This window comes from Kineococcus auxinigenes, from assembly GCF_050871525.1.
GTDB lineage: Bacteria > Actinomycetota > Actinomycetes > Actinomycetales > Kineococcaceae > Kineococcus.
Genome location: NZ_JBKBCT010000005.1, coordinates 1 through 56,898, shown reverse-complemented (window position 1 = coordinate 56,898; position 56,898 = coordinate 1). Strand labels below are relative to the sequence as shown.

Below are 56,898 nucleotides of genomic sequence, written 5' to 3'. Positions count from 1 at the left end.
GTGCTCAGCCCAGCGCGGCGATCGCGGAGGTGGCGGTGTACCGCAGCACCCGCTCGGCGCGCTCGTCGATGCGGCCGCTGCCCCGGGGCTGCTCGAGCCGGTCGAGGAAGCGCTGCAGCTCGCGCCCGGCCTGCTGCGCGCGACCGCGTTCGAGGTGGCGCTGCGCGTTGCGCGCGTGCGCGCGCAGGGTCTTCGCCGCCGACCCGGTGACCTCACCGGCGGCGGACAGCTGCGCCACGCGCTCGCCGAGCACCGCGGGGCTCGGGGCGAGCACGTCCGGTGCGGGCACCTTCGTGAAGTCGGTGTCGGAGGCGAGGTGGAAGCCGGGGTGGGAGGGCTGGTTGTAGCCGGTCTGCTGCCGGGCGACTTCGTCGCGGTACTGCGCGTCGTGCAGCAGGGTGCGCACCGCACGGTCGGTCACCTCGGTGCTGAGGAAGATGCGCAGCGCCGTGCTGTCGGTGGTGCGCAGCACCAGTTCCTCGCGCCAGTCGCCGAGGACGTCGGCGACCAGGGACGGGTTGCCCTTGGTGCCGTTGTTCGTGCGGGTGCCGGTGGCGGTGAGCAGGACGCCGCGGTTCCAGTCCCGCACGACAGGGGTGGCGTCGCCGGAGCCCTCGACGATCTGGGTGGTGCCGTCGGCGGCCCAGCGGATGGACTGGTTGGTCCCGGGCGTGGTGGGGGCCAGTTGCTCCCCTCGGGCGCTGAGCAGGCCGGAGCCGTCCGTGCCGTTCGGCATGGAGGCCCACACCTCGATGCCGCGGGTGGCGGGGTCGACGTCGCCGATCATGCCGCGGCCGGTGTCGCGGCCGGAGTAGGTGCCGAAGATCGTCTCGCCGGTGGCGGCGTCGCGCAGCGCGTTGCCGTACGGGGCCGAGGTGCCGCCCTCGTGGACGGTGAAGATTTCCAGCCCCGGACGGTCGGGGTCGATGTCGGTGACGTGCATGGCGTCGCCGTGGCCCAGCCGGGCGTTCGCGCCGGGGTCGGCGGAACCCTCGGGCAACGTGTCGAACGAGGAGTACAGCAGGGAGCCGTCGTCGTCGATCGTGGCGGAGCCGTAGACGACCTCGTGCCGCCCGTCGCCGTCGACGTCGGCGGCGCTGAGGGAGTGGAAACCCTGCGTGGTGAGGGTTCCGAACTCCGGGTCGGTGCCGTCGCGCCCGTGCGGGCTGTCGTCGAACGGGTTGGTCATGGGGGTGAATCCGCTGTCGACCGACCAGCGCCGCGTCAGCTGTTCACCGTCCCAGTCGTAGGCGACCAGGGCCGTGCGCGTGTAGTAGCCGCGGGCGAAGACCGCCGAGGGGTGCTCTCCGTCGAGGTGGGCGACGCTGGCGAGGAACCGGTCGACGCGGTTGCCCGGTTCGATGCGGGACATGGCGTAGTCGCCCCACATCAGGCCGTCGTCGGTGCGGCCGGGTTCGTACGCGACGGTCTGCAGCTCCTCGCCGGTGCCGGCGTCGAAGACGGTGAGGTACTCCGGTCCGGTGAGGATGAAACCCTCAAAGTTCCGCAGCGCGTTGCGGGAGGGGCGGGCGGGCGCGTAGACGTCGATGAAGTGGTCGGCCAGCGCCGCGGCGTCGGCCTGGGACAGGGGGTAGGAGTACCGGGGTTCGAGGTCCAGGGCCTCCTCGACCGTGGCCGGCCAGTTCCCGGCGAGGACCTCCGGGTGCGCGTGCCAGCCGCGCAGCACCCCGATGAGGTGCTCGCGGTAACCCGCGGCGCTGAGCCGGTAGTCGTCGGCGTGGCTGACGCCCGCCGCCACGTCCTGCGGCAGCAGCGTGATCGGCCGGGTGCCGGCCGCTTCGCCGTCGACGTAGCGGGTGCTGGAGGTGCCCGGGGCGGTCTTGAGCATCAGCTCCGCGCGGCCGTCGCCGTCGAAGTCCTGCACCAGGAACTGCGTGTAGTGCGCGCCGGCGCGGATGTTCACGCCGAGGTCAAAACGCGCCAGCAGGGTGCCGTCCAGCTCGTACGTGTCGAGGTAGGTGCGGCCGGTGTAGCCGACCTGGGAGACGTCCTTGGAGTTCGAGGGGTCCCACTTCACGACGAGTTCCAGCTGCCCGTCGCCGTCGACGTCCGCGGCGCTGACGTCGTTGGCGGAGTAGGTGTACTGCTCCCCCGCCGGGGTGGTGCCGCCGGCCGGTTTCCGCAGCGCCACGTCCAGGGACGCCCCGCCCCACGGGGTCGCCTCCCCCACAGGGCCGGCCTCGCGGTCGCCGACGACGGGCACCACGCGGTAGCGCGACGTGGCGCCGCCGGCGGTGTCCAGCCAGTTCGTGCTGCCGGTGACGGTCGTCACGAGCGCGCCGTCGCGGTAGACCCGGAACCCCGGGCCGGTCTCGCCGTTCACCGTGGCGCCGGTGACCTCGTGGCCCAGCAGCCGCCACGACAGGAACACGCCGCGCTCGGTGGCCGCGGCGACCAGGCCGCGGTCGAGCCACTCGAGCTGCACGCCGGTGCCGGTGGCGGTGCCGTGCTGCGTCCGGTCCGCTCCGGGGCCGGCGCCGGCGGTGGTGGCGGGAGCCACCAGCAGCGCGGCGCTGACGCCGCCGCACACGAGCGCACGACCGGTGGTCGCACGTGGGAGAAGCCTCATCGCCCGTCCTTCGTCCGTGGGGGGCCCGGGGCACGCGACGCCGTCGTCGCGAAACGATTCAGCGGCGTGCGGCCCTCCCGCTGCGAGTGACCGTACGAGGCCGCGCAGTCACCTGGCAAGCGCTTGCCCGAACGGTTCCCGCGCCTCAGGCGGTCGGCGGCACCCGCTGCCCGGCCAGGTCCAGCTCGCCGCGCTCGGCCGCCCAGCGCACCGAGTCCGCCGCCGCGGCCTGCGAGGTGAAGCGCGGTGCGTAGCCGAGCAGGGCGCGGGCCTTGGCGATCGAGGCGCTGTGGCTGCGGGAGAGGTGCTCCCACGACGCCTGCGCGTGCTCGCCGGCCAGCTCGCGGAACTCCTCCCACGACACGTGCCGCAGCAGCGCCTCGCGCCCGAACCAGCCGGCGACCGCCGCGGCCATCCCGCGCACCGTCAGCGCCCGCTCGGAGACGACGTGGAAGCTCTCCCCCACCGCCCGCGAGCGCCGGTGCAGGGCCAGCTCGAAGGCCTGGGCGACGTCGTCGGCGTGCACGTGGTGCAGGGTCTCCAGGCCGAGGCCGGGCACGGGCAGCTCGGTGCCGGTGGCCAGGGCGTGCCAGACGGCGGGGTCGAGGTTGCCCAGCGGGGTGATGACGGGCCAGCCGGCGCCGCTGATGTGGCCGGGGTGCAGCACGGTGCAGGCCAGGCCGCCGGTGCGGGTCTCGGCGTGCAGGAGCCGCTCGATCTCGGCCTTCTGCGTGCCGTAGTCGCCGAACGGCTCGCGCGGGTCGTCCTCGCTCAGGGGTGAGGCGGTGGCGGGGCCGTGGACCCAGATGGTGCCGGCGTGCAGCAGGTGCCCGCAGCGCCCGCGCAGCGCCTCGACGAGCTGGGCGGCGGAGGCGGGGGTGAAGCAGACCATGTCGACCACGGCGTCGGGGCGCAGCGCGGCGACGCGCTCGCCGAAGGTGCCGGCGGCGTCCTCGGCGTCGCGGTCGGCGGTGACGCGCTCGACGCGGTCCCAGGCGGGGTGGGGGTGGTAGGGCTCGCGGGTGCCGCGGCTGATCGCGACGACGTCGTGGCCGGCGCGCACGAGGCGGGGCACCAGGTGGGTGCCGACGTGCCCGGTCGCCCCGATGACCACCACGCGCACGGTGGGCCTCCTCGTCGCTCGGTCGGTGCGGCGTCGCCGCGCGCGATCGCCGTGCGGGGATCGTGGCACGGACCGGGCCGTGGCGCAGCCGCGGTCTGACCTGCGACCACCTCGTCGTTGCCGCGGGCCTGGTCGGTCGCCGTCGCGGAGGAACGACCCGCTGCTCGTCGTGCCCAGGCCTCGACGCCGGAGGGGCAGCAGCTGCTGGGGCGTGTCCTGCAGATCTTGCGGCTGCGTCACCGTGACGACGTGGGCAGAGCGGGTCGTGGTCAGGCCTTCGACGAGGCACGGACGCAGATCGAGCCGGTGCTGCCACCGGTGGTGCAGCGCGACGGGCGCTCGTGAGACTCCCCCGCTTCGTGGGAGGTGGCTCCTCCGTCAGCTCGTCAACGCGATCTCGTGGGAACTGCGCACTGGGGCGCCGTGGCGGCACCTGCCTGAACGCCACGTGTCGTGGAAGGCGGCGCACGAGTGGCTGCGCAAGTGGACCGCGGACGGCACCTGGGAACGGGTCCTGGCTGAGGTCGCGGTCGAGGACGACTGCGGCAGCTCCCTCGGGGAAGCGACCGCGATGGTGATCGACATCGACTCCACCCACGTCCGGGCCCACCAGCACTGCGCCGGTGCCCGGAGGAGGAGGTGCGCACCCTGGATCGAAGACCTCGCCCGGGGACACCTCCCGCTGGCCGTCGTCCTCACCCCTGCCGAGCAGGTGACGACCCGCGACTGCTGCCGTTGCTGGACGCCCTGGCCGACCTCTCGGTGCCCGGCCGCGAGATCCGCGTCGATCGGGTCGTCGCCGACGAGGCCCGCGCCCACCGACCGACCCGGCGCGCGCTGCGTCGCAGGCGCATCGAGGCCACTCCCCCGGAGGTCGCTGCGGGTTTCGAGCCGCCTGGGGCGGGCTCGTCGGGCGAGGAACTGTCGGCGCGCGTCCCGCTGTGACAGCGAGATGAGTTCAGCTGCACCGACTGCTTCCTGGTCAAGCACCGCAGTCGGCTGCACGACAGCTCCGATGTCAGTAGTGGGCGACTGGTCTGCGACGACTGCGCCACCTGAGGCGCTGAGCGCACCGACACCTGCCGGGACGGAGGGCCTCGCCCCTCACCGGCGCTCGTGGCCCCGGTCGGACGCTCACGGTCCCCAGCCGAGCGGCGGCGGCGCACCGCTGGCGGCTGCCAGCGTGCCCGGGCTGGTGTTGACGCGGCCGTGGTGGGTTCCTTCGGCGACAGGGGAGGACTCCTCGGCGGCGTTCCCCCGTGCTGGCGTCCCCGGTCCCCGGGTGGTCGCCCAGGCGGGCGCGCCGTTCGGCGTCGTGGAGGGGGCAGGTGGTCGTCGCCGACTCGGACCGGGCTCCGGGCGATCTGGTGGCTGCCTTCGACGACGCCGTCGAGCCGGACGTCCGGTGAGCTGCACCCGGCTGCCTCAGCGGTCAGCACGCCTGCCGCCGATCTCGCCCACCACCCTGCGGGGGCCGTCCAGACCCAGCCGCCCCCGGGTGGCGATGACGAGCACGACGGCAGCGACCACCGCCCCGGAGGCCGTCGCCACCATCGCGCGGTCCTCGTCGATCGTGGGGAAGATGTCCGTCCACAGGACGGACGCGAAGTTGTTGACGCTGACGTGGGCGAGCACCGCCAGCGGCAGGCTCTGCCCCGTGCTGTTGAACACCCACGTCATGACCAGGTTGAACGCCAGGCAGAACACGACGAACGCCACCGGCCGCGACCAGTGCGCGTGCGGCCACCCGCCCCACTCGGTGAGGAACAGCGGGGCGTGCCACAGCGCCCAGAACGGCCCGAGCACCATCGAGCCGGCCAGCGGGCCGAACCGGTCCTGCAGGCGGGGCAGCGCGAAGTCGCGCCAGCCGGGTTCTTCCGCGAGGCCGGTGGTGACCATCTGGATCAGCAGCATCGGGACGTAGGCGGAGATGGCGAGCAGTGACGGTGCGCTGACCTGCCCTCCGGAGAAGGCGAACCCGGTGAGCAGCATCGCGGCGGGCACTCCGAGCAGAGTGATGGCGTACCAGTGCCAGCGGACCCGCCAGCGCCACATCCGGCTCGTCCATCGCCGCAGCCCGTCCCGGCCGTCGGCGATGGCGGTGATGAGCAGCGCCGAGGCGATCGGGCCGAGGTAGGCGCCGGGCAGGACACCGAGGATCTGGCCGCCGCCGAAGGAGTCGGGGAAGCGGTAGGCCCACAGACCGAGGCCGTGCTGGGACAGGACGTAGGGGGTCCAGGCGATCCAGCTCATGACGTTCGCGAGGACGAAGAAACTGGTGAGGGGGTGGCTGCGGATGGGCGCGAGGAAACCGCCGGTCCGCGGACGGTGCGCGGCGGTGGGAGGTGAGGTGGTGGTCATGGGGCCGATCCTGGTTCTGACGACGGGTACCGTTCGAGCGGCGAAAGCGGCAACCGGCGCGTTTGCATCGAAAGGACCACGGCCCGCGGTCCACGCCGTGGTGCGGCCGCGTCCCTGAGGCGCCCGGCACGAGAACCTCCGGCGTCCCCGTGCGCGGGGCTGGCAGGATGTGGGCCATGCCCCTGCGCCCCGGGACGCCCGCCCGCACCGAGGTGGCCGTCCCGGGTGCGGTCTGCCTGGTCGCCGTCACGGCGCTGCTCCTGCTCGTGCCCGCGGTGCAGGCGGACCCCGAAGCCGGGGCCGGTGTCCCCCAGCCGGGGAGCGCAGCGTGGTGGTCAGGCATCGCCGTGGTCGTCGCGCAGGCGCTCGTCCTCGCACGGCGCCGCGCGCACCCGCGCCTGGTCCTCGGGCTCGTGGCCGCCGGCGTCCCGGTGGCGGCCCTCGCCGGGCTCGGCGAGGTCATCGGCACGACCAGCGTCGCCGTGCTCGTCGCCGCGTACACCGCGACGGTCGTCGAGGCGGTGCGCCGCACGGCCCCGGCGCTGGGCCTCGCCGCGGTGCTGGTCGGCGTCGGGACGCTCATCGCTCAGCCCGCCGACGGTGCCCCGATCCTCGTGCAGCTGGGTGCCCCCCTGGCCCAGGCGCTCGGGATCGTCGTCCTCCCTGCGTCGGCGGGCGTCGTCGTCGGCTCCCGGCGAGAGGCGGCGCAAGCTCGTGCCCGGCAGGTCGAGGCGCTCAGCCGTGAGCACGGCGCCCGCGTGGAGGCGGCCGTGGCTCGTGAGCGGGCGGCGATGGCCCGCGAGCTCCACGACATCGCCGCGCACCACCTGTCGGGGATCGCCGTGATGACCGGGGCGATCGGGCGCCAGATCGACGTCGACCCCGCCGCCGCGAAGGTCGCCGTGCAGCGGGTGCGGGCCGAGACCTCCGCGATGCTCGAGGAGCTGCGCACCCTCGTGCGCCTGCTGCGCGACGCCCCGGAGGACACCGAACGCCCGGTCGAGACGCTCGCGGCGGTGCCGGCGCTCGTGGAGCGCGCCCGCGCGGCGGGTGTCGACGCGACCCTCACCGTCCTCGGCAGCCCGGCCGAGCAGTGGGGTGCCGTCGGGCCGCTCGCCCAGCTCGCCGCCTTCCGCACGGTGCAGGAGTGCCTCGCCAACGTCGTCCGCCACGCGCCCGGGGCGCGCTGCGAAGTCGTCCTGGACGCGAAGGACCCGGCCGTGTTCCGGGTCAGCGTCGTGAACGGGCCGCCACCGGCCCCCGTGGCGCCGCTCGAGGCCGGGCTCGACGCGCGTCCCGGAGGTGGGTTGGGCCTCGTCGGCATGCAGGAGCGCGCCGACCTGACCGATGCGCTGCTGCACTACGGCCCCGAGCCCGGTGGCGGCTGGCGCGTCACGCTCGGCGTGCCCACCCAGCGCGAGGCCGAAGCGCCACGGCCGTCAGCGCGCGTGGACGGAGCGGCCGGGTGATCCGCGTGGTGATCGCCGACGACCAGCCGCTGGTGCGCGCCGGGCTCAGGGTGATGCTGGGCGTCGAGCCGGACCTGGACGTCGTCGCCGAGGTCTCCGACGGCGCGCAGGCGGTCCAGGCCGCCCGGCGGCTGCACGCCGACGTCGTCTGCATGGACGTGCGCATGCCCGGGACCGACGGGATCACCGCCACGCGGGAGTTGTGCGGACCCGGCGCGCTCGACCCGGTCCCGGTGCTCATCCTCACCACCTTCGACGTGGACGAGTACCTGTTCGGCGCGCTGGAGGCCGGCGCGTCCGGTTTCCTGCTCAAGGACGCGGAACCGGCCACCGTGGTCGACGCCGTGCGCTCCGTCGCCGCCGGCAACGGGACCCTCGCGGACACGCTGACGAAGCGGGTGGTCGAAGAACTGCTCACGCGTCGCCGCACCCAGCCGGTGACGGCCGCCCGGGCCAGCGAGCTGCTGACCGCGCGCGAGCTGGAGATCCTGCTGCACCTGGCGCAGGGCATGTCCAACGAGGAGATCGGCCGGGCGCTCTACCTGGAGGTCTCCACGGTGAAGTCCCACCTCGCGCGGATGATGCCCAAGCTCGGGGTGCGCTCGCGCTTGCAGGCCGTCGTGTGGGCCTACCAGAACCGCGTGGTCGACGTCGGCGGCTGAGGCACCTGCATCGAAGGGTGGAACCCTCCCAGCCCTCCTCAGGAGGCTCGATCACCCACCTCGCGGTTCCTAGGTTCGAGGTCGACGACACCGACCTCGACACCGGGAGCACGACCATGGCACTGCTGGCCACCCCTGAGGTGACGGCCACGGCCCTCAGGCTCATCGACCTGCACAAGACCTACCAGGGCCGTGAGCCCGTCCACGCGCTGCGGGGGGTCTCCCTGGATCTGCTCGCCGGCTCGGTGACGGCCGTCGTCGGTCAATCCGGCTCCGGCAAGTCCACCCTCCTGCACTGCGCTGCCGGGCTGGACACACCGAGCCGGGGTGCGGTGGTCGTCGGCGGCCACGACCTCACGGTGCTGCGCGCCGACGACCTCACGCGGTTCCGCCGCGAGCACGTGGGTTTCGTCTTCCAGGCCTACAACCTCATCGGGCACCTGACGGCACGGGAGAACATCCGCCTGCCCCTCGTCCTCGCGGGCCGCGACGTGGACCGGGCGTGGGAGGGCGCACTGCTGGAGTTCCTCGGCGTCACCGACCTGGTGGAGCGGTTGCCGGGCGAGCTCTCCGGTGGGCAGGCCCAGCGGATCGCGATCGCCCGGGCGCTCATCACACGACCCGCCGTCGTCTTCGCCGACGAGCCCACCGGCGCCCTGGACTCCGCCACGGGGGCGGCCGTGCTCCAGGTGCTGCGCGACTCGGCCCGCGAGCTCGGTCAGACCGTGATCGTCGTCACGCACGACGCCGAGGTGGCTGCCACCGCCGACCGCGTCGTCGTCCTGGCCGACGGGCTGGTCGTCGACCGGCTCGAGTCGCCCACGGCCGAGCAGGTCACCGCTCGACTGCTGAAGAAGGGCCGGTGATCACCGTGTGGCAGCTCGCGTCCGCCGGCGTCCGCGCCCACCGCGGAGCCTTCGCCGGCACCGCGCTCGTCCTGGCCGTCGCCGCGGCGGCCGTCGCCGTCACGGGCGTGCTCTTCGAGTCCGGCCTGCGCACCCGGTCCGCCGGCGACGCGCTCGCCGGAGGGCTGCTCGTCGCCCTCGCCTCCTCCTACGCCGGCACGCTGCTCGTCGTCGTCGTCATGGTCGTCGCGGCCACCGTGAGCCTCGCGCTGCGCGGGCGCCGTCGGGAGTTCGCCCTGCTGCGCGCGGTCGGTGCCACACCGAACCAGGTCCGGCGCGCAGTCACCCTCGAGGTGGCCGTGGTATCGCTGGTCGCGGCCCCGCCGGGCGCGCTGCTCGGACTCCTCGGGGCGCGCCTGCTGGACCCGCTGCTCGTGCGCTCCGGGATGGTCGGACCGGGCTTCACCTCGGCCCTGTCCCCGCTGCCCGTCCTCCTCGCGGTGGTGCTGATCGTCGCCACCGCCGTGCCCGTGGGCCGGCTCGGGGCGCGGGAGGCCGCCCGCACGGCTCCGACGGCGGCGCTGCGGCAGAGCGCCGTCGAGGCCGGCAGGGTGGGGCCCGCCCGGCGGATCGCCGCCCTCGCCCTGACCGCCGGCGGACTGGCCGCCGCCTCCTCACCCCTGTGGGTCCCAGGGGTCCAGGGCAGCGCCACGGCCGCGATCTCCTCGTTCCTGCTGGTCGGTGCCGCGGCGCTCGCCGGGCCGGTGCTGGTCGGCTGGCTCTTCGACCGCCTGGCCCGGGTGCACCCGTCCGCAGGCGGCCCGGCGGCGGTGCTCGCCGTGCGCAACGTGCGCGGGTTCTCCCGGCGGCTCACGACGGTCGTGGTTCCGCTCGCGCTGGTCGTCGCCGCGGCGACGGTCCAGAGCAGCGTCGACCAGGCGATCACGGTGGCCGCTGAGCAGGAGATGACCGCCGCGCTCACCGCCGACCTCGTCGTCACCCCCGCCGAGGGCTCGGCGGACGCCGTGGGTCGGGTCGCTGCGGTGCCCGGCGTCGCCGCTGCCGTGCCGCTGGCCACCGTCCCGGCGCAGGTCCGCACCGACGACGAGGACCTGGCCGTCGCCGGTGGCCTGGCGTGGGAGCCGGCCGCGCTGCGGGTCGTCCCCGGCGAGCTGGCCGGCACGCTGGACCCCGGTGTCGTCGAGGGTGGGCTCGCGGGGCTCGGCGCAGCGGACACCGTGGCCATCAGCACCGACACGGCCTTCCAGACCCGCGTCGGTCTGGGCGACACGCTCACGCTCCAGCTCGGCGACGACGTCGTCGAGGCGGACGTGGTCGCGGTGTTCTCGCGTGGGCTGGGCGTGGCCGGCCTGATCACCGGTCCGGCGACGGCCGAGGCGCACGGGTTGCCCGTGGTGCCCGACACCGTGCTGGTCGACGTCGGTCCGGGCACCGCACCGCGGGACGCCGCCGCGGCGATCAGCGCGCTGGGTGTGACGGCGACCGACGTCGGAACCCACGTGACCACCGCGACGCGGTCCGCCGGCGGGGAGAACGACATCGGCACCGCGTTGCTCCTGGTGCTGCTCGGCGTCGTGGCGGTCGGGGCGGCGAGCACGCTGGCCCTGACCACGGCGGCGCGCCGCGAGGAGTTCGCGCTGCTGCACCGCACGGGCACGACCCGGCGCCAGCTCGTGGCGATGACCACCGTCGAGGCGTTGATCACGGGGGCGACCGCGTGCGCCATCGGCACCGTGGCCGTCGTGCCGTCGCTGATCGGCGTCGGCGCCGGGCTGCTCGACGGACCGCCCGTGGTCGACCTGCCGACGTACGGCACCGTCAGCGTGGCCGTGGTGGCCTTCGCCCTCGTCGCCACGGCGGTGTCCGCCCGCCGGACGACACGGCTGGTGACCTAGCAGGGAGCGGCACCCGACCCCGGCCGGACGTGGATGAAGCGTCACGGCTCCGATGCCGCTCCCTGGTGGGTCAGGATGGCGATCACGGCGAAGGGGTACCCGCCGGAGGTCGTGGACCGCGCAGCGCCAACGGTGCTGGAGCACGAGAAGGACTGCACCTCGTTGTGGGCGGAGACTCCCCCACTTCGTGGGAGGTGCCCCCGGCCCTCGCTGGGCAGCGTCGGCGATCCGTACGACAACGCGGTGTCCGATGGGGGCGCCTCCCACGCAGCGGGGGAACATCGAAGGCTTCCACGACCGGCGGCACTCCGCCCTGGGTGGGCGCAGCTTCGTGGAGTTCGAGAACAGCGCCCTTCAGCCACCGGCTCCTCAGTTCGCCGTCCAGTCAACCGGGTCGTGATCAGCGAGTCCGGGGACGTGGGTCGTGTTCAGAGCGCCATGCCCGCCGACGTGCGAGCTGACGCGAGCCCGGCACGCGCACCGGGGAGCCGACCAGCCCGCCCGCACCGCAGACGCCCTCGAAGCCGAGGACGACGCCCCGCTGGTGACCGGTTCGTTGCGGGAAGTCGGCGACGCGCTCACCATCGCGTGACCTTCCGCCCAGCCGCCGGGGCCGACATGCCTGCTCCGGGGCGCGGCCGGGCGGGTGGAGTCGCCACGGGTGATCGACGAGGACGAGCGCTGCCCGACTGCCTTCCAGTGCACCGTGCGGCACCTGCACAGCTCGCGCGCCGCCTGCGCCACCGATGACGAACTGCTCGACGTCCTCATCCCCGCCTGCACCGGTGCACCCAGCGGTGCGGTGACGTGAGTCGTGAAGGCGTCCGGGACCGCGTCGACCGTACTGCGATCGCCGTACTGCGATTCCCGTACCCGGTGCCTGCACCTGCACGACGACGTGCGCAGACGGCACTGGAACGTTGTGAGCACCATTCCAGAGCGAAGTGGAGCGTCACGTCATGGCAGGCATGCTCAGTCGTCTAGGTCGTCTCTCCTACCGCCGGCGGTGGTCGGTCCTGACGGTCTGGCTGCTCGCGCTCAGCGGCGCGGTGCTGCTCGCCGTCGAGTCGGACGGCCCCGTCGACACCAGGCCGACGATGCCGGGGATCGAATCGCAGCAGGCGTTCGACCTCCTCGCGGAGCGCTTCCCCGGCGCCGCCGCGGACGCGGCGTCGGCGACCATCGTGTTCGTCGCTCCACGGGGCCGGGAACTGACGTCCATCGAGAACGCGGAGGCCGTCGACGCGGCGCTGGCGGCGCTCTCCCGCGGGCCTCAGGTGCTGCGGGTGGTCCCACCCTCGACGGGCACGGGCATCAGCGACGACGGGACGACCGGGTTCGCCACGGTGTCGTACGAGGTGCCCTCGTCCCAGGTGACCGAGGAGTCGCGCACCGCGCTGGTCGACGCGGTGGAGCAGGCGCGCGGTGCCGGGTTGACGGCGGAAGTGTCCGGATCGGCGCTCAAGACCAGCACCAGGATGAGCGCCGTCGAGCTCGCCGGAGTCGGAGTGGCCGCGGTCGTGCTGCTGATGACCTTCGGCTCGATGGTGGCGGCGGGGCTGCCGCTCCTCACGGCGATCACCGGGGTCGCCATCTCGTTCCTCGGCGTCTGGGCGGTGTCCGGCCCGCTGGGGATGACGATCACCAGCGGCATCCTCGCCCTGATGCTGGGCTTGGCGGTGGGCATCGACTACGCGATGTTCGTCGTCTCCCGCTTCCGGGAGGAGCGCCACCAGCACGACGACGCCGAGCGGGCGGCCGGGCGCGCCGTGGGAACGGCCGGCTCGGCGGTGGCCTTCGCCGGGGCCACCGTGGTGATCGCGCTCGCCGGGCTGTCGGTGGTGGGGGTCCCGTCGCTGGCCACGATGGGTCTTGCCGCCGCGGGGGCGGTGGTGGTGGCAGTCCTCGTGGCGCTGACCCTGGTCCCGGCGCTGCTGAGCTTCGCCCCGAACCGGGTCCTCGCGCGAGCGCAGCGCCGAGGCGGCGCCCGCTCCCCCGCCCGCCGGTCGGTGGCACGCGCCTGGACGCGGCTGGTGCTGCGCCGTCCGCTGGCGGTCACGCTGGCGGGTGCCGCGCTGCTGGCCGCGATCGCCGTTCCAGCCCTGTCGCTGCAGCTGGGCACGCCCGGTGACGCCTCGCTGCCGGTCACGGAGACCCAGAGACGCGCCTACGACCTGAGGGCTGCAGCGTTCGGTCCCGGGTTCAACGGTCCACTGACGGTGGTGGTCGACGCGCGCGGCGCCGCGGACGTGGACGCCGCGGTGGCGACCGTCGCGGACGACATCAGGGCGACCAGCGGCGTGGTCTCGGTGTCGGAGGCGAGCTTCAACCAGCAGAGGGACACGGCGATCCTCACCGCCGTGCCGTCCACGGGCCCGACCGACGAGCGCACCGAGGACCTGGTGCGAACGTTGCGGGCCGCGCGCCCGGGCGTGGAGGCGGCAGCACGCGTGAGCTACGAGATCACCGGCACCACCGCGCTGGACATCGACGTGGCGCACAAGACGCAGTCGGCGCTCGTGCCGTACGTGGGCGTCGTGATCGGACTCGCCGTGCTGCTGCTGCTGGTGGTGTTCCGCTCCGTGTGGGTCCCGGTCACGGCGGCGCTCGGCTTCCTGCTCTCGCTGTCCGCCGCGCTCGGGGTGATCGTCGCGGTGTTCCAGTGGGGGTGGGCGGCCGACCTCCTCGGCGTCGAGCAGACCGGGCCGATCACGAGCCTGATGCCGATCCTCCTGGTCGGCATCGTGTTCGGGTTGGCGATGGACTACGAGGTCTTCCTGGTGTCGCGGATGCGCGAGGCCCACGCGCACGGCAGGTCGGCCCACGAGGCGATCGTCACCGGTTTCGAGCAGAGCTCGAAGATCGTGGTCGCAGCCGCGTTGATCATGATGGGGGTGTTCGGCGGGTTCGCGGCGGCCGGCGAACCGCTGATCAAGATGGTGGGCCTCGGGCTGGCGTGCGCGGTCTTCTTCGACGCCTTCGTGGTCCGCTTGACGCTGGTGCCCGCCGTCCTGCAACAGCTCGGCGAGCGGGCCTGGTGGCTGCCGCGCTGGCTCGATCGCCTCCTGCCCCGCGTCGACGTGGAGGGCGAGTCGCTGAGCGCACCGCAGCAGGAGCCTGTCGAGGCGCTGAGCGGGCGTTGATCGACCGGGTACCGTCCCCGTGGTGAACGTGGTGGGCGCGCTGGTCGCGTTCGTCTTCGCCGCCCTCGGTGCGAGCCTCAGCACCGAGGGCATCTTCCGCCCGGCCGCGGTGCTGCCCGGTGCCGTGCTGGGCGCGGTCGCGAGCGCGGCACTGCTCGCCTCCGCGCGCCACCCGCGCGCCGCGACCGTGGTCGCGACCTGCTGCGAGGCCGCCGCCTGCGCGGCCGGCTACCTGCCGACCCCGTTGCTGCTGGCCCCGCTGATCGGGTGCCTGTACCGGCTGACGGTCTCGCACGGTCCCCGGCCTGCAGCCTGGTGGACCGGGACCGCGGTCGGCGCGGTGGTCGTGGGCGCGGCGGCGAGCGGTGCGAACACGACGGGCGGGTCCCTGCTCCTGCAGACCGTCGGTGTCGCCCTGTGGCTGCTGCCGGCTCTGTTCGCGGGACGGACGACCCACGCCGAACGGGCGTACCTGCAGGTGGTGCGAGCCCGCGCGGAGGACGCCGAGCACCGCCGGGACGAGGAGCTGCGCGGGCGGCTGAGCGAGGAGCGACTGCGCATCGCACGCGACCTGCACGATGTCGTGGCCCACCACCTCGCGGTCGCGAACGCGCAGGCAGGGGCCGCGGCCCACCTGCTGGTCCGGCGTCCCGAGCTGGTGCGCGAGCTCCTCGCCGGGCTGGGGGACTCCACCTCGGCCGCTCTGCGCGAGCTCAAGGCGACCGTGGGGCTGCTGCGCAGCGCTGGGGAGGACCCCCCGGTGGGCACCGCGCCGGCGCCCGGTCTCGACCAGCTGCCGGACCTGATCGAGGCGTGCCGGGCGGTGGGCACGAACGTGCGCGTGGTCAGCGACGGGACACCGCGGCGCCTGCCGCCGCTGGTCGAGCTCACCGCGTTCCGGATCGTCCAGGAAGCCTTGACCAACGTCACCAAGCACGCGGTCCGCCCGATCGTCACGATCCGCCTGGCGTACGAGGAGGACGCCTTCTCCGTTCGCGTGGTCAACACCACAGCCGGACCCGCCCGCCCCGTCCCCTCCGGCCCGGCGAGCGCAGGAGGTCACGGGCTGATCGGGATGCGCGAACGTGCGCGCGCGGTCGGCGGTTCGGTCCGGGCGGGTCCGGACGGCCGTGATCGGTACGAGGTCTTCTGCACCATCCCCCTGACCCCGTGGCAAGGAAACCCGGCACCTCGATGATCGAGATCCTTCTCGCAGACGACCAGGCGCTGCTGCGCTCGACGTTCCGCATGCTGATCGACTCATGCGAGGACATGACGGTCGTCGCCGAGGCCGCGGACGGCGAGGAAGCGACCCGCCTCGCCCGGCAGCACCGCCCGGACCTGGTCCTGATGGACATCCGGATGCCGGTCCTCGACGGCCTGGCCGCGACGCGGCACATCTGCTCCACGCCCGGGCTGGAGCGCACGCGCGTGCTGATCCTCACCACGTTCGAGACCGACGAGCACGTGGCCCGCGCGCTCGAGTCGGGAGCCAGCGGGTTCCTCGGCAAGGACGTCACGGCGGACGGGCTCCTCGCCGGGATCCGCACCGTGGCCGACGGCGAAGCACTGCTGTCACCGACAGCCACCCGTGCGCTGATCGGCCGCTTCCTGTCCGCTCCCGGCACCACCGACGAGCTGCCCCGAGGATCGCTGGCGATGCTGACCGACCGGGAGCGCGAGGTCACCGCCCTCGCGGCTCAGGGCCTGTCGAACCAGGAGATCGCCGAACGGCTGACCGTGAGCCCCCTGACGGTCCGCACGCACGTCCACCGGGCCATGATGAAGGTAGGTGCACGCGACCGCACCCAGCTCGTCGTCGCCGCCTACCGGCAGGGCTTGGTCCGGGTGCGGTGAACGGCACGACTCGCTGTTGCCGGCGCCACCGCTCGACGGGCAGCGAATCACCAAGGGCGCCGGCGGCGGTCGGCCCCGGCACCACCCGGCCAGGTGGCACGCACCTCCCCTGCGAGCAGGCGGTACCGCGCTGCGGCACCAGCACGGTGACCACCACCGCACTGGCACGCCTGGCCATCACCCTCGCTCACCGGCTGCCACACTGGAACCGACGCAACGGATCGTCGGCGTCGTGCCGAGGCGTGGGACGCCAGCCCGTCCGCCATCGACTGCATGAAGCGCTGCATGAACCGCTGCCAGAACCACCGCGTTCCCCACTGCGTCTCGCAACTGCCGCGCCAGTGGATCAGCGTGTCCACACCGCTGGTCCCGCTCAAGTCGATGACGGCCTGGTAGTTCCTCAGGTACAGACCGTTCTCGCCTTCGCAGGCGAAGCGGGACCGCGGTTGCAGGAAGACGATGCGTCCCCTGGTCACCACCTTGCCCGACCGGGAGGCTCTGACGGCGCCGATGCCGTCGCGGCCGTCCGGGGAGGTGATCGTGGACTCGTGCACGACCGGTTCGTCGATGCGAGACCAGGACGGCCAGCTCGCCGCATCGATGAGCAGCTCCCACACCTGGTCCGAGGATGCCGTGGACCGAGCGCGCACGTCGTGGTTCTGCACCGCGGAACTCCTCACCGGAAGGAGATGAACGGTTTGGAGCTCACGGACCGGCGTTGTCGACGTGTGCAGTTCACTCTGGTCTCGTTCAGCCGCTCCAGGGCTTGCTCTGCACATCTCGTGAGCGCATCGTGACGTCCCGGCACGTGGTGTAGACCCACGCTGTCGCTGCAGCCCTCGACGGCCGACCCGGCAAGCCCTTCGGATGGCGACCCGTTGCCGAAGCCCTCGATGACCGACCACCACCGCCGCGAACAACTGACGATGCGACGACCCCTTGAACCCGAGAGGTACCCCGCGGCCACAGTGACGAACTGATGGGCACCGTCCAGCCAGGGGAAGTGTCCGCTGCAGGCTGGACGACCAGTTCACCGCCGGGGAGGAGCTCCGCGTGCTCGGCCATCGCCTCGGGGGGTGGGTCGACGTCGAACTCACCGGCCAGCACCAGCACCGGGGAAGTGAACCTCGCCGACGCCGCCCGGGTGACGTCGGCGTCGAAGACGCCCTCAGCGCCGAAGACCGCCCCGTCGTAGCCGACGTGCAGGAAACCGTCTTCGGCGCTGGTGAGGCGACCACCTGCAGCTGCCGCTGCCGCTGCACCGGCTTCGTCAGCGAGTTCCTCGTGGGCGACAGCGGCGTGCAGCAAGCTCGTCGTCCCGTCGGCAGCGTGCTGGAACGACAGCGCTTCCGCAGTGCGCACCAGCACACCGTCGTGGACGGCGTGCAGCCGCACGGCGCTGCTTCGGCGACCAGGTCGAAGCCCGCGCCCACCCGTGCCGCGCTCACGCCCCCACACCCCGCGGCGAGATCCAGCGGCGCCACCTGCTGCGCCGTCTCGGCGTGGACCTGCACCGCGACCGCAGGCCCGCTGACCTGCTCGAAGGAGCCGGCCGCCCGCTCCAGGATCGGCGTTCGAGTCGCGGCAGCGCTGTCGAAGGCTCGCTCACCGGCGACGGCGGGGTCTCGGGCGACCCTGAGCCGCCACCGGCGGAGCCGAAGGCACCTCCGACCCCCACGGCCGCGACCTCGGGCGGCCTGCGTCCCCGCTGTCACCGAGACGCGCGGACTGCCAGCAGGTGGCCGTTCACCATCGGTTCGACCAGCCACCACCCGGCTGTGTGCGCAACCACCAGCTCCCGCAGGATCGCCGCGGCCTCGGACAGGTCGGTCGCCGAGTCCAGTTGCCACCGGTGCCGGGTCTCGTGCTCAAACCCCTTCCACGGCGATGGTGGCTGCGCTGCGACGTCCCGCCCAGTCACCACGCACATGGTCCCACCTCCAGGCGAAGGACCGGACGGGCCCGGTGGGTGAGCGACAGGGACGACCGTCGGGCCGGCACCGAGCCGCAGGTCCTGCGCACGCTCGAGGCGGGTGGGGGTCCCCGGGTCGGGGTCCAGCGCCAGCGCCCTCGTGGTGGCACAAGCGGCGCCGGTCGTGAGGTGGTCTCGATCCACCCCCGAGCCCCGCGTGCTGTGCGACCACCACCTCGAACCACTCCAATCCACGGGACACGGCCAGGACCGGGTGGTGCGACCTGGTGGCCGGGTCAGCCGATCTCGGGCGGGTCGACGCGCACCCGCACCACGGGTTGCTTGCGCACGCTGCGCCCGGCGGTGACGGTCTTGACGGCCTGCGCGAGCTCGGCGGAGGCGGTGCGCGGCACGCGCACGACGGTGCGCACGGCCGGGGCGGTGCCGGGGCGCTCGGGCAGCGGGACGGGGCCCAGCAGGCGCGCGGGAGTGCCCGGCGGCAGGGCGGCGACGGTGGCGGCGGCGGCCTCGGCCACGTCGGCCGCCTGGCCGATCAGGCCTGCGAAGCGGGCGGCCGGCGGCAGGTCCAGCTCGGCGCGCTGGGCCAGCTCGCGCTCGGCGAAGCCGGCGGGGTCCCAGCGCACCAGGGCCTGCACGGCGGCGGCCTGCGGGTCGGCGACCACGACGACGGCACCGCCGTCGGTGACGGGGCGCACCAGGGCGGCGGCCTCGCACCAGCGGCGCAGCGCCTCCTCCTGGGCGCGCAGGTCCGGGCGGTTCAGCAGGGCCCAGCCGTCCAGGAGCAGGGCGGCGGCGTAGCCGCCGGGTGCGTGCGGTTCGGCGCCGGGGGTGGCGATGACCAGGGACGGCTCGGCGGGCACGTCGTCCAGGACGCGGGAGCCGCCGGAGGTGCGCACCTCCACGCCGGGGAAGGCGCGGCCGAGCTCCTCGGCGGTGCGGCGCGCGCCGGTGACGACCGCGCGCAGGCGCGTGTCGCCGCAGGTGGGGCAGGTCCAGTCGGCGGCGGGGCGGGCGCACCAGCGGCACACCGGCGGGGCGTCGGGGGCGCTCAGGGCGAGCGGGCCGTGGCAGGCGGTGCAGCGGGCCGGTTCGCGGCAGGTGCGGCACGCCAGGGTGGGCACGTAGCCGGTGCGGGGCACCTGCACCAGGACGGGGCCGCGGCGCACGGCGTCGCGCAGGACGCGCCAGCCGTCGCTGGGCAGGCGGGCGGCGGCGGCCAGGGGGTCCTGGGCGTCGTGGCCGGTGGTGCCGGCGACCGCGGTGCGCGGGGCGGTGGCTCGCACGAGCTCGCGGGGGGCGGTGACCGCGCGCGCCCAGCCGTCGGCGAGCAGGAGCTGCGTCTCGGCGGTGCGGGTGCGCCCGGCGAACAGCGCGGCGGCGCCGGTGGCGTCGGCGCGCAGGACGGCCACGTCGCGGGCGTGCGGGTAGGGGGCGCGCTGCTCGGCGTGGGAGTCGTCGCCGTCGTCGAGCAGGGCGATCAGCCCGAGGTTCGGCAGGGGCGCGAAGACGGCAGCGCGGGTGCCCGCGACGACGCGGGCTCTGCCGGTCAGGGCCTGCAGGAACGCCGTGTAGCGGGCGGCGGGGCCGGCGTCGGCCTCCAGCAGCACGTGCGCGCCCGCCGGCAGGCGCCTGGTCAGGGCGGCGTCCAGGCGCACCAGGTCGCGGTGGTCGGGGACGAGGAGCAGGGCGGTGCGCCCGGAGGCGAGGGTGGCGCGCGCGGCCACGGCCAGCGCCTCGTGCGGGTCGGTGCCGGGGGCCAGGGTGGCCACGGCGCGGGGGGCGCCGCCGCCGGCCAGGTGGGCCAGGAACGCGCGCCCGGCGCTGTGCCGGTCCCAGCCGGCCAGGTCCTCACCGCCGGCGACGGGGTCCGGGACCGGCTCGTGGCGGGCCGGCCCGGCGCGCAGGACGGCGTCCTCGGCGCCGGCGTGGCGGCCGGGCACGGCCAGGCGCACCACGTCGGCCAGGGTGCCGCCGTAGTGGGCGGCGACGCGCTCGGCGAGGTCGAGGACGGGCGGGCTGAGCACGGGCAGGCCGGAGACGACGCGGCGCAGCCGCGCCAGCTTGCCGGGGTGCTCGCTGGCGGTGCGGCGCTGCAGGACCCAACCCTCGACGTCGCTGCCGGCGAACGGCACCCGCACGAGGCGGCCGGGTTCGGCGGTGTGCTCCATGGAGGCGGGCACGAGGTAGTCGAAGGGGCGGTCCAGGTGCGGCAGCGGCACCTGGACCAGGACGCTGGCCACCGGGTCGGTGGTGGCCACGCCCTCCAGCGCCTTCCCGCGGCGCTTGGCCGGGGCGCGCTTCGCGGGGCGCCCGGCGGGGGCGGTGTCCGCGGGCACGGGCGGTGCCGGTGGCGCACCCCCGGCCTCTCCCCCGCCCTCCGCCGCGGTCTCGGGGTCGGCACCGGTGCCGGGGGCCGGGCCGGTGCCCGGCCCGCTCAGCTGCCCGCTGCGGCGCGCAGGGCCTGCACGCGGTCGGTGCACTCCCAGGTGAACCCGGGCAGCTCCCGGCCGAAGTGGCCGTACGCCGCGGTCGGCGAGTAGACGGGCTGGAGCAGGTCCAGGTCGCGCACGATGGCGGCCGGGCGCAGGTCGAAGACCTCGCGGATGGCGGCCTGGATGCGACCCAGGGCGACCTGCTCGGTGCCGAAGGTCTCCACGTACAGGCCCACCGGGTGCGCCTTGCCGATGGCGTACGCCACCTGCACCTCGCAGCGCCTGGCCAGGCCGGCGGCCACGACGTTCTTGGCGACCCAGCGCATCGCGTAGGCGGCGGAGCGGTCCACCTTGGAGGGGTCCTTGCCGCTGAAGGCGCCGCCGCCGTGGCGGGCCATGCCGCCGTAGGTGTCCACGATGATCTTGCGGCCGGTCAGGCCGGCGTCGCCCATGGGGCCGCCGATCTCGAATCGGCCGGTGGGGTTGACCAGCAGGCGGATGTCGGAGGTGTCCAGCTCCAGGCCCTCCAGCACCGGCTCGATGACGTGCCGGCGCACGTCCGGGGTGAGGGTCTTGACCAGGTCCACGCCGGGCTCGTGCTGGGTGGACAGCACCACGGTGTCCAGGGTGACGGGCTTGTCGCCGTCGTAGCCGATGGTCACCTGCGTCTTGCCGTCCGGGCGCAGGTAGGGCACCTCGCCGTCCTTGCGCACCTCGGCCAGGCGCTGGGCCAGGCGGTGCGCCAGGTGGATCGGCAGCGGCATCAGCTCGGGGGTGTCGTCGCAGGCGTAGCCGAACATCAGGCCCTGGTCACCGGCGCCCTGGGCGTCCAGGGGGTCGACGCCACCGGCTTCGCCGTACCCGCTCTGGCGGTTCTCCCAGGCCTCGTCCACGCCCTGGGCGATGTCCGGGGACTGCGAGCCGATGGAGACCTCGACCCCGCAGGTGCGCCCGTCGAAGCCCTTGGCGGAGGAGTCGTAGCCGATCTCCAGCAGGGTGCGCCGCACGATCGTGGGGATGTCGGCGTACGCCTCGGTGGTGACCTCGCCGGCCACGTGCACCAGGCCGGTGGTGACCATGGTCTCCACCGCGACCCGGCTGCGGGGGTCGCGCGCCAGCAGGGCGTCCAGGACGCCGTCGGAGATCTGGTCGCAGATCTTGTCGGGGTGGCCCTCGGTGACCGACTCGGAGGTGAACAGGCGCAGCGGGGTGGTCACGGGGCTCCAGTCTCGGGGGTCTGAGGGACCTGCGGGGCGGCACCGGCGTCGGCGGCACCGGCGGGGGTGATCGCGGCCAGCATAGGCACCACCGCGTCCCACACCGCGTCGGCGACGACGTCCTTGCTGGTCTCGGGCACGGCGCGCTCGCTGCCGTCGGCGCCCAGCAGCACCACCGCGTTGGTGGCGGTGGCGAACCCGCGGTCCTCACCGACCTCGTTGAGCACGAGCAGGTCGCAGCCCTTGCGGGCCAGCTTGGCGCGCCCGTGCTGCAGGACGGTGCCGGAGGCGTCGCCGGTCTCGGCGGCGAAGCCGACCAGGACGGGCCCGCGGGCCCCGGTGGCGCTGCTGGTGGCGGCGCGGGCGGCGACCAGCTCCGCCAGGACGTCGGGGTTGCGCTCCAGGACCACGACGGGGTCGCGCGCGGGGTCCTCGCTCTTCTTGATCTTGGCCCCGGCGCGGGTGGCGGGGCGGAAGTCGGCCACCGCAGCGGCCATGACGACCGCGTCGGCGCCTTCGGCGGCGGCCCCCACGGCCCGCTGCAGCTCGGCGGCGGTGCCCACCGGCACCACCTCCACGGCCGCCGGGGCGGGGACCTCCAGGTGCGCCGCGACCAGGGTCACGCGCGCGCCGCGGGCCGCGGCGGCGGCGGCCAGCGCCACGCCCTGGCGGCCGGAGGAGCGGTTGCCCAGGAAGCGCACCGGGTCCAGCGGCTCGCGGGTGCCGCCGGCGGAGACGACCACGCGGCGCCCGGCCAGGTCGTGCCGGCGCGCGCCGGAGCCCAGCAGGCGCCGGCACGCGGCGGCGATCTCGGACGGCTCGGGCAGGCGGCCGGGGCCGGTGTCCGCACCGGTCAGCCGCCCCGAGGCGGGCTCCAGGACGGTGACGCCGCGCGAGCGCAGCAGCGCCACGTTGTCCTGCACGGCCGGGTGCTGCCACATCTCGGTGTGCATGGCCGGGGCCAGCAGCACCGGGCAGGTGGCGGTCAGCAGCACGTTGGTGAGCAGGTCGTCGGCCAGGCCGTGCGCGGCGCGGGCCAGCAGGTCCGCGGTGGCCGGGGCCACCACGACCAGGTCGGCGTGCCGGCCCAGGCGCACGTGCGGGACGTCCTCGGCGCCGGTCCACACGTCGGTGGCCACCGGGTGCCCCGACAGGGCCTCCCAGGTGGCGCGGCCCACGAACCGCTCGGAGGCGGCGGTGGGCACGACGGTGACGTCGTGGCCGGACTCGGTGAGCTCGCGCAGCAGCAGCGCGGCCTTGTAGGCCGCGATGCCGCCGGCGACCCCCAGCACGACCCGGGGGCCGCGGTCGCGGCTCACTGCTCGGTGGGCTCCGAGGTCAGCAGGCCCTCGTTGATCTCGCGCATGGCCACCGACAGGGCCTTCTCCTGCACGTGGGTCTCCACCAGCGGGCCGACGTACTCCAGCAGGCCCTCGCCCAGCTGGGAGTAGTAGGCGTTGATCTGCCGGGCGCGCTTGGCGGCGTAGATGACCAGCGCGTACTTGGAGTCGGCGGCCGTCAGCAGGTCGTCGATGGGCGGGTTGGTGATGCCCTCGGGCGACGCGACGGTTCCAGCCACGGTGACTCTCCTCGGTTCGGGGGGTGCGCCCGTCGGTCGACGGGCAGACCCGCCCATCCTACGAGCTCGCCAGCCCCATCGACCGCACGAGCTCGTCGGTGGCGCGCTGCACGTCGTCGTTGTAGATCGTGACGTCGAACTCCGGCTCCGCGGCCAGCTCCACGCGCGCGGTGGCCAGGCGCCGCTCGCGCTCGGCCTCGGTCTCGGTGCCGCGCCCGACCAGGCGGCGCACCAGCTCCTCCCAGCTGGGCGGGGCCAGGAAGACGAAGCGGGCCTCGGGCATCGCCTCGCGCACCTGCCGGGCGCCGGCCAGGTCGATCTCCAGCAGCGCCGGGCGCCCGGCGGCCAGCACCTCCTGCACGGGGCCGCGGGGGGTGCCGTAGCGGTGCCGGCCGTGCACCCGGGCCCACTCCAGCAGCTCGCCGCGCTCGACGTAGCCGTCGAAGGTCTCCTCGGAGACGAAGTGGTAGTGCACCCCGTCGACCTCGCCGGGCCGCTGGGGGCGGGTGGTCGCCGACACCGAGATCCACACGTGCGGGTAGCGCCGGCGCAGGTCGGCCGAGACGGTGCCCTTGCCCACGGCGGTGGGCCCGGCCAGGACGGTCAGGCGCGCCGGGCCCGCAGCGTGCGGGCGGTGCTGGACCGGGGGGTGGTGCGCGTCGCTCACGAGCGGGCCGCGCTCCCGTTCGCGCCCGACGGCGCCGCGCCGGTGGCGCTCCCCGCGTCCTGAGCGCCCTCGTCGCCCTCGCCGGCCCGCGCACCGCCGAAGCGCTCCACGAGGGCGGCGATCTGGTGCGCGCCCAGCCCGCGCACGCGCCGCGACTCGGAGATGCCGATCTCGGCCATGATCTGCCGGGCGCGGACCTTGCCGACGTTGGGCAGGGACTCCAGCAGCGCGGAGACCTTCATCTTGCCCAGCACCTCGTTCTCCTGGCCCTCCCGCACGACGTCCTCCAGGGAGCCGCCGGCGTACTTCAGGCGGTTCTTCACCTCCGCGCGCTCGCGTCGGGCGGCGGCCGCCTTCTCCAGAGCGGCTGCGCGCTGTTCGGCGGTCAGGGGAGGCAGGGCCACGGTGTCACCTCGGGTCGTCCGGCTGGGGCAGGCCCGCTGGTCAGCAGGCGGGTCGGCGCAGCTGGTCAGGGCGTGCGCGGCAACCTAGCGACACCGGCGCCGGGGCAGCAACGGCGGGGTGCCCTCAGGCGAAGGCGGCGTGCCCGGTGATCGCCCGCCCGACGATGAGCGTGTTCATCTCCCGGGTGCCCTCGTAGGAGTAGATCGCCTCGGCGTCGGCGAAGTGCCGCGCCACCCCGTGCTCGGGCACGATGCCGTTGCCGCCGAGGACCTCGCGGCAGCGCGCGACGGTCTCGCGCATGCGGGTGGTGGTGTAAGCCTTGGCCAGCGCCGAGTGCGCGTCGTGCTGGCGGCCGGCGTCCAGCAGCCTGGAGACCTGCACGCACAGGGCCAGCGAGGCGGTGATGTCGCCCAGGCTGCGCACGAGCAGGTCCTGCACGAGCTGGCGCGAGGCGATGGGCCGGCCGAACTGCTCGCGCCGCTGCGCGTAGGCCAGCGCCGCCTCGTAGGCGCCCATCGCCACGCCGACGGCCTGCCAGGCGACGTCGGCGCGGGTCAGGCGCAGCACGGTGGCGGTGTCCTTGAAGGAGCGGGCGCCCGCCAGGCGGTCCTGCTCGGGCACCCGCACGCCGTCCAGGACGATGTCGGCGTTCTGCACGGTGCGCAGCGCGATCTTGTCCTCGATCCTCGTGGCGGTGAAGCCGGGGGCGTCGCGGGGCACGAGGAAGCCCTTGACCTGCTCGTCGGCGACGTCGCGGGCCCAGACGACGACGACGTCGGCGAAGGTGGCGTTGCCGATCCAGCGCTTGGCGCCGTGCAGGACCCACTCGTCGCCCTCGCGCCGGGCGGTGGTGGCCAGGCCCCGGGCGGCGTCGGAGCCGGAGCCGGGCTCGGTCAGGGCGAAGGCCCCGACCAGCTCGCCGCGGGCCATGGGCGGCAGCCAGCGCTCGCGCTGGTCGGGCGAGCCGGTCAGCGCGATGGAGCCCATGGCCAGGCCGTTGGTGACGCCGACGAAGGTGGCGATGGAGGCGTCCACGCGCGAGATCTCCATGGCGACCCAGCCGCGGTGCACGGCGGAGTTCTCGAAGCGGCGCGTCTCGGGCCAGGCGGCGCCGTAGCAGCCCAGCTCGGCCAGGGGCTTGACGACCTCGGTGGGGAACTGCGCGCGCACCCAGCAGCCGTCGGCGATGGGCCGCACGCTCGACTCCAGGTACTCGCGCAGCGCGAGCACGGACTCGTTCTCGCGCGCGGTCAGGGCGGTGTCCTGGAAGGCGTAGAAGTCGCTGGTGAGCAGGTCGGTCACGGGGTTCTCCGTCACTGGTGGGGTGGCGCGCCGCTGCGCCACGCCTCAGTCTGCAACACTCGCGGATGTGTTGCACGCACCGGGGGTCCTGGCGCTGCCGCTGGGGCGGCGCGGTGCGGTGCTGGTGCCCACGCCCCTGTCGCGGCGCCTGGCCGCCGGCGGTGGCAGCGGCGACGCCGTGCACGCCTTCCGCCGCGCCCGGCGCGGCTTCATCGCCGGCGAGCGCCTGGACGCCAGCGCCCTGGCCGCCCAGCTGGGCGTGGACCGCACCTCGCTGTTCCGCTGGCTGGGCAACCGGGACGCGCTGCTGTCGGAGCTGCTGTGGTCGCTGGCCGAGCCCACGCTGGACCGCATCGACGCGGCGGTGCCCGAGCGCGGTGGGCAGCGCGTCGTGGCGGTCCTGACGGCGTTCACCGACGCGCTGATCTCGGCGCCGTACTTCCGCGCGTTCCTGAACCGCGAGCCGGTGCGGGCGCTGCGGCTGCTGACCACGGCGGCCGGCGACGTGCAGCGCCGGCTGGTGGTCACGGTGGAGTCGCTGCTGGCCGAGGAGGAGGCCGCCGGGCGGCTGGCACCCCCGCTGCCGGCGCACGACCTGGCGTACCTGCTGGTGCGGGTGGCGGAGTCGTTCACCTTCGCCGACCTCATCGCCGGGGAGCGCCCCGACACCGCGCGGGCGGCGGCGGCGCTGGCGCACGTGATGCGCACCGACCTCGCGGGCGGCGACCCCGCCTGAGCGCGGGCCGCGGCGCGGCGGGCCTGGCGGTGGGCCCGCTCAGGCGCCACCATCGGAGTCAGCAGCGCCGCGAGGGTCGCGGCGGGCGCCGGGAGGTGGTCGGGGTGCTGGTCCGCGAGGCGATGACGGTCCCGGTGGTGACGGTCCTGGACGACGACGAGGTGGCGCACGCGGCGCGCACGCTGCTGCACCACCGCATCTCCTCGGTGCCGGTGCTGGACGCCGCCGGGCACCTGGTGGGGATGCTCAGCGAGAGCGACCTGCTGCGCGAGCGCCTGGGCAGCGACCCGCGCAGCCGCGAGATGGACCGCGACGGCGACAGCGGGGACGGTGCGGCGCCGCCGCGCACGGTCGCGGAGGTGATGACGACGCGGCCGCTGACGGTGGAGCCGCGCACGGACCTGGCCACGGCGGCGGCGCTGCTGCTGGACCACGGCATCCACGCCGCGCCGGTGTGCGACGGGCGCCGGCTGGTGGGGATCCTGGCCCGGCGCGACGTGCTGCGCACGATCGCGCACCCGGACGAGGACGTGCGCGCCGCGGCCCTGGCGCGCCTGGCCGAGGACCTGCCCGGGCAGCCGTGGCGGGTGGAGGTCGAGGACGGGGTGGTCACGCTGGACGGGGTGCACGACCCCGGGCAGCGGCGCATCGCGGCGGTGCTGCTGCGCACGGTGCCCGGGGTGGTGCACGTGTCCGGGGTGGACGCGCACGTCTCGATCGACCAGCCGGTGGGGCGCTCGCGCCCGTGAACCGGCGCCGCACCGCCGCGCGGCGGTGCTCGGGGGCTGCGGTCCTCAGCGGTAGTACACGGCCGTGGGCACCCCGTCGAGCAGGTGCACGCGCACGGGGGTGTCGAACACCTCCTGCAGGACGTCGTCGCGCACGACCTGCTCGGGGGTGCCCTGCGCGACGACGCGCCCGTCGCGCACGGCCACGATGCGGTCGGACCACGCGGCGGCGAAGTTCACGTCGTGCACCACCAGGACGACGGCGCGGCCCAGTTCGTCGGCGACGCGGCGCAGCAGCCGCATCATGCGCACGGCGTGGCGGATGTCGAGGTTGTTCAGCGGCTCGTCCAGCAGGACGTAGCGGGTGCCCTGGGCCAGGACCATCGCCACGTAGGCGCGCTGGCGCTGCCCGCCGGAGAGCTGCTCCAGGTAGCGGCCCTGCAGGTCGGTGAGGTCCAGGAACCCCAGTGCCTCGTCGACCGCGGCCACGTCGGCGGCGCCCAGGCGCCCGCCGCAGTGCGGGAAGCGGCCGAAGGAGACCAGTTCGCGCACGGTCAGGCGGGCGGTGAAGTGGTTCTCCTGGCGCAGGACCGCCACGAGCTTGGCGACCTCGCCGGAGCGTGCGCGGTGCACGTCCACCGGCTCGCCGTCGCCGTGCACGCGCACGGTGCCGGCGTCGGGTTCGGCCAGGCGCCCGGCGATGGTCAGCAGGGTGGACTTGCCGGCGCCGTTGGGGCCGATGACGGAGGTGATGCCGCGCTCGGCGAGCACCTCGGTGACGGGCCCCAGGACGGGGGTGGATCCGTAGGCCTTGGCGATGCCGTCGACGGTGATCACAAGGTGCCCTTCCGCAGCAGCAGGACGAGGAAGAGGAGGCCGCCGACGAACTCCAGGACGACGGTGAGCATCCCGGAGGCGTAGAAGACGTGCTCCATGACGAACTGCCCGCCGACCAGGACCAGGACGCCCAGCAGGAACGACATGGGCAGCAGCACGGCGTGCCGGTGGGTTCCGGCGACCTGGTGGGTGAGGGCGGCCACGAGGAACCCGAAGAACGTCATGGGCCCGGCGACGGCGGTCGACATGGCCACCAGGACGGAGACGCACACCAGCGCCACGGTCAGCTCGCGGCGGTGGTCGACGCCGAGGTTGGTGGCCACGTCGCGGCCCAGGTGCAGCACGTCCAGGCGGGCGTGCCGGCGGGCCACGACGACGCCGACCGCGACGCACACCACCGCCGCCAGCAGCAGTACCTGCGGCTCGGCGGCGGTGAGGCGGCCGAACAGGCGTGCGGAGAGCAGGTCGTAGTCGGCCGGCGCCAGGACGCGCTGGCCGAAGGTGGCCAGGCTGTCGAACGCCATGCCGATCGCGACGCCGACCAGCAGCAGCACGTGCAGGTTCGCACGGCGGCCGGAGAACAGCCAGCGGAACAGGAACGTGGCGAAGGCCACCATGAGCAGCGTCTGGGCCACGACCTTGCCGACCCCGTCCGTGGCGGCCAGCACGCCGCCGCCGAACACGACGACCATGGCGGTCTGGGCGAGGGTGTAGACGGAGTCGACCCCCATGACGGAGGGGGTGAGGATCCGGTTCTGCGTGACGGTCTGGAACAGCAGGGTCGCCACCGCCTGCGTGAACGCGACGACCACCATGGCGCCCACGGCGGTCAGGCGGCGTTCGATCGCGAACTCGAAGGAACCGCGCAGGAAGAGGAACAGGTAGCAGAGCACCGCGGTGGCGGCCAGGGTTCCGACGACCGCCACGCGCAGCCACGGGCGTGCGGCGGGCCCGGAACGCGGAGTGGACCCGGAACGCGGGGTGGACCCGGGACGCGGAGTGGACCCGGGACGCGGGGTGCGCAGCGGGCGCCGGGATCCCGCGGCCCGCAAGGGGCCCGGCAGCGGCGCGGGGCGCACCGTGGTGTCCTCAGCCACGCAACGACTCCCTCCGGCGCAGGACCAGCACGACGAACGCGGTGGCGCCCACCGCCCCCAGCACCACCGAGGCGGGGATCTCCAGCGGGAACACGACGGTGCGCCCGACGAGGTCGCACACCACCATCAGCGCCACGCTGGCCAGCACCACCCAGGGCAGGTTGCGGCGCACGTCGTCCCCGCGCAGCATGGCCACCACGTTGGGCACCACAAGGCCCAGGAACGGCACGAAACCCACCACGACGGTCGTCACGCCGGTGGCCAGGGCCACCATCGCGGTACCGGTGAACACCACGCGGCCGTGGTGCAGGCCCAGGTTGGTGGCCACGTCGCGGCCCAGGCCGGCGATGGTGAAGCGGTCCGCGGTGACGTAGACGGCCACGACGACCAGGCCCACGACCAGCAGCGGTTCGTACCGGCCGCGCACGATGTCGTTGAAACCGCCCGAGCGCCACGCCGAGAGCATCTGCAGCAGGTCGTTCTCCGAGGCGAGGTAGGTGGTGGCGGCGCCGACGACCGAGCCGAGCATGATGCCGACCAGCGGCACGACGACCGAGGAGCGCAGCGAGACCCGGCGCAGCACGCCCAGGAACGCCAGGGTCCCGACCAGGGCGAGCGCGCTGGCCACCACCATGCGCACGACCGTGGGCGCGCCCGGGTACGCGATGGCCAGGACCACGATGCCCAGCGCCGCCCACTGGCTGGAGCCGGTGGTGGTGGGTTCGACGAACCTGTTCTGCACGAGGACCTGCATCACGACGCCGGACACGCCCATGGCGGCGGCGGCCAGCACCAGCGCGAGGGTGCGCGGGACGCGGCTGATGAAGAACATCTCGCGGGCCGCCTCGTCGTGCAGGAACGTCTGCAGGGTGATGTCGTACCCGCCCACCGCCAGGGAGACCCCCAGCAGGGCCAGCACGACGACGACCCCCGCGGCCAGGGGGACCCGGCGCAGGGGGGCGAGGCGGGGCGGCGGCCCGGCGGGCGCGGCCGGTGCGGCCGTGCCCGCCGGGCGGGTGGGGGTGCTCACGCCGCGGAGAACGCGTCCGCGATCTGCCCGTACACGTCGGTGTAGGCCTGGATGCCCTCGGTGACGTAGAACGTCGCCGGCAGGTAGACGACCTGGTCCTGCGTGACGAAGGTGGTGTCCTTCCACGCCTCCTGCTCGGAGACGAGCTGCTGCGCCGGGGAGGCGCCCTCGGTGCCGGTGGCCGCGTCGCGGTCCAGGACGATCATCCAGTCGGGGTTCAGCTGGGCGATGGTCTCCGGCGCCAGACCGGAGTCGTTGTGGATGGAGTCGCCCTCGGCCTCGAGCACGTTGGTCAGGCCCAGCGGCTCGGTGATGCCCTCCAGGCGCTCGGAACCGTTGTCGATGTGCCCGCCGCTGGCCACGGCGAGGAACACCGACTCCCCGTCCGTGGCGGCGGCGGCGTCCTCCTGCGCCTGCTCCAGCGCGGCGACGAGCTCGGCGGCCTGCTCCTGCTCGCCGAAGATCTCGCCCAGGGTGGTGGTCTGCGCCTTCAGGCTCTCCACGAACCCGCCCTCGGCCTCGGCGGAGGGGGAGATGTCGATGGTGGGGGCGATCTTCGCCAGCTCCTCGGTCTGCTCGGCGAAGCGGTACCCGCCGATGATGAGGTCCGGGTCGGCCTCGCTGATGGCCTCCAGGACCGGCTCGCGGTGGCTGCCGGCGTCGGCGATGGACTCGTCGGAGGCCCAGTCGTCGTAGCCCTCCCCCGGCAGCAGCGGCTTGGGCACCGCCACGGGGGTGATGCCGAACGCCTTCAGGGTGGCGAAGGAGGTGTTGTCCAGGGCGGCCACGCGCACCGGCTCGGCCGGGATCTCCACCGGGCCGTCGCTGGTCTGCACGGTGCGCGTCCCGGCGGCGGCGGCCTCCGTGTCGGCCTCCGCATCGCTCGAGCAGGACGCGAGACCGAGGCACGCGACGAGTCCGAGGGCCAGACCGGTCGCGGTGCGCCGGGGCAGGAGGTGGTTCACGGCAACGCCTTTCACGCAGGAACGGGGGGACGGCCCCCGTGGGTCCGCGGGGCCGACTCCGGGAAGCTTAGCCTTCCCTGACCGAGCGCTGACCACCTGCGCCGCGTGTGCGCCTGCTCACACCGGGCCCCACCCCGGCTGGCGCCGGCGGGCGTCCGGCACGACCACCACCGGGCCGCCGGCGCGGTGCAGCACCTCGTGGCTGACCGAGCCCAGCAGCGCGCTGGCGAACGCACCGCGCCCGCGCGAACCCAGCACGAGCAGCCGCGCCCCGGCGCCGGCGGTCAGCAGCGCCGCGGCCGGGGAGGGGTCCTGGACCAGCACCTGCCGCACGGGCAGGTCCGGGTGCCCCTCGCGCACCCGCCGCACCGTCTCCGCCAGCCCCCGCCCGGCGTCCTCGCGCGCCTGCTCGCGCGCCTGCTCGTGCGCCTGGTGGCGCCCCGCCGCCGGCGCGCACCACGCCCGCACCACCGTCAGCTCCTGCCCCGTGGCCCGCGCGTGCGCCGCGGCGAAGTGCTCCGCCGCCCGCGCGGCGCAGGAGCCGTCGGTGCCCACCACCACACCGGCGCCCCCGCTCCCGCCTGCGCCCTCTTGCCCGGTGCCGGCGGGCGGCTCGCGCACCACCGCGACCGGGCAGGGCACGTGCGCCACGAGGAACAGGCTCGTGGAGCCCAGCAGCAGCTCCCCCAGCGCACCCGCACCCCGCCCCGGGCCGGTGACCACCAGGCAGGCCGCCTCGGCGGCCCGCAGCAGCGCGTGCCGGCGGTGGTCGTGCACCAGCTCGGTGCGCACGTCCAGGCCGGGCGCGGTCGCGCGCGCCAGCTGCGCCAGCTCGCGCAGGTCCTGCAGCGCCTCGCGGTCCAGCTGGTCGGTCAGCTCACCGGCCCAGGCCGCGCCCACCGCGTCCGCGCCGAACGGGAACTGCTCGGCGTGCACCAGGCGCAGCGGCACCGCGCGCCGGGCGGCCTCGGCGGCGGCCCAGCGCACCACCGGCGCGGACTCCCCCGCCTCCTGCACCCCCACCACCACCGCGCCGCGCGAGCGCTGCGCCGCGTCGCCGACGCCCCCGCTGCCGACGCCCTCGTCGCCACCGCTCACGTCCACCGCCTCCTCGCCCGTGGTGCCCCCAGGGTGCCGCGCGCGCCGCCCCGGCGACACCGGGACCAAGGGCCCTGGGCGCAGCGGCGCGCCGGAGGTGTGCTGGAGGTCAGGACGAGGCGGCCGGGAGGGCACCGTGCGACAGGACACCCCGCGGAGGAGCACCCCGCGAGCAGGCACCCCGCGAGCGCGGGCCCCGCTCGCGCAGACGTCGCGAGGGCGGACCCGGCGGCACGGACCCCGGCGGCTCCCCACCGCGCCGGCCGGGTCCCACCGGCCGCTGCCGGGGGCGTGGCAGGACGCACGCCCCGTGGCGGTGCTCTACGACGGATCCCCCGACAGCGCCGCGGCGCTGCGGCTGGGGGCGCTGGACGCGGCGCGCACCGGCTCGGACGTGCACGTGGTGGTGCTGCCGCCGGCCGGACCCGACGGTGGCACCACCGCGATCGGGCTGCTGCTGGACGCCGCGCAGGAGGCGGTGCACGAAGCCGCACCGGCGGCGGCGACGGTGCTGAGCGTCGCCCCGGGCCCGGTGCTGCCGGCAGTGCTGGCGGCCGCGCGCGGTGCGCGGCTGCTGGCGGTGGGTGCGCGCGGGCCCGGGCACGAGTGGGCGGCCGGCTGGGACGAGACCGCCGTGGCCCTGAGCTGGCGCGCGCCGGTGCCGGTGCTGGTGGCGCACGCGGGCTCGGTGCTGCTGGAACCGGGCGCGCCGGGGGCCACCACGGTCCTGGCGGCCCTGACCGGCGGTGCGGCCGACGCCGCGGTGGTGCGCACGGCCACGGCCCTGGCCCGCCGCGGCGGCGGCCGGTTGCAGCTGGTCCACACCGGTGCCGGTGGCGGTGCGCTGACCCGCGCGGTCGCGCGGGCCGACGTGGTGGTCTGCCGGGCCGACGCGGGCGTGGCGGTGGAGCACCTGCTGCCGGTGGCGACGGTGCACGCCCTGGCGGTGCGGCTGGCCCGGCCGGTGCTCACCGTCCCGGCGGGAGCGCCTGCACGTCCGGGTCCTCGGGTCAGTCCTCCTCGCCGAGCAGCTCCTCGCGCACGCGACGGACGTCCTCCAGCAGCGAGCCGATGAGGATCCAGTGCCGGGAGTTGGGTCGGACCTCGACCGGTGCGGTGAACGCCGGTCCCGCGCCCGCGCCCGCGCCGGGCCCGGGGACCCGGCTGGTCCCGGGGGCGACGGGGGGTGTGCCCGGTGTCGCGCTGGAGCACCGCCCGGTGGCGCTCTCCTCGCGGGTTCATCGTCAGCGACTCGCGGGCGGCGGCGATCGCGTTCTCGCAGCGCGACTGCTGCTGGCGCAGCGTCCGCGCCCGGACGAGCGTGCGGTCCCAGCGCTCGCGGTCCCAGCCCTCGCGGAGCCCGAGGGCGATCCGCTCGAACGTCGCCGCGATGTCGTCGGCGAACCGGCCCAGAGCCAGGTGAGCGGGCTCCAGCAGCACCGGCGGCACGATGAGCGCGTTCACGGCCAGGGCGACGCCGGCCCCGATGACGGTCTGCAGGACCCGGTCGAGGGAGTAGTGCGGTGTGACGACCCCGGCGGTGAGCACGAGCATCCCGCTGATGCCGACCTGCGTGGCCGAGGTCGGGGTCAGCCGCAGGGCCCAGGCGAGCAGGGTCGCGAGCACGACGACCAGCAGGACCACCCACTGGGCGCTGCCGAGCGCCACGTGCGCACCGGTGGCCAGGAGCACGCCGAGGACCACCCCGGCGCTGCGCTCCAGCCCCTGACCAGCGACTGGTTGATGCTCGGCTGCACCACCAGCAGCGCGGCGATCCCCGCGAAGGTCGGGAACGCTCCCGAGGTGGTCAGCTCGCACAGCAGCACCGAGACCACCGCTGCCACCGCGGTCTTGACGACCTGCCGGAACGGCGTTCGGCTGGGGCTGAGCAGGCGGGGGGTCGGTCGCCCGCTCCCCGCACCACCGGTCTCGGCGGTCAGCACAGCCGGGCGGCGGGGAGTGGTGGAGGGGTGCGGAAGCCGCGGAAGGTCACCTCGGTGCGCACGCGGAAGCCGAGCCGCTCGTACAGGGCGATGGCGGTCGCGTTGCCGGCAGCGACGTGCAGGAAGGGCCGTTCGCCCCGAGCGGTGATCCGAGCCGCCGCGGCGCCCACCAGGCGCGTGGCGAGACCGCGCCCGCGGGCCTCGGGCGCGGTGCACACCGCGCTGATCTCGCTCCAGCCCGGCTGGTGCAGCCGCTCACCGGCCATCGCGACGAGGACGCCGTCCTCCCAGACGCCCAGGTAGTCGCCCATCAGGTGCGTGCGCGGCCAGAACGGCCCCGGACGGGTGCGGGCGGTCAGCTCGAGCGCGGCCGGCACGTCGGGCTCCGCGAGCCGGCGCACGCCGTCGCCGGCGACACCGCCCACCGGCTCCCCACCGGTCGCCACCATCTGCACCCCGTCCACCGTGAACAGGGGTTCCCAGTCCACGGGGGGCACCGCCGGCGAGCTGAACAGGTCCGCGAACCCCTCGCTGCCGAGCAGGCCGGCGAGGTCGGTCCAGTCCTGTGCTCGCGGGTGCAGCGGTACGGCGGCGAAGGTCGCCACGCCCCGGGCGCAGGTCAGCGCACGTCCTCGACGCCGCGCCAGGTGCGCGTGGTGCCCCCGCAGCGATCGGCCCACCGGGTCGTCCAGCACCGCGGTGTCCTCCTCGCTGAGCCCTCGGACCGCGCTGGAGCCGGAGGCGTCGCCGCTCAGCGGGGGCCGCTGCGGACCGGTGCTGCCGCCACCCCGGTGGCCGTCGATCGATCCCACCTCCTCGTGCTCCCGACCGAGATCGAGGCGACTGCAGTGCGGTGCGCCGCCGCGGTCCGCGCCGAACCGGCGGGAGCGGTCGGCGTGCCGCCAGGGGGATCTCGCGCCGTGGTGCACAGGTCCCACCGAGCACCGGCGAGTGCGAGCACCCCGGCGCGGCGTGACGGCGACGGGGAACCGCGAGCGCCACCGCGACACCTCGGCCCGCCCGGACGCAGGCGCGGGGAACGGTCGCCACCCCGCCGATCCGGAGGTACCACCCGTGTCCAGCGACGAACCCGGTGCGCGCTCGAGCACGAGGGGACCGCGCTCCGCGGCGGGTGCGCTGGACCTCGAACGGCGGACGGTGGTGTCCGGGTTCCTGTTCGGGTGCGGCGCTGCGCATCCACCAGATCCGCTACGGGGTGGACCTGCTGCCCTACGACCTCGCGTGGAACGGCGCGGCGGTCGTGCTGCTGGGGATCGGCCTGCTCGTGCTGCACCGCGCCCGCCGGTGGCCCGCGCCCGTCGCCTCTCCCGGTGGCTGCGCCGGCCCGCGGTGGGCGTGCTGACCCACCCGCTGGTGGCCGGGGTGCTCGACATCGGCGGGTTGTGGGTGCTGCACGCCACGGACCTGTTCCACTCCACGCACACCAGCGTCGTCGTGCACGCGCTGGTGCACGCCCACGTGTTCCTCGCCGGCTACGTCTCCACCTCCTCCGTGGTGGGGGTGGATCCCGGATCCGCACCGCTCGTCGCTGCGGTTGCGGTCGGCCGCGCTGCTCGTCTTCGTCGCCGCCCACTCCGTCCTGGCCGAGTGGCTGTACGCCCACCCCCGCAGGGGGTCGACGTCGTGGACGTGCGGGCCGGAGCGCAGTTGATGTACTACGGCGGCGACCTCGTCGACGTGGTCCTGATCGTCCCGCTGGTCGCGGGCTGGTACCGCGCCACACGGCCGCGGGCGGCTGTCGCGCACCCGGGCCTGAGTTCCTCCTGACGGCGTCGGCGCACCCTGGAGGTGCGGGTGCGGTGAGGGTTGCGCCAGCCCGCTCAGCCGGAGCGGACCACCCGGGTGACCTCGACCACGGTGACCGCCGCGCTCACCCACCGCTCGAGGTCACGGGCCGGCCGGTGAGTTCGGCGGGGCGCTCCCGCCCCGCCCGAAGGGCGGTACGGACGGTGGAATCGCTGACGGCGGCACCAGTGGTCCGCACCGTCGGCGGGTGGCCCTCGACGTCGGCGGCGGTCCTCCACCCCGCGCACCTCGACCTCCCCGGCCGCCCAGCCCCGTGGTGATCGTCCCCTCGTGGCGTCGCCTGACGAACCTCACGCGGGCACCGCCACCGTGCTCGCGACCCGGCGCATGAGCCCCGGGACGTCCGTCTGCTCGCGGGGGGTGCGCTCCAGCATCCAGCGCCCGATCTGCACCGAGGCGTCCACGACGGTCCGCACCCGCGGGCGGCGCCGGTCGGCGTAGCCGGTCAGGGTGGCGTCGAGGTCGTCGTCGCTGCCCGCCAGCAGGACCTCGGCCAGCACGGCGGCGTCCTCCAGGGCCAGGGCCGCGCCCTGGGCGACGGTCGGGGGGCAGGAGTGCGCGGCGTCGCCGGCCAGGACGACCCGGCCGCGGTGCCAGGGCTCCTCCACGACGTGGGTCTCGAACACGGTGTAGTTCACGGGGCTGTCCTCGGTGAGCCCGTCGCGGATCGCGTCCCAGGGGCCGTGGTACGAACTCGCGAGCTCCTTGAACAGGGCCAGTCGCTGGGCGGGGTCGAGGTCGCCGCGGTCCTGGACGTCCTCGACGAGGTAGGCGTAGAGCGAGTCGGCGCCCGTGGGGCAGTACCCCGCGATGTGGCAGCGCCCGCCGTAGACGAGGTCGGTGCGGGTCACCTCCGCCGGGCGGGGCCCGAACACCCGCCAGATGCCCATGCCGGTGCGCACCGGCGCCGTGTCGATCCCGATGCGCCGACGCACGGAGGAGTGGATGCCGTCGGCCCCCACGACGAGATCGTGGTGGCTGGTGGAACCGTCGGCGAAGAACACCGCGACGGTCCCTCCCTGATCCCGCAGGTCCGTGACGTCGGCGTCCCAACGGATCCGGGCGCCGGCCTCGCGGGCGCGGTCGACGAGGATCGAGGCGAAGTCCGCGCGCGGCAGACCGAGGGTGGCGGGCAGGTCCGGCCCGCCGGTGCGCACGTCGGGCAGTTCGGCCACCAGCGTGGCCGCGGGGTCCGGCGCCCGGATCCCGAGGGAGTCGAAGGAGTAGCCCGCCGCCTCGACCCGGGGCCAGACGCCGAGGTCGCGCAGCACGCGCAGGGCATTGCCCTGCAGCGTGATGCCGGACCCCGACGGGACATCGGGCCGGCGGTCGACGACCTCGACGGCGACGCCGGCGCGGGCCAGCAGGATCGCGGTGGCGCACCCGGCGGCACCGGCGCCCACGATCAGGACGGAACGCACAGCGGGCACCCTCACCCTCCTCCTCCAGGGGCCTGCGCGACGGGGTCGCGACCGGCCCGGTACGGCCTGCTCGACGGCGACGGTACCCACCGGAACCCGACGGCACCGGTGGTGGGCGAGGGCGCGGCGGTCACCCGCCCCCGGTCGCCGCCGCTGTCACGCCCCCTCGGCGGTCATCGCTTCTCCGGGACCTCCAGATCCGCGAGGACCGACCGGACGTGACGCGTCGACTCCTCCGACGGCACGGTCGGCAGGTACTCCAGGCCGATCGGGCCGTCGTACCCGGCGGCGTTCAGCGCCGTGAACGTGGCCGGCCAGTCGATGGATCCCGTCCCGGGTTCGCCCCGGCCGGGGGCGTCGGCGATCTGCACGTACCGGACGAGCGGGCCGGCCTCCTGGAGGACCTGCTCGAGGTCCTCGGACTCGACGCGGGAGTGGTAGACGTCGAGGAGGACGCCGAACTGCGGCGAGTCGACCTGGCGCGCGACGTCGATCGAGTCGGTCGTGCGGTCGAGCAGGGTGCCGGGGTGGTCGACCCTGGTGTTCACCGCCTCCAGCGTGAGGACGACACCGGACCCCTCGATGAGTTCCAGCGCGCGCCGGTAGATGCCGGCCAGCTCGTCGTGCTGGTCCTTGCGCTTGCGGCCGCCGAATCCGGTGCCGCCCTGCACGACGATCCGCGGGCACCCCAGGTCCGCCGCGATGCGGGCTCCCTCTTCGATGCCGCGGTAGAAGTCGCTGTGGTCCTTCGGCGGGATCATGAACTGCGTGCGCGGTTCGGCGAGCTGGGCCTCGAGCTGCACCCCGGTCTCCTGGAGGGCCTCCTTGAGCGCCGGCAGGTCCTTCGGCTTGGCCGGCGCGTCCTTGCCGGTGGGGCCCCACATCTCCACGGAGGTGAACCCGGCGGCTGCTGCGGCGCGCACCCGGTCCTGGTGGTCCCCGTGCTCGGTGAAGAGCAGTTCGATGTTGGGAGCGAGGCGGTGGGTCACGTGACGTTCCTTCCTGTCGAGTCGACCGGCCTGCCGCGGCCCGTCCGGGCGGGTGAACCCGGTGAGCGGTGGTCGGTGACACCCGGTGCGAGGGTGGGGCGGGTTCCTGAGCTGCCGGACCGGGGTGCGTCCCCGGTCGGCGGGGTGGGGCGGGCGGCGAGCAATCACACGCTCCGGAGGACGAGCGCGGTCCCCTGACCGCCTCCACCGCACAGCGACGCGGCGCCGTGGTGGCCCGGGCCGCCGCGGTGCAGGCGGAGGGCGAGGTGACCGGCGATCCGGGCCCCCGAGGCCCCCAGGGGGTGCCCGAGCGCCACGGCTCCCCCGTGGGGGTTCACCACCGCGTGGTCCAGTCCGAGCAGGCGGGTGGAGTGCAGCGCGACGGCGGCGAACGCCTCGTTGAGCTCCACGTGGCGGAGGTCCGCCGTCGCCGTCCCCGACCGCTCCAGCGCCGCCCGCAGGGCGTTCGCCGGTTGCGCGTGCAGCGTGGTGTCGGGACCGGCGACGGTGGCGTGCGCGACGACCTCGGCGAGCCGGCGCACGCCAGCGCGCTGCGCGTACCGCGCGCTGACCAGGACGAGGGCCGCGGCACCGTCGGTCAGCTGGGACGCGTTGCCCGCCGTCACCGTCCCCGTGGGGGCGAAGGCCGGCCGCAGGCGGCTGAGCGCCTCGAGGGTGGTGTCGTCGCGGACGCCGTCGTCCTCGCCCACGGTCGTCGTCCCGCGACGGCCGGGCACCGCCACGGGGACCACCTCCTCGGCCAGCAGGTCCCGCGACGCCGCGGCCCGCTGGTGCGAGCGTGCGGCCCACTCGTCCTGCGCGGCGCGGTCGATCCCCAGGTCGGCGTTGACGGCGTCGGCGGCCTCGCCCATGGCCCGGCCGTCGAAGGCGTCGCGCAGCCCGTCGTGCTGGACGAGGTCCACGAACTCGGTGGCGCCGAAGGGCGTCCCCCGCCGGGATCCCGGCAGGGCGTGCGGCGCCGAGGACATCGACTCCTGCCCCACGGCGACCACGACGTCGTGCTCCCCCGTCCGGATCAGCCGGTCGGCCTGCACGACGGCCTCCAGCCCGGACAGGCACACGGCGTTGAGGGTCCACGCCGGGACGGTCAGGGGGATCCCGGCCCCGACGGCGGCCTGCCGCGCGGGGTTCTGCCCCGCTGCGGCCTGCAGCGCCTGCCCGCCCACGACCGCTCCGACGTCACCGGGGGCGACGCCGGCCCGGCTCAGCGCAGCGGTGATCGCCGCGGCGCCCAGGGTGGTGGCGGGGACGGTCCCGAGGGCACCGAGCCACCGCGCGAACGGCGTGCGCGCGTACCCGGCGACGACGGCGGGCGAGCCGGTCACGCGGCGACCGCCACGGTGAACGGGGCGCCGGTGCGGGACCGCAGCTCCTCCGGGTCCACGCCGGGCGCCACGTCGACGAGGACGAGGCCGCCGGGGGTGACGTCGAACACGGCCAGGTCGGTGATGACGCGGTCCACGACGCCCTTGCCGGTCAGCGGCAGGTCGCACTCGGCCACGATCTTCGGCCGCCCGTCCCGGGCCGTGTGCTCCATGACGACCACGACGCGCGGGGTCCCGGCCACGAGGTCCATGGCCCCGCCCATGCCCTTGACCATCTTCCCCGGGATCTGCCAGTTGGCCAGGTCACCGGTCGCGGACACCTGCAGGGCGCCGAGGACCGCGATGGCCACGTGCCCGCCGCGGATCATGCCGAAGGACGTGGCGGAGTCGAAGCAGCTGCCTCCCGGCAGCAGCGTGACGGTCTGCTTGCCGGCGTTGACGAGGTCGGCGTCCTCCTCCCCCTCCAGGGGGAACGGGCCCATGCCCAGCAGCCCGTTCTCGCTCTGCAGGGTCACCCGCGTGCCGGGCGGGAGGTGGTTGGCCACGAGCGTGGGGATGCCGATGCCGAGGTTCACGTAGTCGCCGTCGTGCAGTTCTGCCGCGGCGCGGGCCGCCATCTCCTCACGGGTCCAGCTCACGTCTGCGTCCCTCCGCGCGGCCGCACGGTCCGCTGCTCGATCGGTTTGTCCCGCGTGGTGCGCACCACCGCGTCCACGAAGATCCCGGGCGTGTGGACGTCGTCGGGGTGCAGCGGCGCGTCGGCCAGGACGTCGACGCTGGCGACGGTGCACCTGGCCGCGGTCGCGACCAGCGGGTTGAAGTTGCGCGCGGAGAGGCGGTACCGCAGGTTGCCCGCCGCGTCACCGGTGTGGGCGTGGACGAGGCCGAGGTCGGCCACGATGCCCCGCTCCTGGACGTAGCACCGGCCGTCGAACTCCGCCGTGGGCTTGCCCTCGGCGACCGGCGTCCCGTAACCGGTGGGCGTGTAGAAGGCGGGGATGCCCGCACCGCCGGCCCGGAGCCGTTCCGCCAGCGTCCCCTGGGGCACGAACTCGACGTCGAGGTCGCCGTCGAGGTACCGCTTCGCGAAGAGCTTGTTCTCCCCGACGTAGCTGGCCAGCACGCGGCTCACCTGGTCGTTCTCCAGCAGGACTCCCAGCCCGACCCCGTCGACCCCCAGGTTGTTGCTGACGATCGTGAGGTCGCGCACCCCGCTGTCGCGGACCGCGTCGACGAGGTCGAAGGGAACACCGCACAGCCCGAACCCCCCGACGGCGATGGTCATCCCGTCCCGCAGGACGCCGTCGAGCGCCGTCGCGGCGTCCTGCCCGATCGGTCTCACCGCTCCCCCGTCCCGGCGCCGGTGACGACGTGCCCGCGGACGGTCGCCCCGTCCGGCGACGTCCACCCCTTGCGCTCGGCGTAGGCCAGCATCCCCGCGAACGACTCGGCCCAGTCGGCAGGCAGGTCGTGCGCCCCCGCCGCTGCCCGCAGCCACTCCACGCGCACGTGGACGTGACCGCCGGGGAAGGCGGGGCCGGGCACGAAGGCGCCCACGCGCTCGCGCTGCAGGACGGCGGTGAACGCGTCCTCGTCGACGCCGTCGACCCGCACGTCGAAGGACGTGAGGTCGGCGGCGCCGGTGAGTGCGGCACCTGAGCGGCTGACGACCACGTTCACGAGGAGCTCCTGGTGGTTCGGGCGCGGGAGCGGACCCGCGCGGGAGGGACGGTGGGCAGGTCGGCGAGGTCGGGGCCGGGGACGACGCGGTTGGCCACCGCACCGATCCCCTGGACCTCCAGGCGCACGACCTGACCGGGGGCCAGGGGCGGCGGGTCCTGGCGGCCCCGGCGCCCCCACAGCTCCGCGAGGCACCCGCCGTTGCCGCAGGTGCCCGACCCGAGCACGTCGCCGGGCCGCACCGTGGTCCCGCGAGAGGCGTACGCGATCATCTCCCCGAAGGTCCACCCGGCGTTGGAGGCGAGGTCCTGCCCCACGAGGTCCCCGTCGACGAAGGCGCGCAGCTCGAGGGCGAGGTAGCCGTCGGCGTCGCGGAACTCCTCGAGCTCGTCCGGGGTCACGACCCACGGTCCCAGCGTCGTGGCGAAGTCCTTGCCCTTGGCGGGACCGAGGTTGACGGCCATCTCGCGGCGCTGCAGATCGCGCGCCGACCAGTCGTTGAAGACGGTGTAGCCGAAGACGTCCCGCTCGGCGTCCTCGGGCCGGAGGTTCGATCCGCCCCGGCCCACGACGGCCGCCACCTCCAGCTCGAAGTCCAGGGCGCGGCACCCCGGTGGGACCGCGACGTCGTCGTGCGCCCCGACGAGGCTGTGCGGGTTGGTGAAGTAGAACGTGGGCGCCTCGTACCAGGCCGGCACGACGCCGCCCTCCCCGTCGATGCTGCGGCGCACCCCCTCGACGTGCTCCTCGAAGGTCACGAAGTCCCGGACGGAGGGCGGGTCCAGCGGCGGCAGCAGGTGGACGTCGCCCACCGGGACAGCCGGGGACGACGTCGCCGCCCAGCGTGCGGCCTCCCCGGTCGCGTCCGGACCCGCCGCGGCGAGCTCGACCAGCGCCACGGCGGAGCGCAGCGCGTGCACCCGCTCCTGACCGGCCGGCCCGACGACCAGACCGGTCGTGGTGGCACCGTCCGGTGTGCGGTAGCGCGCGAACCTCATCCTGCCCCCTCTCCTGCGGTGCGCGGATCCGCGACCGTGTGCTGACGTGCTACTTGACGGCGACGGGGTTCACCGGCGACCCGACAGCACCGGTGACGGGCAGCGGGGGTGCGGTGAGCAGGAAGTCGTGGACGCCGTCGGCCGCGTCGTCCGCGGCCAGGGCGTCCAGGTCCCACATCTCCCCCAGGAACAGGCCCACGTTGGGGATGACGACCTGGTGCAACGGCTGGAAGGCGACGTCGAACTCGTTGGGGCGCACCTCGAAGCCCCAGGTGTCGGTGGCGCACGCGGCGATCTCGCGCTCGTGCAGCCAGCGCGCGGTCGTGAACGACAGCCCCGGTGCCGGCCCGCCGGCGTACTCGCCCCAGCCGTCGCGCTTGGCGCGCGCCAGCTGCCCGGTGCGCACGAGCAGGAAGTCCCCTCGCCCGACCGCGGACGTCTCCCCCTGCTCGGCGATGGTCGCCTCGAGGTGCTCGACGGTGATGGCGAAGCCGTCGGGCAGGCCGTCGTCGTACCCGAGCCGGGCCCCCACGACGCGGCCCACGTCGAGCAGGACCCCGCGCCCGACGAACTGGTCGGCGACGGTCTCGATGCCGGTGACGAGGTCGCCGTCGGAGGTGACGACCTGCCCGGCGCGCCGACCGTTCCAGGCGCGGCCGTGGTCGAAGATGTGGCCGAGGCCGTCCCACTGCGTCGAGCACTGCAACGGCATGGCGATGACGTCGTCCGCGCCGCCGAGGCCGTGCGGGAAGCCCTGCACCCCGGCCTCGGCGTCGGTCCCGGTGTCCAGCATGGTGTGCACCGGGTTCGTCCGGCGCCGCCAGCCCTTCTGCGGGCCGTTCGCGTCGAAGGGCAGCGACAGCGAGAACGTGGCCCCCCGCCTGACCAGCCCGGCGGCGCGGGCCCGGTCGGCGGCGGTGACGTGGTTCAGGGTCCCGCGCACGTCGTCCTCGCCCCACCGGCCCCAGTTGGAGACGTCCGCGACGACGCGGGCGATCTCCCCCGCCGGATCGGTGCGGTCCAGCACCGACCGGACCTGCTCCATCACGCCGACCACCCGCCGGGGTGCCCGCCGAACCTCTCGGCGACCCAGTCGGCGATGAGGTCGGTGGCCACGGCCCCGTTGTCGACGCTGGAGTGCGCCGTGCCACCGGTGCGCTCCGTGAAGACGACCAGCTCGCGGTCCGGTGAGTTCACCAGCTGCTCGTACGTGCGGTGCGCGTAGGAGAGCGGGATCTGCCGGTCGTGCTCGCCGTGGGTGACGAGGAACGGGACGCGGATGCGTTCCACGACCCCGTCCAGGTGCATCCGCTCGGCGACCTCGAAGAAGGCGTCGAGATCCTTCGTGCCGAAGACCCACTGCACGTGGTCCCAGTAGTGCGGCACCGGGCGTTCGCCCTCCCGGGCCCGGCGGGCCTGTTGCACGGCCCGCCAGTCGTGGTTGGCTCCCCAGGCGACCCCGAGGGCGAACCGCGGTTCCATCGCGACCGCACGCGGCGCGTAGTACCCGCCGAGGGAGACCCCCAGCAGGCCGATGCGCTGCTCGTCGACGTCGGGCCGGGCAGCCAGGTGCTCGAGGACGACCGAGGCCCACTGCTCCGACTCCGGGACCGCGGGCAGGTCGTGCAGTCGCAGGGCCTCGCCCGTCCCGGGCTGGTCCAGCAGGAGGGACGCCACCCCGCGACGGCTGAGCTTGGCCGCCGGGCCGGTGCGGTAGAGCATCTCCTTCGTGGAGTCCAGGCCGTTGACCTGCACCAGGATCGGCGCGGGCCCGTCCAGGACCCGGCCGTCCGGGCCCAGGGCGCGGACGAGGATCCCCGACAGCACGGTCCCGGCGTAGGGGATCTCGATCCGCTCGGCGTTCTCGCCGGCCAGTTCCACCCCGCGGGCGAAGGTGGTGAGGAACTTCTCGTACAGCGCCACCCGCGGCGCGTACCCGGCCGCCTGCATCCGCTCCCCGATGAGGAAGTACGTCGCGGCTCGTCCCAGCTTCTCCCCGGCCGACAGCGCCCGCCCGGCCGCCTCGTCCTCGGCGGCGAGTTCACGAAGGACGTCGCCCTGGCGTTCCCAGCCCGCCATGAACTCCGGTGTGCCGGCGTCCTCACCCCGCTGGGCGGCTTCCAGCAGGGGCCGGCAGATGGCGTCCACCTCGCCGAGCCGCGCCCCCATCTCCATGGCGAGGTTGACCGACAGGTTCCAGACGTAGTTGCCCGGGAAGTAGGCGAACACCGCTCAGCCCTGGCCCATCTTCGCGTAGGGGTTCAGCTGCTCCTCGGTCCCGGGGAGGATCCCCTCCTCCGTCGCCGACGGCTTGCCGGGGTCCGGCGGGAAGGACTCGGTCATGGACATCGGCATCGCCCCGTTGCGGTAGATGCTGTTCGAGCCGGTCGAGGGCTTCCAGGTGTTGGGCTGCCAGTCCGGCACGTAGTTGCGGTAGCCACCGGTGTTGAGCTCGACCCTCAGACCCGAGGGCTCGCGGAAGTACAGAAACGTCTGCTCACCCACGCCGTGGATGGAGGGCCCGTACTCGATGTCGGTGCCGTGCTCCATGAGCACGTCGGCGGCCAGCAGGAGCTGCTCGTGGGCGTCCACCCAGTAGGCGATGTGGTTGACGCGGCCGGGGATCGTGGAGGAGTCCTTGACGACGCCGAGGTCGTGGGACTTCTCGTTGGTCGTCAGGACGCCGAACACGGTGACGGGGGCGTGGTCCAGTTCCGTGTAGGCCATGATGCGGAAACCGAGGACGTCGCGGTACCACTCGCAGAACGCCACCACGTCGGGCGTGGCGACCGTGACGTGGTCGAGGAACCGCGGGGCGGCGGCGTGCTGGGACCGCTTCTCCGGCCGGTCGGGGAAGATCGACGCACGCTCGGGAGTGGCGATGAAGCGGGGCTGGTCGAAGTAGAACTCGGTGCTGTGCCCCCACGGGCCGGTGAACTGCACCGATCGACCGTGGCCCTGGCGCTTCTCGTGCTGCACCACCTGGGCACCGGCAGCGGCGGCGCGCTCGGCGATGGTGTCGATGGACGCCTCGTCGTTGGTGCGCCAGGCCATGTTCACCAGGGCCGGCACCTCACCGGGGCTGACGATGAGGCTGTAGTGGTAGTAGTCCCCCCAGCAGCGCAGGTAGACCGAACCGTGCTCGTCGCGCTCCACGACGCGCAGGCCGAACTGCTCCTCGTAGAACCGGGCGGATGCCTCCACGTCCGGGGAGGAGATCTCCAGGTGGGCCAGGTGGGAGAGGTAGGGCGAGGACATGCCGGGGTCCCTTCGGGTGCAGTGGGTGGATCCAGCGCGGTCCGCCCGTGGCGAGCACTGCGCTGTGCTGTGGTCAACGATGCCGCCGCGACGAGCCGGGCGGAAGCGGGGAATTCGCGATACCGGCGATCCGCCGCGTCGATGCCCCGCCGCGGCCACGCCCCGGAGAGCGTCGCCGGGGCGCTCAGGCGGAGAGCTCCACCTCGGCGCGGGCCCGGCCGCCGCCGGGGACCGGCATGTAGGAGATGCGCAGCCGCTGGCTGACCTCGACGTCGTGCACGCCCGGCGCGAGCCCGCCGGGGTGGGCGACGCGGACGGTCGCGACCTCACCGAGCTCCCAGCGGTCGTCGACGACCTCACCCAGCTCGGTGAGCGGGTAGCTGTTGCCGTGCACCGTGAACGTCGTCCGCTCAGGCGCCGCTCGCAGGCCGTCGACCGTGACGCTGACGTCCTCGACCATGGACAGGCCGAGGCCGCGGTAGTAGGGCATGCGGACCCCGACCTCGTAGCCGGTGGTGCGGCCGCCCTCCACGACGTTGCGCAGGGTGTCGCGGACGATGACGTACTTCTCGAACACGTCGCCTCCTCAGTTCTCGTGCCGGGCCAGGAGGCGCTGGAGCATCGCGTGGTGCCGGGTGACCTGCTCGACCGAGTCCACCGGGTACGCGTCCTGGATGTGCCGGTTGCCCTCGTACTCGCTGGACAGGCAGCCCTGGTAACCGCCCTCGACGAGGACGTCGACGATGCGGTCGTAGGGGATGGAGTACTCCGTCCCCTCGTCGGTCATCTCGTAGAACTTCGCCTGGACGTGGTGCGTCCGGTGCATCTGCTCGAGCAGCATCCGCGGATCGCGCCAGGTGTAGTGGGTCGCCTGCCGGGCCAGGCCGATCTCGACCGGCCCCCCGCCCATGTAGTTCACCGTGTCCATCAGCCCGTGCGTGTCGCCGTGGTCGTCGTAGGTGCCGACGACGAGGTCGACGAGGTCCTTGCGGGCGCCTTCGCGCAGCGCCCGCTCGGAGGCGACCCGGGGGAACCGCTCCACGAAGCAGCCCAGGTCCGGCATGAACCCCAGCGCGGGGCTGTCGAGCCGGTCCATCACCTCCAGGTGCCGCAGCACCCAGGGGTGCCGGTAGTGGAAGGGCGCGTGCACCTCCAGGAGGAGCTGGACGCCGGCGTCCTCGGCGTGGGGAGCCGCGTCGCGCAGGACCTCCGCCGGCGTGCTGATGATCGCGCGCAGCTTCGTCGTTCCCAGCCGCACGGCGAGGTCGATGTCGCGCCGCACCGAGGCCACCTGCTCCTCGTGGCTGAGCCGCCGCCCGGGGTGGCGCAGCGTGTCGAGGAAGAAGTCGTAGGCCAGGGGCCGGGTGCCGAACTCCGCCATCGTCGCGTGCCACTGCTCGATCCACGCGTCGCTGACGTGCGGGAACCCGGGGATCGACTGCTCGGGGATGATCTCGATGTTCACCGCCCCGATCCGGGCCGCTACCTCGACCGCGTCGCGGACGGTCATGGTGCGCAGGAAGAACTCCTCCTGGAAGCTGTACAGGCTCACCCCGCGGGTGATGCGGTGGTTCATCGGACGTCCTCCGTGGACGGGTCGGTGACGGCTGGGGTGGCGTCGGTCCAGAAGAGGACGACGACGGCCTGCGCGGCGATGAGGACGACGGGCACGACCAGGTACATGGTGCTGATGGCGCCGGCGGCTGATCCCGGCACGGCCGGGTCGTACCCGGACCACGCCAGCCCGTAGGCGACGGCGGCTGCGCCCAGGGCCGAGCCGACCTTGATCGCGAAGCTCACCCCTGCCGACAGCAGTCCCTCGTCGCGCTGGCCGGTCCGCGCCTCCTGGTGCTCGACGGACTCGGCGACCATGGTGAACATCGAGGTCATGGACACGCCGATGGCCAGGCTCGCCACGGCGTAGACCACGACGAAGACCCCGAAGCGGTGGTCCACCGCTCCCAGCGCGGCCCACCCGGCCCCACCGACGCCGAGGGCGAGCAGGTTGCCGCGGCGGATGCCGAGGCGCCGGTAGTAGCGCGGGGCGATCAGGCCGCCGGCGAGCATCGCCGCCGAGACGATGGGCAGCAGGATGGAGATGGCGGCGGGCCGCTGGAGGACGACGAGGGCGTAGTAGATCGTGACGGCGAGGACGAGGCCGAGCCGGACGAAGTTCAGCACGCCGTAGACGGACGTGACCACCCAGGCGCGGTTGCCCGGCAGGCTGCGCAGGGTGGCTCGCAGGTCGGTGGTGACCGGGTCGGCCGGGCGCGCGTGGCGTTCGCGGCAGCCCGCGAAGGTCCAGGCGAAGAACGCGACGCTGAGCGCGCTGTACAGGACGGTCACCACCGTCCAGCCGTTCTGCCCGCCGCCGAGCGCGGCGACCAGCGGGGTGGTGGCCGCGGTGACGACGATGGTCCCGATCGAGGACCCGATGCTGCGCAGCGCCCCCAGCTGCATGCGCTCGTCGCGGTCGCGCGTCATCATCGGCATCAGCGCGCTGTAGGGGACGTTCACCATCGAGAACAGGATCCCCAGCGTCAGGTACGTGACGAAGGCGTAGACGAGCTTGCCGGTGTCCCCCACGTCGGGGACGGTGAAGGTGAGGACCCCCAGGACGCCGAAGGGGACGGCCGCGAACAGCAGGTAGGGCCGGGCCTTTCCGAACCGCGAGCCGGTCCGGTCGACGAGCACGCCGATGAACGGGTCGATCACCGCGTCCAGCAGGCGCGCGACGAGGAACAGCGTGCCCAGCAGGGCGATCGGGACCCCGGCGACGTCGGTGTAGTAGAAGAGCAGGAACGAGCCCACGAAGTTCCACGACAGGTTCGAGGCGAGGTCACCGGCCCCGTAGGCCAACTTCTCGCGCCGCTGCAGGCGCTCGTGGAGGACGGGGGGCGGCGGTGCGGTGACGCTCCGCACCGTTGGGTGGGTCATGCTCTCCGCTCCTTCGCGCAGGTGTCTGCCGACACTGTGGGCCAGCGGGGGCCGGGAGCGGAAATCGCCATCCGACATCGCGGTCATCAGCGGCGTCGATGCCGCCGCCCGCCGCTCCCGCCCCTGCCCGCGCCGGCGCGGGCGGTCAGGTCCGGTCGGGGGTGAGCAGGAAGGAGGAGACCATCGAGGCCAGGCGCTCCACCATGACGTCGACCTCGGGCCCGTCGGCGCCCTCGGCCGTGCTCCCCAGGCCCAGCCGGCGGGCGATCACGCCGTAGACGACGGTGTGGCACCAGAGCACCGCCGCCTCGGGGTCGTCGCGCCGGATCTCCGCGCGGTGCCGCAGCAGGCCCTCGCAGAAGGCCGCGGTCGCGCGATCGGAGTACTGCCGGCCGACCCGAGCCACCTCGGGGTCGTGCACCGCCCGCAGCATGAACGGCCGCAGGACGCCGGCCTCCGTCTGCAGCACGCGGGCGAGCGCCGCGACGAGGTCCCTGACGCTCTCCGTGAGGCCGGGGTGCTGTCCGGCGGCGACACCCAGCGCCGCGAGGGTGAGCGCGTCGATCCGGTCGAGCTCACGCTCGTGCACCAGCCTCAGGAGCGCGTCCTTGCCCCGCACCCGGCCGTAGATGCTGCCGGTGGAGACCCCGGAGCGCTCGCTGACCTCGGCCAGCGTGAAGGAGTCGTCGCCCCGTTCCCGCAGGAGCGAGAGGGCCGCGTCCTGGACCCGCGCGAAGGACTCCTTGCTGCGCGCCTGCAGGGGTTCCCGGACCGCGGGGGTCTCGCCCCCGGGGCGGGACGGGGCGGGGAGCGTGGGGTTGCGTTCCGGCACGAAGACCGAACCTAGCCCAGCGACCGAGCCCGGCGGGTGGTTGACGAGGAGAGTCCACCGACCTAGGGTTCAGAACGCGGATTCTGATTCCATTCCCGCTCGGTCCTGGCACCGCCGCCACTCACCGGAAGGCCACCGCGATGCTCGAGCCCACGACCGCACCCCCGCTGTGCCCGGTCGACGTCCACGACCCGCGCAGCTACCGAACCGTCCTCGGGCACGTCCCCACCGGCGTCACGCTGATCACCTCGGGCCCCACCGATCGAGGCGCCGAGCAGCCCGCGGCGGCCATGGTGGTGGGGACCTTCGGGTCGGTCTCCCTGGCCCCCCCGCTCGTCTGCTTCATGCCCGACCGCGCCTCGACGACCTGGCCCCTGGTGCGCGCCCACGGCCGGTTCACCGCGAGCGTGCTGGGTCAGGACCAGCTCGAGGTCTGCCGCGCCTTCGCCCGCAAGGAGCCCGACCGCTTCGAGCGGTTCGGCTGGCACCGCACCGACACCGGTGGCCACGTGGTCCCGGGCGCAGCCGCCTGGGTGGACTGCGAGGTCCACGACGTCGTGCCCGCCGGCGACCACGACATCGTCCTGGCGCGCGTCCTCGCCCTCGGCGCGAACCCCGACGTCGCGCAGTCCCTCGCCTTCTCCCGCGGCGCTTACGGCGCGCCGACCCCGATCTGACGACCACCCGGAGGCCACGATGCACTTCTCGCTGTTCCTGACCACCCGTTCCACCGCGCCCTCCGAGGACCGGGCGGTGATGGACGCCCTCGTCGAGCACGTCGACCTGGGCGCCTCCCTGGGTTTCGACGCCGTCTTCCAGCCGGACCACCACTTCACCGGTTACGCCCCCCAGGCCAGCGACCCGTTCATCTTCGCGGCCTACCTCGCCGCCCGGCACCCCGAGCTCTGGTACGGGTTCTCCGTCCAGACCGTTCCCCTGCACCACCCCGTGCGCTTCGCCGAGCGGCTGGCGCTGCTCGACCAGCTCACCGACGGCAAGCTCCTCGTCGGGGTGGGCTCGGGCACCACGCCGGAGGAGTCGATCGGCTTCGGCGTGAACTTCCAGGACACCTCGCGCCTGTCCCAGGAGAACCTCGAGATCGTCGGGCAGCTGTTCGCCAAGAAGCCCGACGACGAGCCGGTCCAGTTCGCGAACTCGCACTACTCGGGTGCGGTCGTCAGCCGGATCAGCCCCACCCCCTACGGCGGCCGGGTGCCGACGATGATGCCCGTGGCGGCCCGCCCCTCCAGCACAGAGCGCGCCGCACGGCTCGGGCAGCCGGCGTTCATCCTGAACTTCCTGCCGCCGCAGATGAGCCCGGAGAACCCCTTCGAGGTGTTCGCGGAGTCCTACCGCCGCTACCGCACCGCGCTGGAGGCCCAGGGCCACCCGCGGGCCGTCCTCGACCACGCCCTGGACTGGACCACCCACAGCTACCAGTACGTGCACCTGGCTGAGACCGACGAGCAGGCGGAGGCCGAGCTCGACGTGCTGCTGGAGCAGTACCAGCGCACCGTCGAGCGCGAGCACGTGGCGAACAAGAAGGCCGAGGCCATCAGCGGCGTCGACCTCAAGGAGCCGACCGACGGGACGACGCCGGAGTGGAAGCGCGTCTGGTGCCTGTACGGCTCCCCCGAGACGGTGACGGCCAAGCTGAAGGAGTACGCCGACCTCGGCGTGGGCAACCTCCTCGGCGGGTTCATGGGCGGACCGCTGACCCCTGAGCGCCGCCGCGCCACCGACCAGTCCCTGCGCCTCTTCGCCGAACGCGTCATGCCGAACTTCCGGACCAGCAAGTGACGGTCGGCGACCTCGACGTCGAGACCCGCGCCGCCGCCACGGCGGGGGTCAACGGCTGGACCGCGCACGGTCTGCCCGAGGCCGGGGTCCCGGAGCTGACGTTCCTGGACGGCCCGCTCGGCCTCGTCAGCCGCACCATGGACGAGCGCGACACCGCCACCCTGCTGCCGTCCGGCACCTCGCTCGCGGCCAGCTGGGACCCCGACCTCGTGCACCGCGTGGGTGGTCTGCTCGGTGCCGAGGCCCGCCGCGAGGGCGTCGACGTCGTGCTCGGCCCGAACCTCAACCTGCCGCGCACACCGTTCTCGGGGCGCAGCTTCGAGATGTTCTCCGAGGACCCCCACCTCACCGGCGTCCTCGGTGCCGCCTGGATCCGCGGGCTGCAGGAGCAGGGCGTCGGGGCCTGCGCCAAGCACCTGGTCGCCAACGACACCGAGACCCGCCGGCAGGCCATGGACGTCTCGGTCGACGAGGCCGACCTGCGTGAGGTGTACCTGGCTCCCTTCGAGGCCGCCGTCGAGGCGGGGGCGTGGAGCGTCCTCACCGCCTACAACCGGGTCCGGGGCGAGCACTGCTGCGAGAACGCGGCGCTGTTGCGCGTCCTGAAGGAGGAGTGGGGCTTCGACGGCGTCACCGTCTCGGACTGGTTCGCCACCCGCGACACCGTCGCGTCGGCCCGCGCCGGCCTGGACCTGGAGATGCCGGGCGGCCCGCGGTTCTTCGGCCCCGCGCTGGCCGAGGCCGTCCGCGCCGGTGACGTGGAGGACTCCCGCCTCACCGACGCGGCCCAGCGGATCGTGCGGCTGGCCGAGCGTGTCGGGCGGCGCGAGGGGTCCACCGCTCCCCCGACGTCGGCGCTCGGCGCCGCGGAGCAGGTCGACCTGCTGCGCACGGCCGCCGCGGCCGGCACCGTCCTGCTGCACGACGACGGCGGCGTCCTGCCGCTGCGGACCGCGCCGGGGCGCACGCTGGCGGTCCTGGGACCCAACGCCGTGGTGCCCTGCCTGCAGGGCGGCACCTTCGCCAAGGTGACCCCGCGGACCCGGCCCACGACCCCGGCCGAGGCCCTGGTGGCCGCGTTCCCCGGCGCCGAGGTGCTCGTCGCGCCGGGCTGCGCGCCCTCCGGGCTGCAGCCCTTCGGCGAGGTGGTGCTCGAGGGCTTCGCGCCCGGGACGAGCGAGCCGGGAGCCACGCAGGTGCGCCCCACCTCGACCTTCGTCTGGTTCGGTGAGATCCCCGGCATCGGCGGCCCGGGGGTCGGTGGCCGCGTCCGGCTCAGCACCGACTTCACCGCCGAGGTCGGCGGCACCCACGAGCTGCTCCTCGGCGGCACCGGCGACGCCACCCTGCTCGTCGACGGCGAGCAGCGGTCCACGTGGCCGGCACCGGACCCGGCCGACGTCATGGGGGTCGTCGCCCGCGCCGACACCGTGGCGACCGAGGTCCACCTGGAGGCGGGGCAGCGCGTCCGCGTCGTCGGCGAGTTCGACCTCGTGCCCGGGCGGGTCCAGTCGGTGACGCTCGGGTACCGGGCCCCGGCGCCGGCGGAACTGCTGGACCAGGCCGTGGCCCTGGCCGCGCGCGCCGACGACGTGGTGCTCGTGCTGGGCGACGACCGCAACGCCTCCCGCGAGAGCGCCGACCGCACCACGACGGAACTGCCGGCCGAGCAGCTGCAGCTCCTGCGCGCCGTCGCGGCCGCCAACCCGCGCACCGTCGTGGTGCTCGACGCCGGCCACCAGGTCGACACCTCCTGGGCCGGCGACGTCGCGGCCGTGCTCGTCCCCTGGTACGCCGGTGAGCAGTTCGGTCCCGCCCTGGCCGAGGTCTTGAGCGGCGTCCGCGAACCCGGCGGGCGCCTGCCGCTGACCTTCGCCCGCTCCGACGCCGACTACCCCGGGTACGGGGTGGAGCTCGACGACGACCTGGTCCTGGACTACCGCAGGATCGAACCCGCGGGCCCGGCGCACTTCCAGGCCGGCGGCCCGGTTCCCGCCTACCCCTTCGGGCACGGCCTGGGGTACACGACCTGGCGGGTGCGGACGGCGCAGGCGGAACCGGACGGTGACGACGTCCTGGTGCACGTCGAGGTCGAGAACACGGGCGAGCGCGCCGGGGGCGACGTGGTGCAGGTCTACGGCCGCGCCCCGGGGGAGACCCGCTCCCGGCTGGTGGGTTTCGCACGCGTCGAGGCTCCCGCCGGCTCGAAGGTCGGCGCCACGATCAGGCTGACCCGCGCGGCGTTCCGCCGGTGGGACACCCCGGCCGGGCGCTGGACCGTGCCGGGCGGTGCGCACCTGCTCACCGTCGCCCGGTCCGCCGCGGACCAGCACGCTCACGAGATGAAGGTACAGCGATGACGGGCCGCTACCCGGGCGAGGTGGACGTCGCGGTCGTCGGCAGCGGACCGGCCGGCGCCGCGTGGGCCAGGACCCTGCACGAGAACGCCCCCGACCTGCGCGTCGCGGTGTTCGAGGTCGGGCCCGTGCTGTCCGCCCCGCCGGGCGACCACGTGAAGAACATCGCCGACCCGCAGGCCCGCCGGCGGGCTCAGCGGGCCTCCGAGGGGCCAGCGGCCGAGGCGGACGGCGAGCAGCCGCCCGCGACCGTCGACGGCCGACGTGGCCGCCCCGGCACGTTCCTGCTCGGCGACGGTTTCGCGGCCGGCGGCACGGGTCTGCCCGTGGGTGCCATGTCGAGCAACGTCGGGGGCATGGGAGCGCACTGGACGTGCGCCTGCCCGCGGCCCGGAGGGACCGAGCGCATCGGTTTCGTCGAGGACCTCGACGACCTGCTGGACGAGGCCGAACGCCTCCTCGGCGTCAGCGCGCAGGCGCTGGCCGACGCCCCGCTGGCCGGGGAGGTCCGGCGGCTGCTGGGCGCTGCGCTCGACGCCGACCGCCCGGCCGACCGCCGGGTGCAGCCGATGCCCCTGGCCGTGCGGCGCGACGACGCGGGACGGGCCCACTGGTCCGGTCCCTCCGTCGTCCTCGGCGACGTGCTGGAGCGCGGGGTCGCCCTGCACCCGGAGACGCTGGTGGAGCGCGTGCTGCGGGAGGGGAACGGCGCGGTGCGCGGCATCGCCGTGCGCGACCGCCGGGACGGGACGACGGCCGAGGTCGCCGCCCGGACCGTCGTGGTGGCCGCCGACGCCCTGCGCACCCCCCAGCTGCTCTTCGCCTCGGGCGTGCGCCCCCCGGCCCTGGGCCGCTACCTCAACGACCAGCCGCAGGTCCTGCTGGCCGTGCGGCTGCCGAACGAGGTGCTCGCCGGTGACGGTGCGGAGGACCACGGGGACGCGTCCACGGCGGCGCGCACCGCGATCGACGGCAGCAGCGGCGTCAGCTGGGTCCCCTTCGACGACGACCGGCACCCCTTCCACGGGCAGGTCATGCAGATGGACGCCTCACCGGTGCCCCGGCCCGACCTGCCTGCCGACCGCCCGGGCGCCTACGTCGGACTGGGCTGGTTCGTGGCCAAGGACGTCCGGGCGCAGGACCGCGTCGAGTTCGACGAGACCGCGACCGACGACTACGGGATGCCCGCGCCCCGTGTCCACTACGAGCTGACCGACGTGGACGCCGAGCGGTTGGCCGCCGCCAGGTCGGCCATCACGACGGCGGCCCACGCCCTGGGGCGGCTCATCGACGACGAGCCGATCGAGCTGCCCGCCGGGAGCTCCCTGCACTACCAGGGCACGACCCGGATGGGCCGCAGCGACGACGGCACCTCGGTGTGCGACGTCAACGGCGAGGTCTGGGGCGTCCCCGGCCTCTTCGTCGCCGGCAACGGCCTCATCCCGACCGAGACCGCCTGCAACCCCACCCTCACCACCGTGGCCCTGGCCGTCGGTGGCGCCCGGCACGTCGCGAAGACCCTCGCGCACGCAACCCTCGACCGGAAGGACGGCTCGTGACCTACCGCTGGGCCTACATGGACCACTGGCGCGTGGACACCCCGCGCGGACCGCAGACGCAGTACGCCAACCGGCGGCTGATGGACGACTTCGTCAAGCAGATCGCCGCGGTCGGTTTCGAGGGCCTGGACATGTTCGACTTCCAGGTCTACGGCCTGACGGGGATGTTCGGCTCGATCGCCAAGTACCAGGAGTACCTCCAGGACCACGGCATCGCCAAGATCGTGAACCTGTTCCGCGGCATCATGTACGACCCCCGCGTCGCCGACGCGCACGTCCGTGAGACGCACGACGAGATCGTCGAGAGCACGCGCCGGATGCTCGGCATGTGGTCCGACCTCGACATCGAGAACCTCATCGTCATGCCTGCGAGCCTCTACACCTCGACCGCTCCCGTCACCGACGACAAGATCGCGGCTGCCGCGGAGTGCTGGACGCGGGTGGGCGAGATGTCCCTCACCGAGTTCGGCGTCAGGACGACCGGGCACCACGAGTTCTTCTGCGCGATCCGCACGTTCGAGGACATCGTCAGGTTCTACGAGCTGACCGACCCGCGCTACGTCAGCTTCTTCTGCGACACCGCCCAGCACTGCATCGCCGGGGTCGACCCGGTCGACCTGTACGAGCGGCTGCACGACCGCGTCAGCGGTTTCCACTTCAAGGACACCCGGCAGCAGGACACGACGGGTGCCTACCAGCACCGCCCCGACGCCGAGCTGATGGCCCCGCAGACCGACCGCTGGTTCTACGAGATGGGCACCGAGGGCGGACTGGTCGACTTCCAGCGGCTGGTTCGGGCGATGGACGCCCACGGGTACTCGGGCTGGGTCACCGTGGAGCACGACAAGGCCAACATCGGCGGTGACTACGCTGAGAGCACCGCGCTGTCCATGTGGTACGCCCAGCAGGTCCTCGGGAAGGTGGCGTCGTGAGCATCCGCCGTTCGTACGCGGTCAACCAGTGGAAGCCGAACTTCGACGACTTCTGCCGGCCCGACGCCCACCTGCGCGCCTTCAAGACGGTCGTCGCCGCCGGTTTCACCGGCGTGGAGCTGCGCGGGGGGACGGGGAGGTGGGACCCGCTGGGCCGCCCCTCCTCGATCGAGAACACCTACGGGTCCCTCGCAGCGTTCGGCAAGCTGCTCACCGACGTCGGCCTCACCGCGGTGAGCAGCTGGGCGGTCGACCCGGGCGACCCCGTCGACGAGGAGCTCTCCCACGGCCGTTCGGTGCTCGATCGCGAGCAGCACGCGGCCATCGTGGAGTGGGCCCGGCCCTTCGCCGCCGCACTGGCCGAACTGGGTGGTTCGCGGCTGGTCGTGCGCGCCCTGCCTCCGGCGTGGCAGGTCGGCGCCGTGGAGTCCTCCACCGCGGAGACGGCCGCGGACTGCTTCAACGCCCTCGGTGCGATGACCGCCGAGCACGGGGTCCGTGTCTCGCTGCACGCCGACGTCCTGTCCGCTGCTGCGGACGACGAGGTGCTGGCCCAGCTGATGCGGGCCACCGATCCCGACCACGTCGGCCTGACCGTCGACACCGGGGAACTCACCCTGGCCGGGCTGGACCCGGTGGCGGTGGTGCGGCGGCACGTGACGCGGGTCGACCACCTCCAGCTCAAGGACACGCGCTTCGTGGACACCGCCGGTGAGCGGCTGCGCCCGCACGCCGAGCACGCCTTCCTCACTGCGGGTGGTGACCGCGAGGTGGAGCGGTGGTTCTTCGAGGTGGGCACGCGTGACGGCCTGGTGGACGCCCCCGCGGTCCTGGACGCCGCGCGCGACGCCGGGTACGACGGCTGGGTCGTCTTCGAGAGTGAGCAGACCCCGAACCCGGCGTCGAGCGTGATGCTCAACGGCTGGTACGCCAAGCACCGGCTCGGCCTGTGACCGGCCGTTCACGACGAGGCTGATCCCTCACCACCGGGCCCCTGGTCGTGCGGTTCCGCGGAACCGCACGACCA

52 protein-coding genes and 5 pseudogenes are annotated in these 56,898 nt (G+C 74.4%); 22 read left to right on the top strand and 35 right to left on the bottom strand.

Going from position 1 to position 56,898, the window contains the following annotated elements; translation table 11 throughout:
- Positions 1-4: 4 nt before the first annotated feature.
- Both ACRYR9_RS03630 and ACRYR9_RS03625 read right to left on the bottom strand, forming a co-directional pair.
- A complete protein-coding gene (locus ACRYR9_RS03630) occupies positions 5-2,590 on the bottom strand; it encodes a rhamnogalacturonan lyase (protein WP_432493208.1) in 2,586 nt (861 codons plus the stop codon).
- A gap of 145 nt (positions 2,591-2,735) precedes the next feature.
- Complete coding sequence (locus ACRYR9_RS03625; protein ID WP_432493210.1) at positions 2,736-3,713, bottom strand: NAD-dependent epimerase/dehydratase family protein; 978 nt, start codon at positions 3,711-3,713, stop codon at positions 2,736-2,738.
- A 376-nt stretch (positions 3,714-4,089) separates the two neighbouring features.
- On the opposite strand from ACRYR9_RS03625, the pseudogene ACRYR9_RS03620 reads away from it, so the two are divergent.
- The 3 genes and pseudogenes from ACRYR9_RS03620 to ACRYR9_RS03610 all read left to right on the top strand — a co-directional run.
- Positions 4,090-4,215: pseudogene (locus ACRYR9_RS03620) on the top strand (transposase); the annotation flags it as partial.
- Between the two features lie 233 nt (positions 4,216-4,448).
- Positions 4,449-4,658, top strand: coding sequence for a hypothetical protein (locus tag ACRYR9_RS03615; RefSeq protein ID WP_432493212.1), 210 nt, complete (start codon positions 4,449-4,451; stop codon positions 4,656-4,658).
- A gap of 12 nt (positions 4,659-4,670) precedes the next feature.
- A pseudogene (locus tag ACRYR9_RS03610) lies at positions 4,671-4,772 on the top strand (DUF4193 family protein); the annotation flags it as partial.
- 366 nt (positions 4,773-5,138) lie between these two features.
- Here the strand turns inward: ACRYR9_RS03610 and ACRYR9_RS03605 are convergent.
- Complete coding sequence (locus ACRYR9_RS03605) at positions 5,139-6,074, bottom strand: CPBP family glutamic-type intramembrane protease (RefSeq protein WP_432493214.1); 936 nt, start codon at positions 6,072-6,074, stop codon at positions 5,139-5,141.
- Between the two features lie 176 nt (positions 6,075-6,250).
- On the opposite strand from ACRYR9_RS03605, the gene ACRYR9_RS03600 reads away from it, so the two are divergent.
- The 8 genes from ACRYR9_RS03600 to ACRYR9_RS03565 all read left to right on the top strand — a co-directional run bounded on the left by ACRYR9_RS03600 (position 6,251) and on the right by ACRYR9_RS03565 (position 15,966).
- Positions 6,251-7,543: a sensor histidine kinase gene (locus ACRYR9_RS03600; RefSeq protein ID WP_432493216.1), complete on the top strand. Its 1,293-nt coding sequence runs from the start codon at positions 6,251-6,253 to the stop codon at positions 7,541-7,543.
- Positions 7,540-8,205, top strand: a complete 666-nt coding sequence (locus tag ACRYR9_RS03595) for a response regulator (protein ID WP_432493218.1) — start codon at positions 7,540-7,542, stop codon at positions 8,203-8,205. Before ACRYR9_RS03600 ends, ACRYR9_RS03595 begins: the two co-directional genes overlap by 4 nt.
- Positions 8,206-8,321: 116 nt before the next feature.
- On the top strand, positions 8,322-9,071 hold the full coding sequence (locus ACRYR9_RS03590) for an ABC transporter ATP-binding protein (RefSeq protein WP_432493300.1): 750 nt from the start codon (positions 8,322-8,324) through the stop codon (positions 9,069-9,071).
- Entirely contained in the window at positions 9,068-10,966 is a 1,899-nt protein-coding gene (locus ACRYR9_RS03585) for an FtsX-like permease family protein (RefSeq protein ID WP_432493220.1), read from the top strand. The genes ACRYR9_RS03590 and ACRYR9_RS03585 overlap by 4 nt, the downstream gene beginning before the upstream one ends.
- A 661-nt stretch (positions 10,967-11,627) precedes the next feature.
- A complete protein-coding gene (locus ACRYR9_RS03580; RefSeq protein ID WP_432493222.1) occupies positions 11,628-11,777 on the top strand; it encodes a hypothetical protein in 150 nt (49 codons plus the stop codon).
- A gap of 148 nt (positions 11,778-11,925) precedes the next feature.
- Positions 11,926-14,109, top strand: coding sequence for an MMPL family transporter (locus tag ACRYR9_RS03575; RefSeq protein WP_432493224.1), 2,184 nt, complete (start codon positions 11,926-11,928; stop codon positions 14,107-14,109).
- A gap of 22 nt (positions 14,110-14,131) precedes the next feature.
- Positions 14,132-15,307 (top strand): sensor histidine kinase, encoded by a 1,176-nt coding sequence (locus ACRYR9_RS03570; RefSeq protein ID WP_432493226.1) that lies wholly within the window; start codon positions 14,132-14,134, stop codon positions 15,305-15,307.
- Entirely contained in the window at positions 15,304-15,966 is a 663-nt protein-coding gene (locus ACRYR9_RS03565; protein WP_432493228.1) for a response regulator transcription factor, read from the top strand. Before ACRYR9_RS03570 ends, ACRYR9_RS03565 begins: the two co-directional genes overlap by 4 nt.
- Before the next feature lie 47 nt (positions 15,967-16,013).
- Here the strand turns inward: ACRYR9_RS03565 and ACRYR9_RS03560 are convergent, their stop codons facing one another.
- The 10 genes and pseudogenes from ACRYR9_RS03560 to ACRYR9_RS03515 form a co-directional block, all read right to left on the bottom strand.
- Complete coding sequence (locus ACRYR9_RS03560) at positions 16,014-16,631, bottom strand: SRPBCC family protein (protein ID WP_432493230.1); 618 nt, start codon at positions 16,629-16,631, stop codon at positions 16,014-16,016.
- A gap of 85 nt (positions 16,632-16,716) precedes the next feature.
- Positions 16,717-17,361, bottom strand: a complete 645-nt coding sequence (locus ACRYR9_RS03555) for an alpha/beta fold hydrolase (protein ID WP_432493232.1) — start codon at positions 17,359-17,361, stop codon at positions 16,717-16,719.
- 316 nt (positions 17,362-17,677) lie between these two features.
- Positions 17,678-17,887, bottom strand: a complete 210-nt coding sequence (locus ACRYR9_RS03550; protein ID WP_432540179.1) for a hypothetical protein — start codon at positions 17,885-17,887, stop codon at positions 17,678-17,680.
- Between the two features lie 287 nt (positions 17,888-18,174).
- Positions 18,175-20,235, bottom strand: coding sequence for a primosomal protein N' (locus ACRYR9_RS03545; protein WP_432493234.1), 2,061 nt, complete (start codon positions 20,233-20,235; stop codon positions 18,175-18,177).
- Between the two features lie 98 nt (positions 20,236-20,333).
- A complete protein-coding gene (gene metK / locus ACRYR9_RS03540) occupies positions 20,334-21,548 on the bottom strand; it encodes a methionine adenosyltransferase (RefSeq protein WP_432493236.1) in 1,215 nt (404 codons plus the stop codon).
- Positions 21,545-22,867, bottom strand: a complete 1,323-nt coding sequence (gene coaBC, locus ACRYR9_RS03535) for a bifunctional phosphopantothenoylcysteine decarboxylase/phosphopantothenate--cysteine ligase CoaBC (RefSeq protein WP_432493238.1) — start codon at positions 22,865-22,867, stop codon at positions 21,545-21,547. The genes metK and coaBC overlap by 4 nt, the downstream gene beginning before the upstream one ends.
- Positions 22,864-23,127, bottom strand: coding sequence for a DNA-directed RNA polymerase subunit omega (gene rpoZ, locus ACRYR9_RS03530; protein ID WP_432483221.1), 264 nt, complete (start codon positions 23,125-23,127; stop codon positions 22,864-22,866). The genes coaBC and rpoZ overlap by 4 nt, the downstream gene beginning before the upstream one ends.
- A gap of 58 nt (positions 23,128-23,185) precedes the next feature.
- Complete coding sequence (gmk, locus tag ACRYR9_RS03525) at positions 23,186-23,794, bottom strand: guanylate kinase (RefSeq protein WP_432493240.1); 609 nt, start codon at positions 23,792-23,794, stop codon at positions 23,186-23,188.
- 83 nt (positions 23,795-23,877) lie between these two features.
- Positions 23,878-24,198 (bottom strand): annotated as a pseudogene (gene mihF, locus ACRYR9_RS03520) (integration host factor, actinobacterial type); the annotation flags it as partial.
- Between the two features lie 124 nt (positions 24,199-24,322).
- On the bottom strand, positions 24,323-25,501 hold the full coding sequence (locus tag ACRYR9_RS03515; RefSeq protein WP_432493242.1) for an acyl-CoA dehydrogenase family protein: 1,179 nt from the start codon (positions 25,499-25,501) through the stop codon (positions 24,323-24,325).
- A 67-nt stretch (positions 25,502-25,568) separates the two neighbouring features.
- Between ACRYR9_RS03515 and ACRYR9_RS03510 the strand changes: the two genes are divergently transcribed.
- Together ACRYR9_RS03510 and ACRYR9_RS03505 are read left to right on the top strand one after the other, a co-directional pair.
- The gene (locus ACRYR9_RS03510; RefSeq protein WP_432493244.1) at positions 25,569-26,237 is read left to right on the top strand and encodes a QsdR family transcriptional regulator; all 669 of its coding nucleotides are present in this window, start codon (positions 25,569-25,571) and stop codon (positions 26,235-26,237) included.
- Positions 26,238-26,341: 104 nt separating this feature from the next.
- On the top strand, positions 26,342-26,986 hold the full coding sequence (locus tag ACRYR9_RS03505) for a CBS domain-containing protein (protein ID WP_432493246.1): 645 nt from the start codon (positions 26,342-26,344) through the stop codon (positions 26,984-26,986).
- 45 nt (positions 26,987-27,031) lie between these two features.
- Here the strand turns inward: ACRYR9_RS03505 and ACRYR9_RS03500 are convergent, their stop codons facing one another.
- The 5 genes from ACRYR9_RS03500 to ACRYR9_RS03480 form a co-directional block, all read right to left on the bottom strand.
- On the bottom strand, positions 27,032-27,802 hold the full coding sequence (locus ACRYR9_RS03500; protein WP_432493248.1) for an iron ABC transporter ATP-binding protein: 771 nt from the start codon (positions 27,800-27,802) through the stop codon (positions 27,032-27,034).
- The gene (locus ACRYR9_RS03495) at positions 27,799-28,728 is read right to left on the bottom strand and encodes an iron chelate uptake ABC transporter family permease subunit (protein ID WP_432493250.1); all 930 of its coding nucleotides are present in this window, start codon (positions 28,726-28,728) and stop codon (positions 27,799-27,801) included. Before ACRYR9_RS03495 ends, ACRYR9_RS03500 begins: the two co-directional genes overlap by 4 nt.
- A gap of 163 nt (positions 28,729-28,891) precedes the next feature.
- A complete protein-coding gene (locus ACRYR9_RS03490; protein WP_432493302.1) occupies positions 28,892-29,854 on the bottom strand; it encodes an iron chelate uptake ABC transporter family permease subunit in 963 nt (320 codons plus the stop codon).
- Positions 29,855-29,925: 71 nt separating this feature from the next.
- Entirely contained in the window at positions 29,926-30,894 is a 969-nt protein-coding gene (locus ACRYR9_RS03485; RefSeq protein WP_432493252.1) for a siderophore ABC transporter substrate-binding protein, read from the bottom strand.
- A gap of 117 nt (positions 30,895-31,011) precedes the next feature.
- Entirely contained in the window at positions 31,012-31,992 is a 981-nt protein-coding gene (locus tag ACRYR9_RS03480) for a universal stress protein (protein WP_432493254.1), read from the bottom strand.
- Positions 31,993-32,302: 310 nt separating this feature from the next.
- Here ACRYR9_RS03480 and ACRYR9_RS03475 point away from each other — a divergent pair, with 310 nt between their 5' ends.
- Positions 32,303-33,067 (top strand): universal stress protein, encoded by a 765-nt coding sequence (locus ACRYR9_RS03475; RefSeq protein WP_432493308.1) that lies wholly within the window; start codon positions 32,303-32,305, stop codon positions 33,065-33,067.
- Between the two features lie 446 nt (positions 33,068-33,513).
- Here the strand turns inward: ACRYR9_RS03475 and ACRYR9_RS03470 are convergent.
- The 3 genes and pseudogenes from ACRYR9_RS03470 to ACRYR9_RS03460 form a co-directional block, all read right to left on the bottom strand.
- Positions 33,514-33,660, bottom strand: a pseudogene (locus tag ACRYR9_RS03470) (FUSC family protein); the annotation flags it as partial.
- A gap of 107 nt (positions 33,661-33,767) precedes the next feature.
- Positions 33,768-33,818: pseudogene (locus tag ACRYR9_RS03465) on the bottom strand (hypothetical protein); the annotation flags it as partial.
- A 110-nt stretch (positions 33,819-33,928) separates the two neighbouring features.
- Positions 33,929-34,690, bottom strand: a complete 762-nt coding sequence (locus ACRYR9_RS03460; protein WP_432493304.1) for a GNAT family N-acetyltransferase — start codon at positions 34,688-34,690, stop codon at positions 33,929-33,931.
- A 338-nt stretch (positions 34,691-35,028) separates the two neighbouring features.
- Between ACRYR9_RS03460 and ACRYR9_RS03455 the strand changes: the two genes are divergently transcribed.
- On the top strand, positions 35,029-35,298 hold the full coding sequence (locus tag ACRYR9_RS03455; protein ID WP_432509635.1) for a DUF2243 domain-containing protein: 270 nt from the start codon (positions 35,029-35,031) through the stop codon (positions 35,296-35,298).
- On the top strand, positions 35,241-35,723 hold the full coding sequence (locus ACRYR9_RS03450) for a cytochrome c oxidase assembly protein (RefSeq protein ID WP_432493258.1): 483 nt from the start codon (positions 35,241-35,243) through the stop codon (positions 35,721-35,723). Before ACRYR9_RS03455 ends, ACRYR9_RS03450 begins: the two co-directional genes overlap by 58 nt.
- Before the next feature lie 329 nt (positions 35,724-36,052).
- Here ACRYR9_RS03450 and ACRYR9_RS03445 read toward each other — a convergent pair whose 3' ends face one another.
- The 14 genes from ACRYR9_RS03445 to ACRYR9_RS03380 all read right to left on the bottom strand — a co-directional run bounded on the left by ACRYR9_RS03445 (position 36,053) and on the right by ACRYR9_RS03380 (position 49,223).
- Positions 36,053-37,192 (bottom strand): FAD-dependent monooxygenase, encoded by a 1,140-nt coding sequence (locus tag ACRYR9_RS03445; protein ID WP_432493260.1) that lies wholly within the window; start codon positions 37,190-37,192, stop codon positions 36,053-36,055.
- 164 nt (positions 37,193-37,356) lie between these two features.
- Complete coding sequence (locus ACRYR9_RS03440) at positions 37,357-38,172, bottom strand: TIM barrel protein (protein WP_432493262.1); 816 nt, start codon at positions 38,170-38,172, stop codon at positions 37,357-37,359.
- A gap of 164 nt (positions 38,173-38,336) precedes the next feature.
- On the bottom strand, positions 38,337-39,518 hold the full coding sequence (locus ACRYR9_RS03435) for an acetyl-CoA C-acyltransferase (protein WP_432493264.1): 1,182 nt from the start codon (positions 39,516-39,518) through the stop codon (positions 38,337-38,339).
- Positions 39,515-40,156, bottom strand: a complete 642-nt coding sequence (locus ACRYR9_RS03430) for a 3-oxoacid CoA-transferase subunit B (RefSeq protein WP_432493266.1) — start codon at positions 40,154-40,156, stop codon at positions 39,515-39,517. Before ACRYR9_RS03430 ends, ACRYR9_RS03435 begins: the two co-directional genes overlap by 4 nt.
- Positions 40,153-40,860, bottom strand: coding sequence for a CoA transferase subunit A (locus ACRYR9_RS03425; protein ID WP_432493268.1), 708 nt, complete (start codon positions 40,858-40,860; stop codon positions 40,153-40,155). Before ACRYR9_RS03425 ends, ACRYR9_RS03430 begins: the two co-directional genes overlap by 4 nt.
- Entirely contained in the window at positions 40,857-41,198 is a 342-nt protein-coding gene (locus ACRYR9_RS03420) for a hypothetical protein (protein ID WP_432493270.1), read from the bottom strand. Before ACRYR9_RS03420 ends, ACRYR9_RS03425 begins: the two co-directional genes overlap by 4 nt.
- Positions 41,195-42,196, bottom strand: coding sequence for a fumarylacetoacetate hydrolase family protein (locus ACRYR9_RS03415; protein WP_432493272.1), 1,002 nt, complete (start codon positions 42,194-42,196; stop codon positions 41,195-41,197). Before ACRYR9_RS03415 ends, ACRYR9_RS03420 begins: the two co-directional genes overlap by 4 nt.
- Before the next feature lie 49 nt (positions 42,197-42,245).
- Positions 42,246-43,241 (bottom strand): cyclase family protein, encoded by a 996-nt coding sequence (locus ACRYR9_RS03410; protein WP_432493306.1) that lies wholly within the window; start codon positions 43,239-43,241, stop codon positions 42,246-42,248.
- Positions 43,241-44,425 carry an alpha/beta hydrolase family protein gene (locus ACRYR9_RS03405; RefSeq protein ID WP_432493274.1) on the bottom strand — a complete coding sequence of 395 codons (1,185 nt, stop codon included), beginning with the start codon at positions 44,423-44,425 and terminating at the stop codon, positions 43,241-43,243. Before ACRYR9_RS03405 ends, ACRYR9_RS03410 begins: the two co-directional genes overlap by 1 nt.
- Before the next feature lie 3 nt (positions 44,426-44,428).
- Complete coding sequence (locus ACRYR9_RS03400) at positions 44,429-45,454, bottom strand: VOC family protein (protein ID WP_432493276.1); 1,026 nt, start codon at positions 45,452-45,454, stop codon at positions 44,429-44,431.
- Between the two features lie 184 nt (positions 45,455-45,638).
- Positions 45,639-46,031 carry a C-glycoside deglycosidase beta subunit domain-containing protein gene (locus ACRYR9_RS03395; RefSeq protein WP_432493278.1) on the bottom strand — a complete coding sequence of 131 codons (393 nt, stop codon included), beginning with the start codon at positions 46,029-46,031 and terminating at the stop codon, positions 45,639-45,641.
- A 9-nt stretch (positions 46,032-46,040) separates the two neighbouring features.
- Positions 46,041-47,030, bottom strand: a complete 990-nt coding sequence (locus tag ACRYR9_RS03390) for a sugar phosphate isomerase/epimerase family protein (RefSeq protein ID WP_432493280.1) — start codon at positions 47,028-47,030, stop codon at positions 46,041-46,043.
- On the bottom strand, positions 47,027-48,391 hold the full coding sequence (locus ACRYR9_RS03385) for an MFS transporter (protein WP_432493282.1): 1,365 nt from the start codon (positions 48,389-48,391) through the stop codon (positions 47,027-47,029). The genes ACRYR9_RS03390 and ACRYR9_RS03385 overlap by 4 nt, the downstream gene beginning before the upstream one ends.
- A gap of 145 nt (positions 48,392-48,536) precedes the next feature.
- Positions 48,537-49,223 carry a TetR/AcrR family transcriptional regulator gene (locus ACRYR9_RS03380; protein ID WP_432493284.1) on the bottom strand — a complete coding sequence of 229 codons (687 nt, stop codon included), beginning with the start codon at positions 49,221-49,223 and terminating at the stop codon, positions 48,537-48,539.
- A gap of 140 nt (positions 49,224-49,363) precedes the next feature.
- Here ACRYR9_RS03380 and ACRYR9_RS03375 point away from each other — a divergent pair, with 140 nt between their 5' ends.
- Genes ACRYR9_RS03375 through ACRYR9_RS03350 form a run of 6 tightly spaced genes read left to right on the top strand, consistent with a single transcriptional unit; the run spans position 49,364 to position 56,824 of the window.
- Entirely contained in the window at positions 49,364-49,900 is a 537-nt protein-coding gene (locus ACRYR9_RS03375) for a flavin reductase family protein (RefSeq protein WP_432493286.1), read from the top strand.
- 19 nt (positions 49,901-49,919) lie between these two features.
- Positions 49,920-51,023, top strand: a complete 1,104-nt coding sequence (locus ACRYR9_RS03370) for an LLM class flavin-dependent oxidoreductase (RefSeq protein ID WP_432493288.1) — start codon at positions 49,920-49,922, stop codon at positions 51,021-51,023.
- Entirely contained in the window at positions 51,020-53,383 is a 2,364-nt protein-coding gene (locus tag ACRYR9_RS03365; RefSeq protein WP_432493290.1) for a beta-glucosidase family protein, read from the top strand. Before ACRYR9_RS03370 ends, ACRYR9_RS03365 begins: the two co-directional genes overlap by 4 nt.
- Entirely contained in the window at positions 53,380-54,939 is a 1,560-nt protein-coding gene (locus ACRYR9_RS03360; RefSeq protein ID WP_432493292.1) for a GMC family oxidoreductase, read from the top strand. Before ACRYR9_RS03365 ends, ACRYR9_RS03360 begins: the two co-directional genes overlap by 4 nt.
- The gene (locus tag ACRYR9_RS03355) at positions 54,936-55,871 is read left to right on the top strand and encodes a sugar phosphate isomerase/epimerase family protein (RefSeq protein WP_432493294.1); all 936 of its coding nucleotides are present in this window, start codon (positions 54,936-54,938) and stop codon (positions 55,869-55,871) included. The genes ACRYR9_RS03360 and ACRYR9_RS03355 overlap by 4 nt, the downstream gene beginning before the upstream one ends.
- On the top strand, positions 55,868-56,824 hold the full coding sequence (locus ACRYR9_RS03350) for a sugar phosphate isomerase/epimerase family protein (protein ID WP_432493296.1): 957 nt from the start codon (positions 55,868-55,870) through the stop codon (positions 56,822-56,824). The genes ACRYR9_RS03355 and ACRYR9_RS03350 overlap by 4 nt, the downstream gene beginning before the upstream one ends.
- The last annotated feature ends 74 nt before the right edge of the window (positions 56,825-56,898 follow it).

What these genes read in the sequence shown, in the direction of transcription:
- ACRYR9_RS03630 (WP_432493208.1), bottom strand. Translation starts at nt 2,590, where the DNA reads ATGAGGCTTCTCCCACGTGCGACCACCGGTCGTGCGCTCGTGTGCGGC.
- ACRYR9_RS03605 (WP_432493214.1), bottom strand. Translation starts at nt 6,074, where the DNA reads ATGACCACCACCTCACCTCCCACCGCCGCGCACCGTCCGCGGACCGGC.
- ACRYR9_RS03600 (WP_432493216.1), top strand. Translation starts at nt 6,251, where the DNA reads ATGCCCCTGCGCCCCGGGACGCCCGCCCGCACCGAGGTGGCCGTCCCG.
- ACRYR9_RS03590 (WP_432493300.1), top strand. Translation starts at nt 8,322, where the DNA reads ATGGCACTGCTGGCCACCCCTGAGGTGACGGCCACGGCCCTCAGGCTC.
- ACRYR9_RS03575 (WP_432493224.1), top strand. Translation starts at nt 11,926, where the DNA reads ATGGCAGGCATGCTCAGTCGTCTAGGTCGTCTCTCCTACCGCCGGCGG.
- ACRYR9_RS03565 (WP_432493228.1), top strand. Translation starts at nt 15,304, where the DNA reads ATGATCGAGATCCTTCTCGCAGACGACCAGGCGCTGCTGCGCTCGACG.
- ACRYR9_RS03415 (WP_432493272.1), bottom strand. Translation starts at nt 42,196, where the DNA reads ATGAGGTTCGCGCGCTACCGCACACCGGACGGTGCCACCACGACCGGT.
- ACRYR9_RS03410 (WP_432493306.1), bottom strand. Translation starts at nt 43,241, where the DNA reads ATGGAGCAGGTCCGGTCGGTGCTGGACCGCACCGATCCGGCGGGGGAG.
- ACRYR9_RS03400 (WP_432493276.1), bottom strand. Translation starts at nt 45,454, where the DNA reads ATGTCCTCGCCCTACCTCTCCCACCTGGCCCACCTGGAGATCTCCTCC.
- ACRYR9_RS03390 (WP_432493280.1), bottom strand. Translation starts at nt 47,030, where the DNA reads ATGAACCACCGCATCACCCGCGGGGTGAGCCTGTACAGCTTCCAGGAG.
- ACRYR9_RS03385 (WP_432493282.1), bottom strand. Translation starts at nt 48,391, where the DNA reads ATGACCCACCCAACGGTGCGGAGCGTCACCGCACCGCCGCCCCCCGTC.
- ACRYR9_RS03375 (WP_432493286.1), top strand. Translation starts at nt 49,364, where the DNA reads ATGCTCGAGCCCACGACCGCACCCCCGCTGTGCCCGGTCGACGTCCAC.
- ACRYR9_RS03370 (WP_432493288.1), top strand. Translation starts at nt 49,920, where the DNA reads ATGCACTTCTCGCTGTTCCTGACCACCCGTTCCACCGCGCCCTCCGAG.
- ACRYR9_RS03360 (WP_432493292.1), top strand. Translation starts at nt 53,380, where the DNA reads ATGACGGGCCGCTACCCGGGCGAGGTGGACGTCGCGGTCGTCGGCAGC.